Source organism: Marinobacterium alkalitolerans, assembly GCF_017776525.1.
Lineage (GTDB): Bacteria > Pseudomonadota > Gammaproteobacteria > Pseudomonadales > Balneatricaceae > Marinobacterium > Marinobacterium alkalitolerans.
Map to the genome: position 1 here is coordinate 171,446 of NZ_JACVEW010000002.1, position 47,930 is coordinate 219,375.

Annotated in this window: 35 protein-coding genes (1 of these 35 cut by a window edge); 31 read left to right on the plus strand and 4 right to left on the minus strand. The window is 57.9% G+C overall.

The features are described from left to right. The 3 genes from H9C73_RS02105 to H9C73_RS02115 all read left to right on the plus strand — a co-directional run. Positions 1 to 1,253, plus strand: the 3' portion of a protein-coding gene (locus tag H9C73_RS02105) for an electron transfer flavoprotein-ubiquinone oxidoreductase (protein ID WP_209286129.1). It extends 400 nt beyond the left edge of the window; only the last 1,253 of its 1,653 coding nucleotides appear in the window; its start codon lies beyond the left edge, outside the window; the stop codon is at positions 1,251 to 1,253. A gap of 223 nt (positions 1,254 to 1,476) precedes the next feature. Further along, positions 1,477 to 2,553 (plus strand): alkene reductase, encoded by a 1,077-nt coding sequence (locus H9C73_RS02110; protein WP_209286130.1) that lies wholly within the window; start codon positions 1,477 to 1,479, stop codon positions 2,551 to 2,553. A gap of 261 nt (positions 2,554 to 2,814) precedes the next feature. Then, entirely contained in the window at positions 2,815 to 3,507 is a 693-nt protein-coding gene (locus H9C73_RS02115; RefSeq protein ID WP_209286131.1) for a response regulator transcription factor, read from the plus strand. An 88-nt stretch (positions 3,508 to 3,595) separates the two neighbouring features. Here the strand turns inward: H9C73_RS02115 and H9C73_RS02120 are convergent, their stop codons facing one another. Continuing rightward, positions 3,596 to 5,173 (minus strand): methyl-accepting chemotaxis protein, encoded by a 1,578-nt coding sequence (locus H9C73_RS02120; protein ID WP_209286132.1) that lies wholly within the window; start codon positions 5,171 to 5,173, stop codon positions 3,596 to 3,598. 282 nt (positions 5,174 to 5,455) lie between these two features. Here H9C73_RS02120 and H9C73_RS02125 point away from each other — a divergent pair, with 282 nt between their 5' ends. The 22 genes from H9C73_RS02125 to H9C73_RS02230 all read left to right on the plus strand — a co-directional run bounded on the left by H9C73_RS02125 (position 5,456) and on the right by H9C73_RS02230 (position 37,204). Then, positions 5,456 to 7,627 carry a PAS domain S-box protein gene (locus H9C73_RS02125; RefSeq protein ID WP_209286133.1) on the plus strand — a complete coding sequence of 724 codons (2,172 nt, stop codon included), beginning with the start codon at positions 5,456 to 5,458 and terminating at the stop codon, positions 7,625 to 7,627. Positions 7,628 to 7,839: 212 nt separating this feature from the next. Then, positions 7,840 to 12,534, plus strand: coding sequence for a response regulator (locus H9C73_RS02130; RefSeq protein WP_209286134.1), 4,695 nt, complete (start codon positions 7,840 to 7,842; stop codon positions 12,532 to 12,534). A 169-nt stretch (positions 12,535 to 12,703) separates the two neighbouring features. After that, positions 12,704 to 13,756 carry a response regulator gene (locus H9C73_RS02135; RefSeq protein WP_209286135.1) on the plus strand — a complete coding sequence of 351 codons (1,053 nt, stop codon included), beginning with the start codon at positions 12,704 to 12,706 and terminating at the stop codon, positions 13,754 to 13,756. A gap of 433 nt (positions 13,757 to 14,189) precedes the next feature. Beyond that, complete coding sequence (mraZ, locus tag H9C73_RS02140) at positions 14,190 to 14,642, plus strand: division/cell wall cluster transcriptional repressor MraZ (RefSeq protein ID WP_209286136.1); 453 nt, start codon at positions 14,190 to 14,192, stop codon at positions 14,640 to 14,642. A gap of 19 nt (positions 14,643 to 14,661) precedes the next feature. Further along, positions 14,662 to 15,600 carry a 16S rRNA (cytosine(1402)-N(4))-methyltransferase RsmH gene (gene rsmH / locus H9C73_RS02145; RefSeq protein ID WP_209286137.1) on the plus strand — a complete coding sequence of 313 codons (939 nt, stop codon included), beginning with the start codon at positions 14,662 to 14,664 and terminating at the stop codon, positions 15,598 to 15,600. Continuing rightward, positions 15,597 to 16,022 (plus strand): cell division protein FtsL, encoded by a 426-nt coding sequence (ftsL, locus tag H9C73_RS02150; RefSeq protein ID WP_236014027.1) that lies wholly within the window; start codon positions 15,597 to 15,599, stop codon positions 16,020 to 16,022. The genes rsmH and ftsL overlap by 4 nt, the downstream gene beginning before the upstream one ends. After that, positions 16,009 to 17,727 carry a peptidoglycan D,D-transpeptidase FtsI family protein gene (locus H9C73_RS02155; RefSeq protein WP_209286138.1) on the plus strand — a complete coding sequence of 573 codons (1,719 nt, stop codon included), beginning with the start codon at positions 16,009 to 16,011 and terminating at the stop codon, positions 17,725 to 17,727. The genes ftsL and H9C73_RS02155 overlap by 14 nt, the downstream gene beginning before the upstream one ends. Further along, positions 17,724 to 19,235, plus strand: coding sequence for a UDP-N-acetylmuramoyl-L-alanyl-D-glutamate--2,6-diaminopimelate ligase (locus tag H9C73_RS02160; RefSeq protein WP_209286139.1), 1,512 nt, complete (start codon positions 17,724 to 17,726; stop codon positions 19,233 to 19,235). The genes H9C73_RS02155 and H9C73_RS02160 overlap by 4 nt, the downstream gene beginning before the upstream one ends. Next, positions 19,232 to 20,605 (plus strand): UDP-N-acetylmuramoyl-tripeptide--D-alanyl-D-alanine ligase, encoded by a 1,374-nt coding sequence (locus tag H9C73_RS02165; RefSeq protein ID WP_209286140.1) that lies wholly within the window; start codon positions 19,232 to 19,234, stop codon positions 20,603 to 20,605. The genes H9C73_RS02160 and H9C73_RS02165 overlap by 4 nt, the downstream gene beginning before the upstream one ends. 3 nt (positions 20,606 to 20,608) lie before the next feature. Next, positions 20,609 to 21,691, plus strand: coding sequence for a phospho-N-acetylmuramoyl-pentapeptide-transferase (gene mraY, locus H9C73_RS02170; RefSeq protein ID WP_209286141.1), 1,083 nt, complete (start codon positions 20,609 to 20,611; stop codon positions 21,689 to 21,691). Between the two features lie 10 nt (positions 21,692 to 21,701). Continuing rightward, positions 21,702 to 23,051 carry a UDP-N-acetylmuramoyl-L-alanine--D-glutamate ligase gene (murD, locus tag H9C73_RS02175; RefSeq protein ID WP_209286142.1) on the plus strand — a complete coding sequence of 450 codons (1,350 nt, stop codon included), beginning with the start codon at positions 21,702 to 21,704 and terminating at the stop codon, positions 23,049 to 23,051. Further along, a complete protein-coding gene (ftsW, locus tag H9C73_RS02180; RefSeq protein WP_209286143.1) occupies positions 23,048 to 24,280 on the plus strand; it encodes a putative lipid II flippase FtsW in 1,233 nt (410 codons plus the stop codon). The genes murD and ftsW overlap by 4 nt, the downstream gene beginning before the upstream one ends. After that, on the plus strand, positions 24,277 to 25,359 hold the full coding sequence (gene murG, locus H9C73_RS02185; protein ID WP_209286144.1) for an undecaprenyldiphospho-muramoylpentapeptide beta-N-acetylglucosaminyltransferase: 1,083 nt from the start codon (positions 24,277 to 24,279) through the stop codon (positions 25,357 to 25,359). Before ftsW ends, murG begins: the two co-directional genes overlap by 4 nt. 41 nt (positions 25,360 to 25,400) lie before the next feature. Continuing rightward, positions 25,401 to 26,813: a UDP-N-acetylmuramate--L-alanine ligase gene (gene murC / locus H9C73_RS02190; RefSeq protein ID WP_236014039.1), complete on the plus strand. Its 1,413-nt coding sequence runs from the start codon at positions 25,401 to 25,403 to the stop codon at positions 26,811 to 26,813. Next, positions 26,806 to 27,741, plus strand: coding sequence for a D-alanine--D-alanine ligase (locus tag H9C73_RS02195; RefSeq protein WP_236014028.1), 936 nt, complete (start codon positions 26,806 to 26,808; stop codon positions 27,739 to 27,741). The genes murC and H9C73_RS02195 overlap by 8 nt, the downstream gene beginning before the upstream one ends. 20 nt (positions 27,742 to 27,761) lie before the next feature. Beyond that, entirely contained in the window at positions 27,762 to 28,496 is a 735-nt protein-coding gene (locus tag H9C73_RS02200; protein ID WP_236014029.1) for a cell division protein FtsQ/DivIB, read from the plus strand. Then, positions 28,486 to 29,775 carry a cell division protein FtsA gene (gene ftsA / locus H9C73_RS02205; protein WP_209286147.1) on the plus strand — a complete coding sequence of 430 codons (1,290 nt, stop codon included), beginning with the start codon at positions 28,486 to 28,488 and terminating at the stop codon, positions 29,773 to 29,775. Before H9C73_RS02200 ends, ftsA begins: the two co-directional genes overlap by 11 nt. 69 nt (positions 29,776 to 29,844) lie before the next feature. Further along, entirely contained in the window at positions 29,845 to 31,032 is a 1,188-nt protein-coding gene (gene ftsZ / locus H9C73_RS02210; RefSeq protein ID WP_209286148.1) for a cell division protein FtsZ, read from the plus strand. Positions 31,033 to 31,126: 94 nt separating this feature from the next. After that, positions 31,127 to 32,041 (plus strand): UDP-3-O-acyl-N-acetylglucosamine deacetylase, encoded by a 915-nt coding sequence (lpxC, locus tag H9C73_RS02215; protein WP_209286149.1) that lies wholly within the window; start codon positions 31,127 to 31,129, stop codon positions 32,039 to 32,041. Positions 32,042 to 32,252: 211 nt separating this feature from the next. Next, a complete protein-coding gene (gene secA, locus H9C73_RS02220) occupies positions 32,253 to 35,003 on the plus strand; it encodes a preprotein translocase subunit SecA (RefSeq protein ID WP_209286150.1) in 2,751 nt (916 codons plus the stop codon). Between the two features lie 32 nt (positions 35,004 to 35,035). After that, positions 35,036 to 36,253 (plus strand): bifunctional glutamate N-acetyltransferase/amino-acid acetyltransferase ArgJ, encoded by a 1,218-nt coding sequence (argJ, locus tag H9C73_RS02225; protein WP_209286151.1) that lies wholly within the window; start codon positions 35,036 to 35,038, stop codon positions 36,251 to 36,253. A gap of 15 nt (positions 36,254 to 36,268) precedes the next feature. After that, entirely contained in the window at positions 36,269 to 37,204 is a 936-nt protein-coding gene (locus tag H9C73_RS02230) for a Nudix family hydrolase (RefSeq protein ID WP_209286152.1), read from the plus strand. A 62-nt stretch (positions 37,205 to 37,266) separates the two neighbouring features. Here the strand turns inward: H9C73_RS02230 and nadC are convergent, their stop codons facing one another. Then, complete coding sequence (gene nadC / locus H9C73_RS02235) at positions 37,267 to 38,112, minus strand: carboxylating nicotinate-nucleotide diphosphorylase (protein WP_209286153.1); 846 nt, start codon at positions 38,110 to 38,112, stop codon at positions 37,267 to 37,269. A gap of 67 nt (positions 38,113 to 38,179) precedes the next feature. Here nadC and ampD point away from each other — a divergent pair, with 67 nt between their 5' ends. From ampD to H9C73_RS02255, 4 genes are all read left to right on the plus strand, one after another. Further along, positions 38,180 to 38,737: a 1,6-anhydro-N-acetylmuramyl-L-alanine amidase AmpD gene (gene ampD / locus H9C73_RS02240; protein ID WP_209286154.1), complete on the plus strand. Its 558-nt coding sequence runs from the start codon at positions 38,180 to 38,182 to the stop codon at positions 38,735 to 38,737. A gap of 58 nt (positions 38,738 to 38,795) precedes the next feature. Then, positions 38,796 to 39,857, plus strand: coding sequence for an ABC transporter ATP-binding protein (locus H9C73_RS02245; RefSeq protein WP_209286155.1), 1,062 nt, complete (start codon positions 38,796 to 38,798; stop codon positions 39,855 to 39,857). Positions 39,858 to 40,010: 153 nt separating this feature from the next. Further along, positions 40,011 to 43,415 (plus strand): hybrid sensor histidine kinase/response regulator, encoded by a 3,405-nt coding sequence (locus H9C73_RS02250; RefSeq protein WP_209286156.1) that lies wholly within the window; start codon positions 40,011 to 40,013, stop codon positions 43,413 to 43,415. Then, positions 43,412 to 44,323 carry a response regulator gene (locus H9C73_RS02255; RefSeq protein WP_209286157.1) on the plus strand — a complete coding sequence of 304 codons (912 nt, stop codon included), beginning with the start codon at positions 43,412 to 43,414 and terminating at the stop codon, positions 44,321 to 44,323. Before H9C73_RS02250 ends, H9C73_RS02255 begins: the two co-directional genes overlap by 4 nt. A gap of 209 nt (positions 44,324 to 44,532) precedes the next feature. Here H9C73_RS02255 and ppiC read toward each other — a convergent pair whose 3' ends face one another. Then, complete coding sequence (gene ppiC / locus H9C73_RS02260; RefSeq protein ID WP_236014030.1) at positions 44,533 to 44,814, minus strand: peptidylprolyl isomerase PpiC; 282 nt, start codon at positions 44,812 to 44,814, stop codon at positions 44,533 to 44,535. A 50-nt stretch (positions 44,815 to 44,864) separates the two neighbouring features. After that, entirely contained in the window at positions 44,865 to 45,599 is a 735-nt protein-coding gene (locus H9C73_RS02265; protein WP_209286158.1) for a class I SAM-dependent methyltransferase, read from the minus strand. Between the two features lie 223 nt (positions 45,600 to 45,822). On the opposite strand from H9C73_RS02265, the gene H9C73_RS02270 reads away from it, so the two are divergent. Both H9C73_RS02270 and H9C73_RS02275 read left to right on the plus strand, forming a co-directional pair. Next, positions 45,823 to 46,599, plus strand: a complete 777-nt coding sequence (locus tag H9C73_RS02270; protein WP_209286159.1) for a phytanoyl-CoA dioxygenase family protein — start codon at positions 45,823 to 45,825, stop codon at positions 46,597 to 46,599. A gap of 560 nt (positions 46,600 to 47,159) precedes the next feature. After that, positions 47,160 to 47,837 carry a hypothetical protein gene (locus H9C73_RS02275; protein ID WP_209286160.1) on the plus strand — a complete coding sequence of 226 codons (678 nt, stop codon included), beginning with the start codon at positions 47,160 to 47,162 and terminating at the stop codon, positions 47,835 to 47,837. Positions 47,838 to 47,930 lie beyond the last annotated feature (93 nt).

Consider the following 47,930-nt stretch of genomic DNA (forward strand, 5'->3'; position numbering starts at 1 on the left):
AAGTGTTCCCCGGCTTTGCTGCGGCCGAGATCCTCTACAACGATGATGGCAGCGTAAAGGGCATTGCCACCGGCGATATGGGGGTGACCGCTGCGGGCGAGCAGGGCCCCAACTACATGCCGGGGATGGAGCTGCATGCCAAATACACATTATTTACCGAGGGCTGCCGGGGGCATTTGGGCAAGCAGCTGATCAACCGCTTCAAGCTGGATCAGGATGCGGACCCCCAGCACTATGGTATCGGCATCAAGGAGCTATGGGACATTGACCCGGCGAAGCATCAGCCCGGCCTGGTGGTGCACGGCTCCGGCTGGCCGCTGAGCGAATCCGGTGCCAGTGGCGGTTTTTTCCTTTACCACACCGATGACAACCAGGTAGTGGTCGGCCTGATCACCGACCTCAACTACGACAATCCCTGGCTGAGCCCCTTCGATGAATTCCAGCGCATGAAGCACCATCCCGAGATCGGCCAGGTGCTGGAGGGCGGCAAGCGCGTGTCTTATGGCGCCCGTGCCATCACCAAGGGCGGCTTCAATGCACTGCCGAAGATGACCATGCCCGGCGCGCTCCTGCTGGGGTGTGATGCCGGTACGCTGAACTTCAGCAAGATCAAGGGGACCCATACGGCGATGAAATCCGGCATGCTGGCGGCGGAAGCGGTGGCCGAAGCCCTGCTGGCCGGTGACGAGGGCGGGCGTGACCTGACCGCGTTCACCGATGCATTCAAGGCGTCCTGGCTGTATGACGAGCTTTATCGCTCGCGCAACTTTGGCCCTGCGATGCACAAACTGGGTACCTGGTTGGGCGGTGCCTTTAACTATGTGGATCAGAACTGGTTCGGCGGCAAGATCCCGGTCACCCTGCATGACACCGAACATGATCACGCCCAGCTGAAACCGGCGGATCAGTCCCCGAAAATCGACTATCCCAAGCCGGATGGTGTGTTGTCCTTCGACAAGCCCTCGTCCGTGTTCCTGTCCAACACCAACCACGAGGAAGACCAGCCCTGTCATCTGCAACTGAAGGATGCCGGCATTCCGATCAGCCAGAACCTGCCCAGGTTCGCCGAGCCGGCGCAGCGTTTCTGCCCGGCTGGGGTGTACGAAGTGGTGGAGGGCGGCAATGGGCCTCAGTTCCAGATCAACGGTCAGAATTGCGTCCACTGCAAGACCTGCGACATCAAGGATCCGGCCCAGAATATCACCTGGGTGGTGCCGGAAGGGGCCGGCGGGCCGAACTACCCGAATATGTAGCCTTGACGGGCAGTTGCTGTTGAATGTCGGTAACTGCTCAAAAATGATCGTCAAACGCCTCCTTTGTCTTTCGATCTACTTGTGAAACCTGTACGTAGTAACTCGCATTTGTGCTCTATAGTGCTGTGACAGCAGTTTCGTTGAGCGAGCGTAGTGGCCTGACTCGTTGCAGGTTGCGACGTACTGTTAGTTGTTCACCCGGAAACGCAAACGAGGAGAAAACATGACCGATCTATTTGCCTCTGGTCAGTTTGGCGCCGTTACACTCAAGAACCGAGTTCTCATGGCACCACTTACCCGTTGTCGTGCAGACGCTGATCATGTGCCAACGCCCATGATGGCAGAGCACTATGCGCAGCGGGCTTCCGCGGGGCTGATCATTGCCGAGGCGACCATGGCAATGGAAGGCTGTTCCGCCTTCTGGCGTGAGCCCGGCATCTATTCCGAGGCTCAAGTGGCTGGCTGGAAGAAGGTTACTGATGCCGTGCATGCCAGGGGGGGCAAGATTTTCCTGCAGATCTGGCATGGTGGTCGCGCCTGTCATCCACTGCTGAATGATGGCCGTGATCCGGTTGCGCCCAGTGCAATGGCCATCACAAACGATGAGGTGCACACACCGGAAGGCAAGAAGCCCTACACGGTTCCCCGTGCACTGAGGGACGATGAGATTCCCGCCATCATCGAGGGGTTCAGAGTAGCGGCCGAAAATGCGAAACGAGCCGGTTTTGATGGCGTCGAAGTGCATGGCGCCAACGGCTACCTGCTGGATCAGTTCTTGCGTGATGGTTCCAACCACCGTGAGGGGCCCTATGGTGGTTCTGTTGAAAACCGGGCTCGCCTGTTACTGGAAGTGCTGGATGCTGTTACCTCGGTCTGGGGCGGAGATCGCGTAGGGCTGCGCCTGTCGCCGCTGAACAGCTTTAACAGCATGAAAGACAGCGATCCGGTAGGGTTGGTCACCTGGTTGTCCAAACGACTGAATGAGTATGGTCTGGCGTACGTCCACTTAATGCGTGGCGACTTCTTTGGCGAGCAGCAAGCGGATGTGATCACGCCCGTGCGTGAGCATTTCAACGGAAACCTCATTCTGAATATGGGGTACAGCGGCGAAGAGGCCAATGCGGCCATTGAGGCAGGGCAGGCTGATGCCGTCGCGTTCGGGGTGCCTTTCCTGGCCAACCCGGACCTGCCGGAGCGTTTGAAACAGGGTGCGGAATTGAACAAGCCGGATCCCAAAACCTTTTATACCCAGACGGAAGAGGGCTACACGGATTATCCAACGTTGAATGCTGCCGGGTGATTGTAAGACCTTGGATTTCTGGCTGTTTTGGGGTTGCCGATATCAGGTTGGTGTCGATATCAATCGGCTTGTAACGTGTATCGGTCACCCCCGTGAAGACATGATCTGTGTTAATGCAACTGACACCAATGACGAGAGCTCATTGGCTCAGTCAAACTCCACCATTATTCTAGTGTTGGTTATGTGAGGGATTTCTGCCCACGGAGGGTTGTTTGGCATTTCATGCGCTGACGAGGCGACTGCTACTGTGGAGCTGAAGTATTGGACTCTAAACCGCACATCGTAATTGTCGAAGACGATATTAGTCAGGCCAAGATAACAGCAAGAATTCTCCAATCTGAGCAGTATGACGTCACCCTGCTTTATTCCGGAGAACAGCTCGAGGAGCTGCTACGCAAGCGAAATATCGACTTGATCCTGATGGACTGGGTTTTGCCTGGCAAAAATGGATTTGAAACCCTTGAACTCATGCGACGATCTAATGTGGCGGTTCCTGTCATTTTTCTCACTGGTAACAGTGACGAACATCAGATTGCCAAGGCGCTTGATGCAGGCGCAGAAGACTATGTAGTCAAGCCCGTCAGGATTGCTGAGCTACTGGCTCGAATCAGAAAGGTCATCGGGCGAGCGGGTATTGGAAACTCGCCCGCTCAGGCGGTGGAAGGTTTTTTACGAGTCGTTAATGGTGATCTTGTCTCCGGAAACAGTCGACAGCATTTGACTGAATCAGAACGAAAACTGATGTCCCTCTTTCTGAACAATCAAGATGTTCTTCTAAGCCGGAATGATATAGCGGTGAGCTTGTGGGGGACGGATACCAGCAGTGATTCAGGACGTGCCGTCGATGTGACTGTGAGTCGCCTGCGTAAAAAACTCAGCCAGGTTGGGGGGACCCATCTTAAAATTCGAAGCCGCTACGGCGTGGGATACGTGATGGAAAAGGCTACGACTTAAAAACGGCAGGCCGTGAGAGCGTCTGGTTCTGTTTCCTTCCTTCTTGGCTAATCAAAAGCCTGCGCCATCCCTGGCCCTCTTTATTGCGTCAGTTTTTTTGCTTTGACCAGAACTGTTGAGCCAATTCACTGAAGCTCGTGGCAACGCCCAGAACCTTGCTGCTTGTTAGCGCGCTGGTGTTAACGGTTTCAAGGTTTTGCTCAGACATGTCTCTGATCGAGACGACACTGCGGCTGATCTCATCAGCGACTGAGCTTTGCTGCTCTACCGCGGCCGCGATCTGAGTACTCATGTCATTGATACGCTCGATCGCCACCCAGATGGCTTCCAGTGATGAAGCAGCTTCACCGCCCTGGCCGACACAGCTCTGAGTTCTGGCTTCGCCTGCATGCATGGCTTCTACTGCCGAAGCTGAGCTGCGCTGGAGATGGCCGATCATGCTCCTGATCTCTTCCGTTGAGGTGGCAGTTCGGCTGGCAAGCGAGCGCACCTCGTCCGCGACCACTGAAAAGCCACGGCCGGCTTCGCCTGCTCGCGCAGCTTCAATAGCAGCGTTCAGTGCCAGCAGGTTAGTCTGTTCAGCAATCTCGTTGATCACATCCAGTACTCTGGATATGTCATTACTGCGGCTCTTCACATCGTCAATGACCCGTGCCGCTTCACTTATCTCATGTTGCAGCTCTCGAATAGAGGTCACCGTATCTTCAACAACACCCCGCCCGGTCCCTGCCTGGCGTCGACCTTCCTCAGCTGAGCTGGAGGTATGCTGGGCATTATCGGACACTTCCTGGATGCTGGCTGACATTTCATTGACGGCCGCGGCTACCTGGTCTGCTTCGGCAAACTGCTTTTCAACTCCCGCCTTGGAGCGCACGATGGCCTGATCCATCTGATGGGAGCTGTCCATCATCTGTTTGGAGGAGTCGGCAATGCGGCCAATCAAGCCAGCTGTTTCGGACTCCAGTGATTTAAAGGCCAACAGGATTTGCCCCCAGTCATCATTTCTGCCCGTGTAGACATAGCGGCCAACCGGATTGTTAATAACGTCCTGAGCCCTCTTTGTGACGGCTTTCAAGGGGCGCAAACTATAGTGTTGTCCGGCCAATGCGATCACAACGCCCACACCCGCAAGGAGCATTCGAAAGGCATCATCGATGGAAAGCGTAAAGGCCAGGCCAATCGTCATCAGCGGTACCAGCCACCAGAGAAGGATCTGAGTAGTGGCCGACATTTTTGACTTGAGCTGCCTGGGCTGTTTGCCCTCCAGTAGCTTGGGATAGATCTCTTCAGCCCGCTTGACGTATTCACGGCTTGGCTTGCGACGGACGGACTGATACTCGGCGACCGCTCCATTTTTTTCAATCGGCGTTACATAGGCATCCACCCAGTAATGGTTGCCATTTTTGCATCGGTTTTTCACCATACCCATCCAGGACTCGCCCTGACGGACCGATGACCACAAATGCCCGAAAGCGGCCGGGGGCATGTCCGGGTGGCGCACCATGTTATGGTTCTTGCCGATGAGCTCACTCTGTTCAAAACCGCTGACCTTGATGAAGTCATCATTGACGTAGGTAATGGCACCCTTCAGGTCTGTCGTTGAGAGAATGTTGGCGTTACTGGAGTAGTCTTCTTCCACCTGAGAGACGGGCAGGTTCTTTTTCATTGGCCTTTGGCTCCGTTGTTCGATAGGGCAACACGTTCTGCCCTTGTACGCCTGATACTAATGTTAAGGTCAGGGCCGACAATCAAAGTGTTTCCAAAGTGTTACGTTCCATAAGGGCTTATTGGTTCAGCCCTATATTAGAGGTCAATTAAAGCGACAGTCGTTGCTATCTCGTCACTCTGCCTGGCATACCCGGTTTGATGGTTTCCAACCGGTTCCATGGTTATATTGGGCGTTTGCAAGTTGGGTGTGTCTGCGAATCTGAGCAGGGGATTGTTACTTATGAGCCGGTTATGGGCGCTGCTGGTCTTTGGCATCTTGACCGGATGCATGCTGTTGTTAAGTACGCACTGGATGGTCAGCAGTGAGATTCGGCAAGAAATGTTGCTGCATGCTCAAAGGCAGCACGCGTTGGTGCAGGATACGATCCGGCGTTTCAAGTCTAGTCAGGAGAGCCTGATTGGGGCATTGACTCAACACTCTGCGGTAAAAAACTTCGCCAGCGCTGAAGATGATGCTAACGAGCTGCTGCTCCACACAACACATGCACATCAGTCGATAATGCAGTTGCGTGTTCTTGATACCGATGGTCATGAACGATACAGGGTTGATCGAAGTTTAACTGGAACAGTGAAGCTTGTTCCGCAAGAGGAACTTCAGAGCAAGAGCCATCGCTATTATACCCGCTCATTTATGACGCTTGAGAAAGGCGAGATTGGCTACTCGCAGTTTGACCTTAACATGGAGCATGGAAAGCTTGAGCAGCCGTTTAATCCGACCTTGCGAATAGGCACTCCAATCATCCGTGAGGACCGAGTCGTTGGCTATCTGGTTATCAACTATTACATGGAAGGTTGGGACGATTATTTCGGCAGCTTCGCCGACACTGATGTGTTTATCGTGGACCAGGATGATCATTTCCTGCATCACCCCGAAGGTGAATGGGCCTGGTCAGGGTATAGTGAACCTCCGCGTACGGCTGGTCAGTATTTCAAAGGGTTGAATGCAGGTGACGTGTTGCAGGGTCGAGATGCTGTCAGCTGGATTGACGATTCGACAATAGCGCTGCCTCTGGATCTCTTTGGCCAATCCGTATTGGCTCTCTACCGTCAGCGCACGCCTGTTGATTCACTGGTATTTGAAAAGCTTTATCAGTTTGGGGGCATTTCACTGGTCGCGCTACTGCTGGTGATGGTGCCTGCAGGCCGATTGATATATGTGGGGTTTCGGCAGGTTCAGGAAGAGCGAGATAAAGAGCAGGAGCAGGCTTACTTCATTCAGCAGGTGTTTGAAAATACGTTTGATGGTCTGGTGGTGCTCAGTCCTCAGGGGACGATAGTGCGCGCAAACAGAGCCGTATCGGAGGTGTTTGGTTACTCATGCGAAGAACTGTTGCGCCAGAATATCAATGAACTGGTGGCGCTGCCTCACCGGATGCAGCGCGATGCCGGGCTGAATGGGTTCTTAGCCCACTCAAGGTCCTTGGCCGGTGAGGACCGAGAAGTAGAGGGATTTCATGCTGATGGCTCTACCTTGCCGGTATCCATCGCCTTCACCCAGGTCAGCATTGGGCGGGCACCTCATTTTATTGGCACCATCCGCGACCTTTCATTGATCAGAAGCCTTGAGCAGGAAGCGCGCCAGAAAGAGAGCATGATGACTCATCAGGCCAAGCTTGCGGCCTTGGGTGAAATGCTGGTCGCCATTGCACATCAGTGGCGTCAGCCGTTACATGGAATTGGGCTGATTGTTCAGGATGTTGTTCTGGCTCATGAGAAGGACAGGTTGACGCCTGATTATCTTCACGAGGCCCAGGATGAGGTGATGGGGCAGCTTGAATACCTGTCCGATACGATCGATGAGTTCAGGCGCTTCTTCGGAGACGAGGGGCGCGTGCAGTCGTGCAATCTTGCTGGAGTCGTGGCTCAAATTCAGCGCTTATTCAGTCCCCAGCTAAAAGCACATAGCCTGGGCCTGGCGTATCGGCTTGCGTCCGATGCAGCGTGCAGCAAGGAGGTTGAGCTAACTGACCTGGTAAGGCTCGATGAACTCACCATTACCAACCGGCCGGCCGAAATCAAGCAGCTCTTGCTCAACCTGATTGCCAATGCACGAGAAGCAATAGAGCAGCTCGAACGTCCTGCCGCATCTCAGCAGGTCATCACCATTGAGTTTTCGGCATCGGGCAGTCACGTTTTCATTTCGGTGATGGACAGAGCGGGCGGAGTTGATACCGACCTGGCATCGCGAATGTTTGAGCCTTATGTCACGAGCAAGCGAAATGGCACCGGGCTTGGTCTGTTCATTGCCAGAGCGCTGGCAGAGCGGCGTTTGAATGGTGAGCTCAGCTATACACGCTTAAAAGCAGATGAAAGCCAGCCACACTCTGGAAGCTGTTTTACGCTCAGCTTGCCCAGGTTGCTGGAAACGCCTTTCGAAGGTGGAACCTCCTGATAATGCATCCGTTTCAGTCTCCCCAGACAGGGTGTTTTGCAAGCATGCGACAGAGCTTTTCTCAGAAGTAAGCCAAGGTTGTTGGTACGGATCGAAGCCGTTTACGAATGCGACCCAAATGATATTCAATCGCGGCATGTAACAGTATGGCTGCTATTGTAAAACGTATGAACACCTTCATACGCCTTTTGCTTCAGTAGCGAGTGACGATCATGAAATGGCCAGCGTGGGTAACTGTGTGGCTGGGCCTTTGCTTGCTGGCGGTACCTTTGACAAGCTGGTCGCTGGAGTCTGAGCCGCAAGCCTACAGGTATTTGACCGAAGATGAGCAGGCTTGGCTTGAACAGCATCCGGTCATACGAATAGGCGTGGACCCGGACTGGCGGCCATTTGAGTTCGTTGACCCGCGGGCCGGATACCAGGGCATTATCGCTGACTACGTAGGGCTGTTATCGGAGCGACTTGGGGTTCAGTTTGAACCTCAGCAGGCAGCAACCTGGAGCGAGGTGCTCGCTAAATACGACCGTGGCGAGATCGACTTGATTCCCGGGTTGTCTTCAACCTTCGAACGCCGTAAGCGTTTTCTGTTTACACAGCCGTACATGAATATACCCACGGTTGTGATTACACGCCGTGAAACGCAGGTTTTACCGAGTCTGCTGGCATTTCAAAGTCTCAAACTGGGCGCTGTTGAAGGTTATGCCGTAACGGACTGGTTGTCAGAAAACTACCCGGATGTCAGCCCGGTTCTGGTCCGGTCGATCAGCCAGGGGTTGCGGCAAGTTTCAGATGGCGAACTGGACGGTATGCTGGTCAACCGGTTTTCAGCGCTTGAGCGGGCCGATGCTCTGGGAATAACCAACCTCAAAATCAATTCGACAACCAGCTTTACCTATTCGTTATCGCTCGGGGTTCGTCAAGACTGGCCTGAGCTGGTGCGTATTCTCGATAAAGCACTTGCCAGTATCGAACCTTCCACAAAGGATGCCATTCGTAACGATTGGATCGGCGTCAGGCTGGATTTGACAGCAGGCCTGGGGCTTGAAGACAAGGAGTCGGTACCGCTTCTGCTGTTGGCCTCCATAACGCTAAGCATTTTGCTTGGCGTTGTTGTATTGAGCGGGTTTTTGGTCCGTCACAAGGCGGATGCGCTCGCATTATACCAGTCGGGCAAACTCCGCCTGTTCGGGGTGCTGGGTATCGGCTCCGTACTAATGCTGGTGCTTGCCCTGGCGTGGTATTCGCTTCAGCGTGAGGAGGCGATTGCACGCCAACGTGCTGCTGAAGGCATCAGCAGTGTGCTCCAGTCAACACATGATGCGCTCAGGTACTGGGTGGCAGGGCAGTTAAGGATGGTTGCACTGATCGCAAATGAAGTGGACGCGGGTGCTTTCCTCGTTTCTGAAACTGCAACGGCTTCTGTAGAAAGAAGGAGTGCGCCCGGCAGGTCTGAGCTCGGCATTCCCGAAAGTATTCCAAACGGCTGGGAACTGACGCTGGCTTTACGTGATGAGACCCTTGTACTGGATGGTGGTGCACCTGTTGGCCAGCTTATGAAACAGGGTCTGAAAACCGCTCTTGATGATGGAATTCCTGTTTTTATTCCGCCGCAAAGGGAACCTGGCACAGATAGGGTTCGCCTCTACTTTGCGGCCCCCGTCAAGGATGAGCAAGGGAGGGTGGTAGCAGCCGTTATTGCAAGTGTGCCCCCTCGGAGCGAGTTTGCGCGTATTCTGCTCAATGGTCAGATTGGCTCTAAAGGGGAGACCTATGCACTGAATGCCCAGGGTTACATGATCTCTGAAACACGTTTTGGCAAGGCGCTTGAGAGGGCGGGCCTGCTTGAAGATGGGCAATCCAGCATTTTGAATCTCAGGTTGGCTAATCCTGCGTTTTTGGTGGATGGAGAAAGTGGGTATTCAGGGAGGCAGGAGTCAGTAGTGCTGACCCGTGTTGGCCAGGCTCTGGCCACTGGCGGGACCGGCATGCTGCTTTCGGGAAGTGAGAGCTATCGCGGGGTGCCGGTGCTCAGTGCCTGGCGCTGGGATGCGGATCTGGGGCTGGGGTTGATTACGGAGATGGATGAGGCGGAAGCCCTGGCGGGCTATCGAGTGTCACGAAACACTCTCTACTCGGTTGTTGGCGTAACGCTTTTCCTGACGATCTGGCTGATGGCCTTCAGTGCGTGGATTGGGGACAGGGCAAACCGAGCTTTGGCTCGGTCCAGAGATGAGCTGGAAAGCAAGGTGGAGGCGCGCACTTGCGAGCTGAAAAAAAGCCGGGAGCAGTTTCATGCGCTAATGGAATCCGCTCCTGATGCGATGATTGTGACGAGCGAATCAGGAGAAATCCTGATGATTAATCGTGAGGCAGAGCGCCTGTTTGGTTATGAGCGCAACGAGATGATAGGCCAGCCTGTTGAGATGCTGTTGCCCAGTGAGGTGCGGTATAAGCACGTAATTCATCGTCACAAGTTTTCTGGTGAGTCCCGGGCAAGTCCATCGGGGCAGACGCCGGTGCTGAAGGCTGAAACAAAAAATGGCACGCTGGTGCCGGTTGAAATCAGTTTAAGTCCGATAGAAACCGATGATGGCCTGGTGGTGGACATCGCGTTAAGGGACGTAACGAAACGCCACAAGGCGGAGATGGAGCTGGCCAGGGCCAAGGAAGTGGCTGAAGAAGCTACCCGGGCGAAATCCCGTTTTCTGGCGAATATGTCACACGAAATTCGCACCCCGATGAATGCAATCATGGGGATGTCATACCTGGCACTTCAAACCAGCCTTGATCCTCAGCAGCGGAGCTATATTCAGAAAGTCCATCGTTCGGCCGAAGCGTTGCTGGGCATCCTGAATGACATTCTGGATTTTTCAAAAATCGAAGCCGGCAAGTTGCAACTTGAGCAGACCGGTTTTCGTCTTGAGGACGTTCTGGACAACCTTGCCAGCCTTATAGGCCTGAAGGCCGATGAAAAAGGCCTCGAGCTGGTGTTCGATTATCCTCCCGACTTACCCAGCGCGCTTGTGGGAGACCCGCTGAGGCTTGGACAGATCTTGATCAACCTGGGTAACAATGCCGTCAAGTTTACCGAAGCCGGTGAGATCGTGGTCAGAGCCCGGGTAGCCGAGGAGTTTGATGAGAGCCTGGTGCTGCAATTTGATGTGCAGGACACGGGTATTGGTATGACGGCTGAACAGCAGGCAAGACTATTCGCCTCTTTTTCACAAGCCGATTCATCCACGACGCGCAAGTATGGTGGCACAGGCCTGGGACTGGCAATCAGTAAAGGCCTCATTGAACGTATGGGGGGCAGGGTTTGGCTCGAGAGTGAGCTTGGGAAGGGCAGTTGCTTCCGTTTTACGGTACGACTTGGCAAACAGAAGCCTGCAGTCATCACCCGGCAATCAGAATGCTCAGCGCTGGGAGATATTCATGTGCTTCTAGTGGATGACAACGAGGCTTCCAGAGATGTTTTGACAGCGATGTTGACATCCTTTGGCATGCGCGTTGATCGGGCTGAGAATGGTGATGCGGCGCTTGACAAGCTTGAGGCTAACCTCGAGCACGACTCTTATCAATTGCTGCTGCTGGACTGGAAAATGCCCGGAATGAATGGCGTAGAGCTTGCAAAAACAATGCAGGAAAGGGCCTGCGCTGTCAGGGTGCCAGTCATCATTATGACTACCGCCTATGGGCGGGAAGAAGCGCGGCAAGCAGCAGCGGGAGTCGATATAAGCGGTTTTATCAGCAAACCGGTAACGCCCTCAAGTTTACTGGACGGGATCATGGTGAGCCTGGGGCACCAGGAGGCTGCCTCCAGTACCCGGTACACTCACCGTGATGATGTCAGCACCTTGAGCAAAGGCCTTCAGGGAGCCCATCTCCTTGTCGTTGAAGATAACGACTTGAATCAGGAGTTGGTACTTGAATTGCTCAATACACACGGAATTACTGCAGAGCTGGCAAAGAACGGGAAGGAAGCGCTGGACTGGTTGTCCAAAGAGGCCTTTGATGGCGTGCTAATGGACTGCCAAATGCCGGTTATGGATGGTTATGAGGCGACTCGGCAGATTCGCCAGAATCCTGCATGGGAGGCGTTGCCTGTACTGGCCATGACCGCGAACGCAATGGCCGGGGATCGTGAAAAGGTGCTGGCAGTGGGCATGAATGACCACATCAGCAAGCCAATCAATGTACGAAACATGTTTGAAACCCTGGCGAAGTGGGTACGCCCGCTTCACCCGGACGCACGACCCGTTCAGAGCAGGGGGGATGCTCGGTCTGAGAACCCCGGTGACAGTCTCCCTGATTTGCCAGGTATTGATCTGGCCGCGGGACTGGCAACCTGTGAGGGGAATAGGGCGCTTTATCGCAAGCTGCTGTTGAAGTTCAAAACCGGACAGAGCGCGTTTGCTGCCAATTTCAGAGATGCCTGGGGCTCTGGTGACACTGTGGAAGCTGAGCGTTTGGCCCACACTCTCAAAGCAGGTGCCGGAAGTGTGGGGGCGCTCCATGTGCACGCAGCAGCGGAGTCTCTTGAGAGGGCGTGCCAAGCAGATGCTCGACATGACAAGGTTGAAGGCCTCTTGTTGGCGCTGGAACCAGAGCTCAAAACTGTCTTGAATGGGTTGAGCGGGCTGAGTATTACCTCGCAGGGACAGGCAGTGGATCAGCAGGCGTTTGATCGCGGGCGGGTGCTCGAGCTGCTGGCTGAGATGACTTATTTCGCCGAGATGTCCGATACTCGAGCGAAGGATATGCTCAAGGCGCTGAAGGCACTTCGCGGTAGTCGAGCCTATGGCAAAGCACTTGATGAAATATCATCCAGGCTGGATGAATATCATTTCGACGATGTTGTTCAGTTGTCCAGAAAGCTCAAGCAAGGCCTGGAGAAAAGACGGGTTTGATTATGCAAAAGCTACGGGCTCGATCTTCGGCTATTATTCAAGCGTGATAAGGAAATTGAGAGGTGCTCTGACTTGCCACACTGCCAGAGGAAAGGTGCCTGGTATGGCATGCTGTCCATGTTTCAGCAGCACCTAAGGGCAGCCCGTGGTGTAGAAGAGGTGCCAGCTCATGGCCGAAGAAAATACTAGTGCGACGATTTTGATCGTTGATGATACACCGGAAAATATCGATATCCTCAACGACATTCTGAGGCCCTCCTATCGGGTAACAGTAGCTCTGAACGGCATGAAAGCCATTGCCATTGCAGCAAGCAGCCCTCCGCCCGACCTGATTTTGCTCGATATCATGATGCCCGAAATGGATGGCTATGAAGTGATTCGACGGCTGAAGAGCAACCCTGCCACTGCCCGGATCCCCGTGATTTTTGTCACAGCCAAGACAGACGTAAGCGATGAGGAAAAAGGCTTGCAGCTGGGAGCTGTTGACTACATCAGCAAGCCAATAAGTCCGCCAATCGTCAAAGCCCGCATAAAGACGCACCTTGCGTTGTATGACCAGAACCGTGCGCTTGAAAGCAAAGTCCGGGCTCGAACTGCAGCGCTGAGGGACTCCCGGCTCCAGATCATCAGGCGCCTTGGAAGGGCCGCAGAGTTCAAGGATAACGAGACCGGCCAGCATGTGATGAGAATGAGTCATTACGCACACATTCTCGCTGCTGCGAGGGGCATGGATGAGGCCTGGTGCAGTCTGATTCTGGAAGCGGCACCCATGCATGATATTGGCAAAATCGGTGTGCCAGACCAGATTCTGTTAAAGCCTGGCAAGCTGACTCAAGAGGAGTGGAGCATCATGAAGCGGCACCCGGAGTTCGGAGCCGAAATCCTGGGGCGCCATGACTCGGACCTGCTCCGGATGGCGCGCAGTATAGCCCAAAACCATCATGAGAAATGGGATGGCAGCGGTTACCCCGGAGGCCTGAAAGGGCAGGATATCCCGATTGAAGGGCGTATTGTAGCTGTGGCCGATGTGTTTGATGCGCTAACCACGGAGCGCCCTTACAAGCATGCCTGGCCGGTGGATGAGGCTCTTGATTACCTGCGGCAGGAGGCCGGACGCCATTTTGATCCGGACCTTATTCCTCTATTCATGGACTCTCTGCCATCCATCCTGGAAGTGAAGGCCCGTTATGCCGAGCACGTTCCTCTTGATGATGTGAATTGATCAGGCATTGGTGACATCTGCTTTTTGGCAACAGCTCGAAGCCCTGACAGTGGACTCGCCAGTTAATGCTTATCAGCATGCAGTTATTTCTCACTCTGCGGTACAGGGCTTTTGAGTCCGTTCAAGGGAATAACTAAACAGTTTTTCCAAGATTAGTATTTTGCATTTACCACGCGCACCAGTATCCCGCCGAACGCAATCTCACCAATAGAAATTCCAATGATTTTAAGGGCCTGCCCTGGTTGCCAAGTCTCGCTTCACGTTTCCCCTTTAGCGCTTTTCACGTTGAGCCTGCTCTGGCTCAAAACCACCCGCATACCACCGCCCCAAGTGCCCTTGAGCGCCTTGCATCCACTGGTCTTACTACCTATAGTGTCGCTTAGTGGGAAAAAGTGGATCAATGTGGGGAATTTTGGGTGCTGCGGTGGGAATAATGTTCCGCGGAGTGAATCCGATCAATCTGGACGCCAAGGGTCGTATGGCATTGCCGTCTCGCTATCGCGAGTCGGTGCGAAGCCATTGCGAGGGCCGCATGGTGGTGACGATTGATACCGAAGACCCTTGCCTGCTGCTGTATCCACAGCCTGAGTGGGATGAAATCCAGGCAAAAATCGACAGCCTGCCCAGTTTCAACAAGTCGGTTCGGCGCATTCAGCGTCTGCTGACCGGGCATGCGACGGATCTGGAGCTGGACGCCAACGGGCGAATGCTCCTGCCGGCGCCGCTGCGGGATTATGCCCAACTGGATAAAAAAATCATCCTGCTGGGGCAGGGCAACAAGTTTGAAATCTGGAGCGAAGCGCTCTGGAACAGCACTCGGGACGAGTATCTGCAGGCGGAAGACAGCGAAGACATTCCGGCTGAATTGCAGACTCTGTCGCTTTAACTGACGGACTGGAAATACGATGAGTCAGACATTCAGCCATATCACCGTGCTGTTGGACGAAGCTGTACGCGAGCTGGTGCATGATCCGGACGGGTTCTATATCGACGGAACCTTCGGCCGTGGTGGCCACAGCGCGAAGGTGCTTGAACAGCTGTCCGATCAGGGGCGGCTGATGGCGATTGACAAGGACCCCGAGGCAATCGCGCACGCCCATCAGCGTTTTGGGGATGATGCGCGTTTCAGTATCGAGCATGGTTCCTTTGCCGACCTGCAATCTTTTGTTGAGCAGCGGGGCTTGATGGGACAGGTCAGCGGTGTACTGCTTGATCTGGGCGTAAGCTCGCCGCAGCTTGATGACCCCGAGCGCGGGTTCAGTTTTCTGCACGATGGGCCGCTGGATATGCGGATGGACACCACCTCGGGGGAGAGTGCAGCGGACTGGATCAACCGCGCACCTGAAACCGAAATCGCCGATGTGTTGTTCCAATACGGTGAAGAGCGGTTCTCACGCCGGATGGCCCGTGCCATTGTCGAGCAGCGAGCTGAAGAGCCCATCACCACCACGGCGCGACTGGCCCGGATTATCTCCGAAGCAAATCCGCGCTGGGAAAAGGGCAAGCACCCGGCGACTCGTGCCTTTCAGGGTATCCGCATCCATATCAACCGTGAGTTGGCTGACGTCGAGGCCTGTCTGGACCAGGCGCTGGAGGTGCTGGCACCCGGCGGCAAGCTGGTCGTGATCAGCTTCCATTCACTGGAAGACCGTTTGGTGAAACGCTTTATCCGTCGTCATGTGAAGGGCGACGAGCACCTGCCGCCCGGCGTGCCGGTAACGGACGACATGCTCAAGCGCCGTCTGAAGTCAGCCGGCAAGGCAGTCCGTGCCGGCAAGGATGAACTCAATGTGAACCCGCGTGCACGCAGTGCCGTGATGCGAGCAGCTACCAAGTTGACATGAAGGTGTTGGCAAGGCTGAAACAGCGACTGAACCCTGCCCGTCTCTGGGCGCCTGTCGGTGAACGGCTGGGTCGGCTGAAGCGGGACAAGCCGCAACAGGCTGAGGAAAAGGGCGAAGAGCTGCCGATGTTGTCCGGTGGCGAGCTGCTGGCGCCGGTCTCACTGGTCGCAGGGCTGACGCTGCTGGTGATGATCAGTGCCATGATGGTGATTTTTTCAGCCTACGAGTATCGCCGCTTGTTCAACCAGCATCAGGTGTTGGTCAGTCAGTGGGACGAGCTGCAAGTGGAATGGGGGCAGTACCTGCTTGAGCAGAGTGTCTGGTCCTCGCACAACCGAATTGAAACCCTGGCGGCCGACCAGTTGAACATGGTCGTGCCGGACACAGAAACCATCGAGATCGTACGCCATGAGCAACGCTGAAGATCCGATCATGCAGACACACGCAGCACGCAGCTGGCGTATCTGGCTGGTCGTCTTCCTGCTGGTGCTGATTGTGGCGGGGATCACCTCCAAGCTGTTTTCGCTGTACGGTGACGATCAGGAATTCCTGCGCAGTCAGGGGGATGCCCGTACCCTGCGTACCATGCTCATCCCGGCCCACCGAGGCCTGATTACGGACCGCAATGGCGAGCCGCTGGCTGTCAGTGCGCCAGTTGCTACGGTGTGGGCGGATCCGCTGAGAACAGATCTGCAGAATGCGGGGCTGGAACGTCTGGCTCGGCTGCTCGATCTGCCGCCGCGAGCACTGATGCAGGATCTGAAAGCCAACCATGAACGCCGCTTCATGTACCTCAAGCGTCAGGTTACGCCGGAGCTGGCTGAAGCGGTTGAGGCGCTGGATATTGCCGGTATTCATGTGGATCGTGAGTACAAGCGTTATTACCCGGCAGGGGAAGTCACAACCCACCTGGTCGGCTTCACCAACGTTGATGGTGAGGGCCAGGAAGGGCTGGAACTCGCCTACAACCAGAGCCTGCGGGGGGAACCGGGACGCAAGCTGGTGCTCAAGGACCGGGTGGGGCGCACCATCAAGCACATCCGCTCCCTGGAAGCCGCCGACCCCGGTGAAGACCTGCAGTTGAGCATTGATCTGCGCGTACAATACATGGCCTACCGTGAACTGAAAGCGGCGGTCGAAGTCCATCAGGCCGACTCGGGCTCGGCCGTGGTACTGGATACACGTACCGGAGAGGTGCTGGCGCTGGTTAACCAGCCGTCCTACAACCCGAATGACCGTGCCAGTCTCGATACGTCTGCGCTGCGCAACCGGGCGCTCACCGACCTGTTTGAACCCGGCTCTACCATCAAGCCCTTTACCGTGGCAGCCGCCATGATGAGCGGTGATTACACCCGTGAATCCATTGTCGATACTTCACCGGGATACATCCGAGTCGCCGGGGCCAGTATCAAGGATCACCGCAATTACGGCGAGCTGGATCTGACCGGTATCATTACCAAGTCGAGCAACGTGGGTGTGACCAAACTGGCCCTGTCGATGGAGCCGGATGCCGTGCGCAACCTGTTGCAGAACGTAGGTCTGGGTCGGGATACCGGTACCGGCTTCCCGGGTGAGCGTACCGGTGTGCTGCCGTTCCTGCAGGAGCGTCAGCGCGTGGAACGGGCCACCATGTCTTACGGCTATGGTCTGTCGACCACGCTTTTGCAGCTGGCGCAGGCCTATGTGCCGCTGGCGGCTGACGGCATGATGCGCCCGGTCACCCTGCTTAAACAGGATCAGTCACCCGCGGGCAAACGTGTGATGCCGCCGGGTATCGGGCCTCAGGTATTGGAGATGATGGAAACCGTCATCGGTCCCCGGGGGACAGGGCGTCGTGCAGCCGTTGATGGCTACCGCGTGGGTGGCAAGACCGGTACCGTCCACAAGGCCAGTGCCGGCGGCTATGCAGAAGATAAATATGTAGCGGTGTTTTCCGGTGTGGCTCCGATCAGTAACCCGCGGCTGGTGATCGCGGTGATGGTGGATAACCCCAAGGGACAGGAATATTACGGTGGTCTGGTGGCGGCGCCAGTGTTTTCGCGCATCGCATCCGGAGCACTGCGGCTGTTGAACGTGGCGCCGGACAAGTGGCCTGAGCCGGCAGAAGACCAGGTGGCGATGCAATGAGCACAGAACCCAAGCGCTTGAACCAACTGTTGGCCGATATTGAGTGTCAGGAAGGTGGCCTCTACGCCGAGGCACCGCTGATCAGCAGTCTTGCGCTCGACAGTCGTCAGGTTGAGCCGGGGTGTCTGTTTTTCGCCCGTCAGGGCAGCCGGGTAAAAGGCTCGGACTTTATTCCGGACGCGCTTGAGCGCGGCGCTGCAGCGATCATGGTTGCAGCCGGTGAGCTTGATTCAGAGGCACGTCAGGCGATCAAGGTTCCCGTGCTTGAAGTGGAGGACCTGGATCGGTGTATCGGTCAGGTGGCAAGCCGCTTTTATGATTCGCCCAGTGACAGTCTCAAGGTCATTGGCGTAACCGGCACCAACGGCAAAACCTCCTGCGCCTGTTTTCTGGTGCAGGCGCTTGAGCAGTTGGGGCACCGTGCCGCTTTGATCGGCACCCTGGGTAACGGTTTCTGGGGCGAGCTGGATACGGCCACCCACACCACGCCTGACCCGATCAGTCTGCAGCGGCTCATGGCCCGGCTGAGAGATGGCGGTGCCGAGTACATTGTGATGGAAGTGTCCAGCCATGCGCTCGATCAACAGCGCGTCAGCGGCATCCAATTTGCGGCGGGTGCGTTCACCAACCTGACGCGGGATCACCTGGATTACCACGGCGATATGAACGCCTATGGTGATGCCAAGGCCCGACTGTTTACCGACTATCAGCCGCCGGTTCAGCTACTCAATCTGGATGATGTTTTTGGTCGCACGCTCTGGGAACGGCTGGAGCCGGCCCCCGGTCGTGTGCTCGGATTTGCACTCTCCGAGCCCGGCGCGGATCTGACACTTGAGGGGCTTGAGTTCAACCCCTCAGGCATCGCCTTTACCTACAAGGGCGTGACCGGTGAGGCACGCGTTCAGGCACCGGTCATGGGCAGCTTTAATGCCAGTAACCTGCTGCTGTGTGCTGGTTTGCTGGAAGCACTGGGCTTTGAGGTGGCGTCCATCGCGGCAGCCCTGTCAGGGATCGAGCCGGTGCCGGGGCGCATGCAGCCTCTGCCGAAAGTGGAGGGCAAACCGGCCGTTGTCGTGGATTTCGCCCACACGCCCGACGCCCTTGCGCAGGCACTGCAGGCGCTTCGTCTGCACAGTGGCCCCAAGGGGCATCTTGTGTGCGTATTTGGCTGCGGCGGCGATCGCGACACCGGCAAGCGCAGCGAAATGGGTGAGCTGGCGGCGAAGCTGGCCGACCGGGTGCTGGTAACCAGCGACAACCCGCGCTCGGAAGCACCGGAAGCGATCATCGCGGACATTCTGGCGGGCGTCCCCACGGGGGTGGATGTTGAAGTGGAAGTTGACCGCGCCGTTGCCATCCGTCGGGCCGTTGCGACCTCAGGCCCCGAGGATGTTGTTCTGCTGGCAGGGAAAGGACATGAGCCCTACCAGGAAATTCAGGGTGTGCGTCACCCGTTCAATGATTTCGACCACGCCTGGCATGTATTGAAAGAAGGAGCTGAGGTATGATGCGCGCCCTTGAGTTGAGTGAGCTGGAAGCGCCGTTACAGGCACAACGGCTGGGGGGCGACTGCCAGGTTGAGCGTGTGGTAACAGACAGCCGTCAGTTGGCGGCAGGTGATCTGTTTGTGGCGCTCAAGGGCCCGAACTTTGACGGGCACGATTTTGTCGGTGCTGCCGCAATGAAGGGGGCTGCTGCCGTGCTGGTTGACCATGCGGTCGAGACCAGTCTGCCGCAGTTGGTTGTCACCGACACCTTAAAAGCTCTGGGACAGCTGGGCGCTTACAATCGCTCACTGTTCCGGGGTGCCGTGTTTGCCGTTACCGGAAGCGGCGGCAAAACCACAGTGAAGGAGATGCTGGCCGGCCTGCTGTCTACGCGTGGAGACGTGCTGGCCACCCGAGGCAACCTCAACAATGAAATCGGGGCGCCGCTGACGCTGCTGGAACTGGCACCCGGGCACACGGCTGGCGTGATTGAGCTGGGCGCGAATGCTCAGGGCGAGATCGCACGCACGGTGTCTTATACGCAGCCGGATGTGGCCATTCTGAACAACGCCATGGGGGCTCACCTTGAGGGCTTTGGTGGCATTGAAGGCGTGGTGAAGGCCAAGGCCGAAATCTTTACCGGCCTGAAAGAAGGCGGCGTTGGTGTGGTCAATCTGGACTCGCCCTACGCAGCGGTCTGGATGGAAGGGCTGGCGCGACTGAAACGCCGTGTATTTACCTTCGGCGTGGAGAACGGGGCTGCTGATCTGAGTGCCAGCAAGCTCGAGATGAACGCTGATGGCAGCTGGCGTTTTGAACTGGATGACGGCACCGAGCGCCTGCCGGTCAGCCTTCAGGTGCTGGGCCGACATAACGTGGCCAATGCCACGGCGGCTGCTGCAGCCTGGGTTGCGGCGGGTCAGCCACTGTCCGCAATCAAGGGCGTGCTGGACCAATTCAAGCCGGTGTCGGGCCGGTTGAGTCCGCACCGACTGGCCGGTGGCGCGCTGGTGATTGATGACAGCTACAACGCCAACGCGGATGCGATCAAGGCAGCGACGGACCTGCTGGCACAACTGCCCGGTCAGCGCGTGCTGGTGCTGGGTGATATGGCCGAGCTGGGTCAGGAATCGGAGCGCCTGCATGCCGAAGTCGGCCGTTACGCCGCTGAGCGTGGCGTCGAACAGCTACTGGCGACCGGCCCGCAGATGGCAGGCGCCGTGGCGGCGTTCAACAATATAAAAACGGGGGCGCAGCATTTTGCTGCGCAAGAGACATTGATCGAGCGCTTGCGCACGCTGCTGACACCGGAGACCTGCGTTCTGGTGAAAGGGTCCAGAAGCGCAGCGATGGACAGGGTGGTAGACGCCCTGTTGAAAGGGGAAGACTGACACATGCTTTTGTTGCTGGCCGATTATCTGGCTCAATTCCACAGCGGATTCGGCGTATTTCGCTATATCACCCTGCGCGGGATCATGGGAATCCTGACCGCACTGGGGCTGTCCCTGTTTCTGGGGCCCTGGCTGATTACGCGTCTGAAGGAAAAGCAGATCGGTCAGGCCGTGCGTGATGACGGCCCCCAGTCACACCTGAGCAAGGCTGGCACTCCCACCATGGGGGGAGCACTGATTCTCCTGTCCATTGCGATCAGCACCCTGCTGTGGAGTGACCTGAGCAGTCACTACGTCTGGGTGACATTGATCGTGACACTGATTTTCGGTGCCGTTGGCTGGGTAGACGACTGGCGCAAGGTGGTGGAAAAGAACCCGCGAGGTCTGCCGGCGCGCTGGAAGTATTTCTGGCAGTCACTGGGCGGCATTGGTGCCGCCATTGTGCTGTACATGACCGCTGCAACCCCGATTGAAACGCAGCTGATCGTGCCCTTCTTCAAGGATGTGGCGATCGATCTGGGGCTGTTCTTTATCGTGTTCACCTATTTCGTCATCGTCGGCAGCTCCAATGCGGTCAACCTGACAGACGGGCTGGATGGCCTGGCGATCATGCCGACCGTTATGGTGTCTGCCGCACTGGCGGTGTTTGCCTACCTGAGTGGCCACGTTCAGTTCGCCAACTACTTGAATATTCCATACGTTGCCGGCTCCGGCGAGTTGATCATTTTCTGCGGGGCCATCGTGGGTGCGGGGCTTGGCTTCCTCTGGTTCAACACCTACCCGGCACAGGTGTTCATGGGCGATGTGGGCGCACTTTCACTGGGGGCAGCGCTGGGCGTGATCGCCGTCATTGTGCGTCAGGAACTGGTGCTGGTGATCATGGGCGGTGTGTTCGTGATGGAAACCATCTCGGTGATTCTGCAGGTCGCTTCGTTCAAGCTGACCGGCCGCCGTATTTTCCGCATGGCGCCGATTCACCACCATTTTGAACTCAAGGGCTGGCCGGAACCGCGCGTGATCGTGCGCTTCTGGATCATTACCGTGGTACTGGTGCTGATTGGCCTGGCATCGTTGAAGATTCGATAGGAGAGAGCACGTGAGCCTGATTGCGACTGACAAACGGCGCATCATTATCGGTCTGGGACAGACCGGGCTCTCCTGTGCCCGCTATTTTCAGCGTCACGGGCAACCCTTTGCGGTGTGCGATACCCGTGAAGCACCGGCCGGCGTGGATGATTTCCGTGCGGCCTTTCCCGGTGTGGAGCTGCGCCTCGGCAAACTGGACACTGACTGGCTGCTGAGTGCCGACGAGCTGGTGATCAGCCCGGGCGTTGATAAACGCCAGCCGGAGATTCAGCAGGCTGTCGCGGCGGGCGTGCCCCTGATCGGGGATATTGACCTGTTCTGCCGTGAAGCAACCGCTCCCATCGTGGCCATCACCGGCTCCAACGCCAAGAGCACTGTGACGACACTGGTGGGTGAAATGGCGCAGGCCGCCGGGATTAACGTTGGCGTGGGCGGCAATATCGGCCTCCCGGCGCTGGACCTGCTGGAGCAGCCGGCCGACCTGTACGTACTGGAACTCTCCAGCTTCCAGCTGGAAACCGCTCATGGCCTCAAGGCGGCCGCCGCCACGGTACTCAATATCAGCCCGGACCATCTGGATCGCTACGACAGCATGCAGGATTACGTGCTGACGAAGCAGCGCATCTATCGCGGGGCGGCCAAGGTGATTGCCAACCGTGACGACCCGTTGACCCAGCCGTTGATGGCGCAGGGGGTCGAGCTGCGCCGCTTTGGTCTGGGTGAGCCGGACCTGAAAGATTACGGCCTGCGTGAGCACGAAGGTGAAACCTGGCTTTGTCAGGGGCTGACCCCACTGCTGCCGGTGACGGCGCTGAAACTGCGTGGCAGTCATAATCATGCCAACGCACTGGCCGCGCTGGCGCTGGCCGAAGCGGTGAACATTCCCCGTGAAGCGGCGTTGCAGGCGCTGCAGGCCTTTGCCGGGCTGGAGCACCGCTGCCAGTGGGTCGCGGATATTGAGGGGGTCGGCTACTACAACGACTCCAAGGGAACCAATGTGGGCGCCACTCTGGCGGCACTGGAAGGGCTGGGCACCTCTCTTGCTCCGGGAGCAGGGCTGATTCTGCTGGCTGGCGGTGTCGGCAAGGATCAGGCGTTTGGCGAACTCTCAGCACCCCTGCAGCGCTACGGCAAGGCACTGGTCCTGTTTGGCCGTGATGCCCGGCAGATAGCCTCTGAAGTTAAGGGTGTGGAGACTAGCTTTGCTGATTCGCTGGAAGTGGCCGTGCAGCAGGCTGCACAGCTTGCTGTACCCGGCGATCTGGTACTGCTGTCACCGGCCTGTGCCAGCTTTGACATGTTCTCGGGCTATCCGGCGCGGGGCGAGGCGTTTGTGAACGCCGTGGAGGCGCTGCGATGAAGATGGCGCTGCGACTTCCCATGCCCTCGATGCCCGAAGTGATTCGCCCGCCCAGAGGTGTCGCGCCGGTTGATCCGCTGCTGCTGGTCAGTGCTCTCGCATTGATGCTGACTGGGCTGGTGATGATCACCTCGGCCTCCATGGATGTGGCGGCACGCGATTTTGGTTCACCGCTTCACTTTATTGTGCGCCATGGCAGTTTCTTCGTACTGGCGCTGATCGCCAGCACGCTGGCCATCATGATCCCGATTCGCGCCTGGGAGCGCTTCAGTGTGCCGCTGTTGATTTTCGGGGCCGTCTTGCTGGCGCTGGTGCTGCTGCCGGGGATCGGGCGTGAGGTCAATGGTTCTCGGCGCTGGATCGGACTGGGCCCTGTCAACCTGCAAGCATCCGAAATTGCCAAGGCCTGCATGGTGATCTTTATCAGCGGCTATCTGGTGCGCCGGCTGGCCGAAGTACGCAGCAGCTGGTGGGGGGTAGTCAAACCGGCTCTCCCGATGGGTATTTACGGTGTCCTCCTGCTGGCAGAGCCTGACTACGGGGCGCTGGTGGTGATGGTCGGCACCGTTGCCGGCATGGTGTTCCTTGGCGGTATGCGTTTCGCGCAGCTGGTGGTTGTGGTGCTCGGTGGCGGTGGCCTGATTGGCCTGTTGGCGTTTGCGCAGCCCTACCGCATGGAACGATTGAAAAGCTTTACCGATCCCTGGGCAGATCCCTTCGGGGCCGGCTACCAGCTCTCTCAGGCGCAGATTGCGTTTGGTCGAGGCGACTGGTTTGGGACCGGGCTGGGCAATAGCGTGCAGAAACTGTTTTACCTGCCCGAAGCCCACACGGACTTCGTGTATTCGGTGCTGGCAGAAGAGCTGGGCCTGATTGGTGCCCTGCTGGTGGTGGCCCTCTATGTCCTGCTGGTGGCGCGCATTTTCATTATCGGGCGCAAGGCCGAGCAGGCGCAGCAGTTTTACATGGCCTACCTGACGTACGGGTTTGGCTTCATCATTGCCGGACAGGCGCTGATCAACATCGGGGTGAACGTAGGGGCCTTGCCGACCAAGGGGCTGACCTTGCCTCTGCTGAGTTACGGCGGCTCCAGTCTGCTGGTGTGTGCAGCCATGATCGCGATCGTGTTGCGTGTGGATTACGAACTGAAGTGCCATCGGCTCAAGCAGTCACCGCGAGAGCTGCCCTGGCTCAGTCGATTGTTAAGGTTGGAGGATAAATCGGCATGACCCAGGCGAAACGAAAAGTGCTGATTATGGCCGGTGGTACGGGAGGACACGTGTTCCCGGCACTGGCGACGGCTGAAAAACTCCAGCAACAGGGCGTTGAGGTCGAATGGCTGGGCAGCATGAAGGGCATCGAAAACGAACTGGTGCCGAAAGCGGGTATCCCGTTGTACCGAATTTCGATTACCGGGCTGCGTGGAAAGGGGCGGTTAAGCCTGCTGCTGGCACCCTTCCGCCTCGCGCGCGCTTTGGGGCAGGCGTTAGGTGTGTTGCATCGCGCGAAGCCGGATGCCGTGCTGGGCATGGGCGGTTTCGCCTCAGGCCCCGGCGGTCTTGCCGCCTGGCTGTGTCGCGTACCGGTTGTGGTACACGAACAGAACGCAATTCCGGGCATGACCAATAGAACCCTGGCCAGGCTGGCCCGTCGTGTGCTGCAGGCATTCCCGCAAGCGTTTGAAGGGCGCACCGGGGTTGAAACTACCGGCAACCCGGTACGTGGTCCGATTTTGAATCTGGCCCCGCCGGCGGAGCGTTATGCCGGTCGTGAAGGGCCGATTCGTCTGCTGGTGGTGGGTGGCAGTCTCGGTGCGCTGGCGATCAATCGTATTCTGCCGCAGGCACTGGCCCGCATCCCGGAGGAAGTTCGTCCTCAGGTGTGGCACCAAACCGGCAGGCAGCATCTCGAGGCCACGCAATCGGCCTATGCCGAAGCCGGGATTGAGGCCAGTGTTGTGCCTTTTATCGATCGCATGGATCGGGCCTATGAGTGGGCCGATCTGGTGTTGTGCCGCGCAGGTGCGCTGACGGTCAGTGAAATTGAAATAGCGGGGCTGCCGGCCGTGTTTGTGCCGTTTCCGCATGCCGTTGACGATCACCAGACGGCGAATGCCCGGCATATGGAGCAACAGGGCGCCGCGCGCCTGATACAGCAGTCCGAACTGGATGCCGAGCGACTGGCAACCGTTCTGACTGAACTGAACAACCGAAACGAATTATTGATGATGGCAGAGCGTGCGCGTGAACAGGCGCGCCCTGACGCCGGTGACAGAGTGGCACAGGTCTGCCTGGAGGTTATGAAGTGAAAGCGGAAAACCGCAGTGTAACAGTCTACGAAGTGCCGGAGATGCGCCGTATTCGCCGTATCCATTTCGTCGGAATCGGCGGCGTTGGCATGTGTGGCATCGCCGAAGTGCTGCTGAACCAGGGGTATGACATCTCCGGCTCCGACATCCGCCCCTCGGCGACGACGGATCGTCTTGAGTCGCTGGGTGCCGAGATCTTTATCGGCCATGCCGAAGCCAACGTTGCACGTGCGGATGTGGTGGTGACTTCAACTGCGGTCAAGCAGGACAACCCTGAAGTGGCAGCGGCACGGGAAAACCGTACCCCGGTGGTACGCCGCGCCGAGATGCTGGCAGAGCTGATGCGCTACCGTCACGGCATCGCGGTTGCCGGCACTCATGGCAAAACAACGACGACCAGCCTGATGGCCTCCATCATGGCTGAAGCGGATCTGGACCCCACCTTCGTGATCGGTGGCCGCCTGAACAGCGCCGGTACCAACGCGCAGCTCGGTGGCAGCCGCTACCTGGTGGCAGAGGCTGACGAGAGCGATGCTTCCTTCCTGCATCTGCAGCCGATGGTCGCAATCGTGACCAATATCGATGCCGACCACATGGATACCTACGGTGGCGATTTCGGCAAGTTGAAGCAGACCTTCGTCAACTTCCTGCACAACCTGCCGTTTTACGGTCTGGCCGTGCTCTGTACTGATGATCCGGTGGTTCGCGAGATCCTGCCGGAGGTCAGCCGACCGGTAGTGACCTACGGCTTCCATGAAGGTGCTGATTACCGCGCGGTCGACGTTGAACAGAACGGCATGAAAACCTGCTTCAAGGTGGAGCGTCCCGGGCAGCAGAGCACTTTGAGTGTCTGCCTCAACATGCCGGGCCGTCACAACGTGCTCAATGCGCTGGCCTGTATCGCCGTGGCATCGGATGAAGGGATTGATGATCGCGCCATTGAGCGCGCACTGGAAAAATTCGAGGGCGTAGGCCGTCGCTTCCAGGTGCTGGGTGAGCTGCCGGTAGACGGTGGCAGCGTGACGCTGGTGGATGACTACGGTCACCACCCGACCGAAGTGCAGGCCGTAATCAAGGCGGTGCGTGAAGGCTGGCCGGAGCGGCGTCTGGTCATGATTCATCAGCCGCACCGCTACACCCGCACGCGTGATCTGTATGAAGACTTCGTGCAGGTGCTGTCGGAGGTCGATCTGCTGCTGTTGATGGAGGTCTATCCGGCCGGTGAAGAGCCGATCCCGGGGGCTGATGCACGCAGCATGTGTCGCAGCATTCGTCAGCGCGGAGTGGAGCCGGTCTTTGTCGAGGGGCCCGAGCAGGTGGCAGATATTCTGCGCAACGTGCTGCAGCCCGGCGACCTTCTGCTGACGCAGGGTGCCGGCAATATCACCACGCTGGCGCACACACTGAAAAATACGTCGTTGCTGCGTGCTGCAGAGGAGGCGGGCGATGAGTAACTCAATGCAACCGACCGCTTTTGGCCGCGTGGCCGTCATCATGGGCGGTACCTCCGCCGAGCGCGAAATCTCGCTGCGCAGCGGTGCACAGGTGTTGAAGGGCCTGCTCAGTGCCGGCGTGGATGCTTTTGCGATTGATCTGGGGGCAGACGGCAAGGAGCCGATTGCACAGCTTCTGGAAGCGCAGTTTGACCGGGCTTTCCTGATCCTTCACGGCCGTGGCGGTGAAGACGGCACCATTCAGGGCGTGCTGGAAATGATGGGCAAGCCCTACACCGGCAGCGGTGTGGCTGCCTCAGCGCTGGGCATGGACAAGCTGCGCTGCAAGCAGCTCTGGCAGGGGGCCGGTTTGCCGACACCCGCCTTTGCGGTCCTGGATGACACTGTGGACCTGAAAGGTGTCGAGCAGCGACTGGGCTACCCGATGATGGTGAAGCCGGCGCATGAAGGTTCCAGCATCGGCATGAGCAAGGTACGCAACCTGGAAGAGCTGGAGTCGGCCTATCGTGCGGCACGCGAGTATGACAGTTCGGTACTGGCAGAGCAGTGGGTTAACGGCCCCGAGTTCACCATTTCCTTGCTGGATGATCGGGCGTTGCCGGTAATTCGACTGGAGACACCGCATGATTTTTATGACTTCGACGCCAAGTATCAGGCCGGTGATACGCACTATCACTTTGATACCGGCCTGACGGAGCGTCAGACCGAAACCCTGCAGGGCTTGGCTCTGCAGGCGTTTCAGGTGGCGGGCTGCCGTGGCTGGGGTCGGGTTGACGCCATGATGGATGCCAATGGTCAGTTCCAGTTGCTGGAAGTGAATACGGCACCGGGCATGACGGACCACAGTCTGGTCCCAATGGCGGCACGTGAATCAGGGCTTTCGTTTGAAGACCTGGTGCTGCGCATTCTGGCGACGGTTGAGGGCTGAACATGAACATGAGCAGCGACATGAATCCGCAAGGATTGGACCGCTACTGGAACACCGTAGTGGTACTGACGCTGCTCGTCGTATTTCTGGGCATTGGCAGCTCCATGGCGATGGAGTTTTGGCGCTGGCTTAACCGTCCGGTGGCGGAAGTTCGGGTAGCCGGTGCCACGCGTCATCTGGACAAGGTGGCGGTGGCCGAACGGGTAGCGGCAGGGCTGAACCGGCCTCTGCTTGAACTGGATCTGGCCGGTTTGCAGCGTGAACTGGTGGAAGATCCCTGGATTCACAGTGCCCGGCTGCGCCGTGAATGGCCGCCGGCGCTGGAAGTCGAGCTGGAGGAGGAAGTGCCGGTGGCCCGCTGGGGTGACAAGGGCCTTCTGAATCATCAGGGCGATATTTTCTGGCCAAGGCTGAAGCCCGAGTATGCCAGCCTGCCGCGGCTGAGCGGGCCGGCACATGAAACCGTTCGCATCATGCAGCAGTTTCATGACCTGAACCGGATGTTTTCGGCTGCAGGCTTGCGCCTGACCGGTTTGATGCTGGAAACGCGCGGGGCCTGGACACTGGAGCTGGATAACGGCATTCGTGTCGTCGCGGGCCGGGAGCAGCTGGTGCCGCGCCTGAAACGCTTTTTGCAGATTTATCGCACGCGTCTGGCGGCGGATGCCGCACGCATAGAGCAGGTCGATATTCGTTATACCAATGGCGTTGCCGTTAGCTGGCGCGCAGAGACAGGACAAGAGCATGCAGGTTAATGACGATATGGCAGGCAACATGATCGTTGCACTCGATATCGGTACCTCAAAGGTGGTGTGCCTGGTCGGGGAACTGACGCCGCAGGGCACCATCGAGATTGTGGGGGTCGGGTCACACCCGTCCCGTGGGCTGAAGCGTGGTGTGGTGGTCAACATCGAATCCACGGTCAGCTCCATCCAGCGCGCGGTGGAAGAAGCCGAGCTCATGGCAGGCTGCAAGGTGCACGGCGTTACCGTGGGTATCGCGGGCAGCCACATCAATAGCCTGAACTCACACGGCATCGTGGCCGTGCGTGACCGTGAAGTCTCGGAGTATGACCTGGAGCGGGTGATCGACGCTGCGCGCGCTGTGGCGATCCCGGCCGACCAGAAAATCCTGCACATTTTGCCGCAGGAGTATCTGATCGATAACCAGGAAGGCATCAAGGAGCCGCTGGGCATGTCCGGTGTGCGACTGGAAGCCAAGGTGCACCTGGTGACAGGTGCTACCAATGCGATCCAGAACATCGAAAAGTGCATCCGCCGCTGTGGTCTGGAAGTGGATGCCGTGGTGCTGGAACAGCTGGCGTCCAGCTTCTCGGTGCTGACCGATGACGAGAAGGACCTGGGTGTCTGCATCGTCGATATCGGCGGTGGCACCACGGATATCGCTGTCTTTACCGGTGGCTCCATCCGACATACGGCGGTGATACCCATCGCGGGCGATCAGGTCACCAACGATATCGCCATGGCGCTGCGGACGCCGAGCCAGCATGCGGAACAGATCAAGATCAAATACGCCTGTGCGCTGGCCCAGCTGGCGCGAGCAGACGAGATGATCAAGGTACCCAGCGTGGGTGACCGCCCGGCCCGAGACCTGTCGCGACAGGCGCTGGCTGAGGTGGTTGAACCGCGTTACGATGAGCTGTTCACGCTGGTTCAGGCCGAACTGCGTCGCAGCGGGTTTGAGGACCTGGTTGCTGCGGGCATCGTGTTGACCGGTGGCACCGCCAAGATGGAAGGCGCTGTTGAGCTGGCTGAGGAGATTTTCCACATGCCGGTTCGGCTGGCCAAGCCGCAGGGTATTCGCGGAATGGAAGCGCAGTTGAGCAACCCCATCTATGCCACCAGCATCGGGTTGCTGCACTACGCACGTCAGGACCATGAGGTGCCGATGGCACCGATTGCAGCTGAAGCTTCATCAAAAGAGCTGGTTGCACTGGAAGAACCCCGTCGGGAGCGTATTAAACCGGCGGAATATTTAAAACGATTCAAGGAGTGGTTGCAGGGCAACTTCTGACAAACTCAACTGATAGTTAGTCGCCGGTACGCCGGAAGGTAGTGGCAGGCGTCCGGAGAGGAGGAAAATATGTTTGAACTGGTCGAGAGTGTAACTCAGAGCGCCCTGATCAAGGTGATTGGCGTGGGCGGAGGCGGCGGCAACGCCGTGCAATACATGGTGGACCGCGAGGTCGAAGGCGTGGAATTCATCTGTGCCAACACCGATGCTCAGGCGTTGAGCCGTAATGCGGCCCGTACCGCTCTGCACATCGGGGGGGACCTGACCAAGGGACTGGGGGCGGGCGCCAACCCGACCATCGGTCGCCAGGCCGCGATTGAGGATCGTGAGCGTATTGCGGAAAGCCTGTCCGGCGCGGACATGGTGTTCATCACCGCCGGCATGGGCGGGGGTACCGGTACCGGTGCTGCCCCGATCGTGGCCGAGGTGGCGCGTGAAATGGGCATTCTGACCGTAGCGGTCGTCACCCGCCCGTTCCCGTTCGAGGGGCGCAAGCGCATGAAAATTGCCGAAGAGGGCATTTCCGAGCTGCGCGAGGCGGTTGATTCCCTGATCATCATCCCGAATGAAAAGCTGATGCAGGTACTGGGCAAGAACTGCAGCCTGGTCAATGCCTTCAGTGCGGCCAACGACGTGCTCAAGGGCGCCGTGCAGGGGATCGCAGATCTGATTACCCGTCCGGGCATGATCAACGTGGACTTTGCCGACGTGCGCACCGTGATGTCCGAAATGGGCATGGCGATGATGGGCAGTGCCGTTGCCAAGGGTGACAACCGTGCCGAGGAAGCGGCTGAAGCGGCCATCAAGAGCCCGCTGCTGGAGGACATCGACCTGCGCGGTGCCAGCGGTATTCTGGTGAACATCGCGGCCGGTGAAGACCTGAGCCTGGGTGAGTTCTCCGAAGTGGGTAACATTGTTGAGCAGTATGCGGACGAAGACGCCACCATCGTCGTGGGCACCGTGATCGACCCGACACTGGGCGAAGAGATCAAGGTGACCGTGGTTGCAACCGGTCTGGACCGTGCGCGCAGCCAGGGCATGTCCGTGGTTGAGGGGCGTGCTCAGGAAAAATCTGAGCCGCAGAAAGACAGCGCCATGAACCTGGACGATATCGAACTGCCGACCATTCTGCGCCGCCAGCGTGAAGAAGCACTGGTCGACAAGCCGCGCCAGGACAAGTCGTCTGAGCAGACAGGTCGTGATGACGATTATGGCAGTCTGGATATTCCGACCTTCCTGCGCCGTCAGGCTGACTGACGGCACCGGCAGGGTGGATAGCGGATTGAAGCAGGTGTCAAATACTTGTTACAATGCCATGATATTTTTTGCACGTTTCAGGTTGGCATAGCGGATGATCAAACAGCGCACTCTTAAGAACAGCATCAAGGCAACAGGTATCGGGCTTCACACCGGTCAGAAGGTGTACCTGACCCTCAAGCCGGCGCCGATCAATACCGGCATTGTTTTCCGACGTGTAGATCTGGACCCGGTGTTCGAGATTGAGGCACGTGCGGACTATGTGTCCGATACAACACTGTCGACCAACCTGACCCTGGACGGCGTTCGCGTCGCGACGGTTGAGCATCTGCTGTCCGCGCTGGCGGGCCTTGGCATCGACAATGCGTACATCGAATTGAGTGCTGAAGAAGTGCCGATCATGGACGGCAGTGCCGCGCCGTTCGTTTTCCTGGTGCAGTCAGCCGGCATTGCGGAACAGGAAGCGCCCAAGCAGTTCATCCGCATCAAGCGTGAAGTCTCTGTCAGCCACGAAGGCAAAACCGCCACCTTCAAGCCGTTCAACGGTTTCAAGGTCGGTTTCTGCATCGAGTTTGATCATCCGGCGTTTGAAGGCCGCAACATGGAAGCGGTTCTGGACTTCTCCAGCACCTCTTTCGTGAAGGAAGTGAGCCGTGCGCGTACCTTCGGTTTCATGCGCGATATCGAGTACCTGCGTTCTCAGAACCTGGCGCTGGGTGGCAGCTTTGAGAATGCCATCGTCGTGGATGACTACAAGATCCTGAACGACGACGGCCTGCGCTACGAAGACGAATTCGTGAAGCACAAGATTCTGGATGCCGTGGGTGACTTGTACCTGCTGGGCAAGAGCCTGATCGGCGAGTTCTACGGCTACAAGTCGGGCCATTACCTGAACAACACGCTGTTGCGCAAATTGCTGGCCGAGGAAGATGCCTGGGAAGTGGTGACCTTTGACGAGCAGTCAGAGGAAGTGCCGATTTCCTACCACCGTCCGGTCGCGGCCGTTTGATCCGATCTGCGTTGAAAGCCAGCTGAAAAGCTGGCTTTTTTCGTTATATGGGTCCGATATGCCCCAGCCCCGCCTCAGGTCAAATTTCTGCCTCATTGACATTCAATTATTCGCCCCAATACAGGTAGAATGTTGTATTCATTTTTCTGGCAAGGGATTCCCGCCACCTGAGGCGACCATCCTTTGCATTCAACCGGTTAAAAGTCGAATTATGCTGACCTCACTGTTCAAGAAGATTCTGGGAAGTAAAAACGATCGTGAGCTGAAACGACTGGGTAAGGTCGTCAAGCAGATCAACGAAATGGAAAGTGCCTTTGAGGCCCTGTCGGATGACGAGCTGAAGGGGAAAACTGCCGAGTTCCGTGAACGGCTTGAACAGGGGGAATCACTCGACAAACTGCTGCCCGAAGCCTTTGCTGCCGTTCGTGAAGCGTCCAAGCGCGTGATGGGCATGCGTCACTTCGATGTCCAGTTGATCGGTGGCATGGTGCTGCATGACGGCAAGGTCGCCGAGATGAAGACCGGTGAAGGTAAGACACTGGTGGCGACACTGGCGGTTTACCTCAATGCGCTGCCGGCCAAGGGTGTGCACGTGGTAACCGTGAACGACTATCTGGCCCAGCGTGACGCCGACTGGATGCGTCCCCTGTATGAATCACTGGGGCTGAGCGTGGGCGTGGTGTTCTCCGGTCAGGATCCCGAGTCCAAGCGCGCGGCCTATGCCTCGGACATCACCTACGGCACCAACAACGAGTTCGGGTTTGATTACCTGCGCGACAACATGGCGTTCAGCATCAACGACAAGGTGCAGCGCGATTTCCACTTTGCCGTGGTGGATGAGGTCGACTCCATCCTGATCGACGAAGCACGTACTCCGTTGATCATCTCCGGTCCGGCTGAAGACAGCTCCGCCACCTACCACAAGATCAACCAGCTGATCCCGAGCCTGCAGCAGTTCCATGGCGAGATCGATCCGAAGGATCCCGAGCAGGTGATCGATGAGCACTTTGTGGTCGACGAGAAAAACCGCACGGTTGAGCTGACCGAAGCTGGTCACCAGCTGGTGGAAGACCTGCTGATCGAACACGGCATGCTGGAAGAAGGCGAGAGCCTCTATGCGCCGCAGAACCTGAACCTGCTGCACCATGTGCTGGCCGGTTTGCGCGCCCATTACCTGTTCCAGCGTGACAAGGACTACATCATTCAGAACGGTCAGATCGTGATCGTTGATGAACACACCGGCCGTATCATGCCGGGTCGTCGCTGGTCCGAAGGTCTGCATCAGGCGGTGGAAGCGAAGGAAGGCGTTCAGATCCAGATGGAAAGCCAGACTCTGGCATCCACCACCTTCCAGAACTATTTCCGCCTGTACGAAAAGCTGTCCGGCATGACCGGTACCGCTGATACCGAAGCGTTCGAGCTGCGCCAGATCTACGGCCTCGACGTGGTGGTGATTCCGACCAACCGCCCGATTCAGCGTAAGGACTACAACGACATCATCTTCCTCACTATGGAGGAGAAGTATCAGGCGATCGTCAAGGAGATCCGTTACTGCCGTGAGCACAACCGTCCGGTTCTGGTGGGTACCGCCTCCGTGGAGTCTTCCGAGCTGCTGGCAGCGCTGCTGAACAAGGAAAAAATTCCGCATAACGTACTGAACGCCAAGAATCACGGCCGCGAAGCGGAAATCATCGCTGAAGCGGGTCGCCCCGGTGCGATCACCATCGCCACCAACATGGCGGGCCGTGGTACCGACATCAAGCTGGGCGGCAAGCTGGAAGCCGAGCTGGAAGCCATGTCTGCCGACAGCAGTCAGGCGGAAGTGGACGAAGCAGTGCGTGAATGGCGCGAGCGTCACGACAAGGTGATCGAGGCCGGTGGTCTGCACATCATCGGTACCGAGCGTCACGAATCCCGCCGTATCGATAACCAGCTGCGTGGCCGTGCCGGTCGTCAGGGTGACCCGGGTTCTTCACGCTTCTTCCTGTCACTGGAAGATGACCTGATGCGTATCTTCGCTTCCGAGCGCGTGCGTCAGTTCATGCAGGCTCTGGGCATGGAGAAGGGCGAAGCCATCGAGCACAAGATGGTGACCAACGCGATCGAAAAGGCGCAGCGCAAGGTAGAAGGCCGTAACTTCGATATTCGTAAGACATTGCTCGAGTATGACGATGTCGCCAACGATCAGCGTAGCGTGATTTACGATCAGCGTAACGAAGTGATGGCAGCGGATGATATCTCCGAGACCATTGCCTCCGTGCGTGACGAAGTGATCGAGAGCACCATCAGCGAGCATATTCCGCCGCAGAGCCTGGAAGAGATGTGGGATGTGCCGGCACTGGAGAAGGCGCTGGAAAGCGAGTTCGCCTTGAAGCTGCCGGTTCAGCAGTGGCTGGATGAAGACGACAGCCTGCACGAAGAAACGCTGCGCGAGAAGATCCGTGGCGAGATTCTGGCGGCCTACCAGGCCAAGGAAGACGCGGCCGGTGCTGAAACCCTGCGTACCTTTGAGAAGCAGGTGATGCTGCAGGTACTGGATACCCTCTGGAAAGAGCATCTGCAGACCATGGATCTGCTGCGTCAGGGGATCCACCTGCGCGGTTATGCGCAGAAGAACCCCAAGCAGGAATACAAGCGCGAAGCGTTCAGCCTGTTTCAGGACCTGCTGGAAAACATCAAGCGCGATGTTGTGCGTATCCTGAGCCACGTGCAGGTCCGTCAGCCTGAAGAAGTGGAACGCATGGAAGAAGAGCGCCGCGCGCAGGCAGAACGCCAGAAAATGAACTTCGAGCATGCCCAGACCAGTGGCATGGGCGAAGAAGGCACTGCCGAGGCCGAGCAGGGTGAGCAGGCGGAGAATGCCGAGCCGTTCAAGCGTCAGACCCCGAAGGTCGGTCGCAACGATCCTTGCCCCTGTGGCTCGGGCAAGAAATACAAGCATTGCCACGGCAAAATCAGTTAAACCTTACATTTGAACGAAAGGAAAACAGCATCATGGCAGTAGGTCCGGGTACTTTGCCCCCATTACATCCGGTTTCAGGTTTTCGGCTGGGGATCGCGTCGGCGGGGATCAAAAAGCCGGGCCGACGTGATGTGGTTCTGATGGAACTGGCCGAAGGCAGCGCCGTTGCCGGTGTGTTCACGCTGAACGCCTTCTGTGCCGCGCCGGTACGCATCTGCAAGCAGAATCTGGCCACCTCGCCTGCACGCTACCTGCTGACTAACACCGGTAATGCCAACGCAGGCACCGGTGAGCAGGGCATGAAAGATGCCATGGCCTGCTGTGAAGCCGTAGCCGAGCGTTGCCGTGTGCCGGTTGAAGCGGTACTGCCGTTTTCCACCGGTGTGATCGGCGAGCCGCTGCCGGTCGAAAAGATCGTCAACGCGCTGGATGCCGCCAAGGCTGACCTGTCCGAGGACAACTGGGACCAGGCCGCCTGGGGCATCATGACAACTGACACTCGTCCCAAGGCCGCCAGTGAGAAGATCGAATACCAGGGCAAGACCATCACCCTGACCGGTATCTCCAAAGGCTCCGGCATGATCATGCCCAACATGGCGACCATGCTGGGTTACGTGGCGACCGATGCTGAGATTCCACAGGAACTGCTGCAGCAGTGGCTGAGCAAGGTGGCGGACAAGTCCTTCAATCGCATCACCGTGGATGGCGATACCTCCACCAACGATTCCTGCATGCTGGTGGCCACCGGTGCCAGCGGCGTGCGTATCGACGGCTCCGACTACGAGTTGGCAGCGCTCTTCACCGAAGCACTCGAGCGCGTCATGCTCGATTTGGCTCAGGCAATCGTGCGAGACGGTGAGGGTGCGACCAAGTTTGTCGAAGTCCGCGTCGAATCAGCCGGCACCAGTCCGGAAGCACTGGATGTGGCCTACACCATCGCCCATTCGCCGCTGGTGAAAACCGCACTCTTTGCCTGTGACCCGAACTGGGGCCGTATCCTGGCCTGTGTTGGCCGTGCCGGCATCGACAACCTGGATCTGGATGCACTGCAGATCTACCTGAACGATATCTGCATCGTCGAGAACGGTGGTCGAGCTGCCAGCTATACCGAAGAAGCCGGGCAGGCGGTCATGGATGGCGAAGAGATCCTGATCCGTGTGGTGCTCAACCGCGGTCAGGTCACCGAGCGTGTCTGGACCACCGACCTGTCACACGATTACGTCAGCATCAACGCGGACTACCGCAGCTGATCTGTTCACACTGATATGTCCAAATTGATCCATGTTGCCGCGGCCGTCATTCGTGACCGCCGCGGTCGTATTTTGATTGCCCGCCGCCCTGACGATAAGCACCAGGGCGGCCTCTGGGAGTTTCCGGGTGGCAAGGTCGAGCCGGGTGAACCGGTGGCCGACGCGCTGGCCCGTGAACTGCAGGAGGAGCTGGGCATCCAAGTCACCTCGTCCCGCCCGTTGATCCTGATTCCTCACCACTATCCCGATAAATCCGTGTTGCTGGATGTATGGGAAGTGGATGGCTTTGAGGGTGAGGCGCATGGGGCCGAAGGCCAACCGGTGCGCTGGGTCGCGCCGGAAGCCCTCGACGATTATGCTTTCCCGGCGGCCAATGCGCCGATCGTGGCGGCGGCACAGCTGCCGGAACGGCTGCTGATCACCGGAGAGGCAGCTGACCCCACGGACTATGAGGTGCGTGTGCGCTCGGCGCTGGAGGGCGGTATTCGTCACCTGATGTTGAGGGCCAAGACGCTCAAGGACGCCGACTTTGCCACGCTCTACCGGCAGTTGCTGCCTCTGTGTCAGCAGCAGGGGGCCTGTCTGGGGGTGAATACCTCAGTGGAGCAGGCCAATGCGCTGGGGGCGGAGCACCTGCACCTGACATCTGAGCGCCTTGAAGCCCTGACTGAACGCAGCGCCTTCAATGGCCGCTGGCTCAGTGCATCCTGCCACAGCCCGGAGCAGATCCGAATGGCACAAGAGAAGGGTGTCGACTTCATTACGCTATCACCCGTGCAGGCCACGGCCTCGCACCCGGGAGCACCGGTACTGGGTTGGAAGCAATTTGCGGAGTGGGTGTCGGAAGCCACCCTGCCGGTCTACGCTCTGGGCGGGCTGGGCGAAGAGGATCTTGCTTCAGCGCGTGCGCACGGGGCGCAGGGTGTTGCGGCCATTTCGGCGTGGTGGTGATTAGTTAGATCGGCCAGTCCAGTGGACTGGCCTCCCACGCTAATCCGTTCCACCAGCAAACTTCAGTCTTCAATAATCCGCATGGACAGATCCACCGCGCGGCAGTGCTTGGTCAGTGCGCCGATGGAGATGTAATCGACGCCGGTGTTGGCGTAGTCCATCAGGGTTTCGTCGGTGATGTTGCCGGAGGCTTCCAGTTTGGCGCGGCCGGCGGTCTGCTTCACGGCAGCGACCATGCGTTCCGGGCTGAAGTTGTCCAGCATCACGATATCGGCACCGGCGACCAGTGCACGCTCAAGCTGTTCCTCGGTTTCGACCTCGATCTCCACCGGCTTGCCCGGATGATTCTTGCGCGCCGTTGCAATGGCCTGCTCAATGCCGCCACAGGCCATGATGTGGTTTTCCTTGATCAGGAAGGCGTCATACAGGCCGATACGGTGGTTGGAGCAGCCACCGCAGCTGACGGCGTACTTCTGGGCCATGCGCAGGCCCGGGATGGTCTTGCGTGTATCGAGCAGCGTGACGGGGGTATCGGCAACGCGCTGGGCGTACTCATGGCTCAGGGTGGCGGTACCGGACAGGGTCTGCAGTAAGTTCAACGCCGCACGCTCACCGGTCAGCAGGGAACGGGCCGAACCTTCCAGACGGAACAGCACCTGATCGCGCTCAACCAGATCGCCATCCTTCACCAGCCACTGGACCTTCACACTGGGGTCGACCTGGCGGAATACCTCGTCTACCCAGGCCTGTCCGCAGACAACAGCCGTCTGGCGTGAAATCACGCGGGCACGCTTGTGGTCGCTGGCCGGAATCAGCTCGGCGGTGATATCGCCGTTGCCCACATCCTCGTCCAGTGCGGTGCGCACGTTTTCTTCCACGATCGGTTTGAGTTCGGTCAGCGTCAGCATGATGGCGGGCCTGTCCCTTTGATGTACTATGGAGCGCGCATTTTAACGGAAATCGACCCACGATAGTATGCCGCAGCACCTCAGCATTCAGATTGAACAGCACCGCATTCGCGAAGCCGAATACGTGCCATCTCCCAACTGCAACGAGCGGCCCGAAGGTGAAGTCTCGCTGCTGGTGATTCACAACATCAGCCTGCCACCGGGGCAGTTTGGCGGAGGCCATGTGGCCGAGCTGTTTACCAACCGGCTTGATCCCGAGGCGCACCCCTTCTTTCGTGAAATCGAGGGCATGGAGGTATCGGCACACCTGCTGATCGAACGGGACGGACGAATGATTCAGTTCGTGCCCTTTGATCGCCGCGCCTGGCATGCCGGGCAGTCCTGCTTTGACGGGCGTGAAGCCTGTAACGACTTTGCCATCGGCATCGAACTGGAAGGCACGGATGACACCCCCTATACCGATGCGCAGTACCAGGTGCTGTCAGCGGTGACCCGTGCGCTGCTGGCGTATTACCCCGGTCTGACGCCGGAGCGGATTACCGGCCATGAGCATATTGCACCGGGACGCAAGACCGACCCCGGCCCCGCGTTTGATTGGCACCGTTTTCGGGCATCTCTTGGATGATCTGAGAATCGTTTTCAATTATCATAGTCGCCCGCAATTCTTTCGTCCCGAGGACAGCATGGCAGCTTTGCTCAGTATTGAAGGTCTCAAATGTGCGTATCAATCCCAGACAGTGCTGGCAGGGGTCAACCTCGCCATCGCCGAAGGGGAGATCGCCTGTTTGTTGGGCCCCAGTGGCTGCGGCAAGACCACCGTACTGCGCGCCATCGCCGGTTTCATCACGCCTCAGGACGGCACCATCATGTTGGGCGAGCAGACCATCAGTGACGCCAGTCACGTAGTCCCGCCGGAAAAGCGCGGCATGGGCATGGTGTTTCAGGACTATGCGCTCTTTCCGCACCTGAGCATCGCCGACAACATCGCCTTTGGCCTGAATGGCCTGAGCCGTCAGGAAAAACGCCAGCGGGTCAGCGAAGTGCTTGAGCTTGTAGAACTGCCGGATCTGAGCGAACGCTACCCGCACGAACTGTCCGGCGGCCAGCAGCAGCGTGTGGCCCTGGCTCGCGCACTGGCACCCAATCCGCGCCTGCTGCTGATGGACGAGCCTTTCTCCAATCTGGATACGGACCTGCGTCGCCAGCTCTCGCAGGAAGTGCGCGACATCCTCAAGCGCCGTGGCATCGCCGCCATCATGGTGACCCATGACCAGCAGGAAGCGTTCACCATCAGTGACAGCATCGGCATTCTGTCTGCCGGTCGCGTACAGCAGTGGGGCACCCCGGAAGACCTGTATTACCAGCCCGTCAGCCCCGAGGTCGCCGCCTTTGTGGGCAAGGGCGAGCTGTTCAACGGCCGAGTAAATGAAGGTCTTGCCGTCGAGACAGAGCTGGGTGCACTGGAATTTGCCGAGCCGCTGGGCGTCGACGCCGGCTGCGATGTTCAGCTTTTCCTGCGTCCGGGCGATCTCTACCTGAGCCGTGAAGGCGGAGTGCCGGGGGAAATCCTCAGCTCCGAATTTCAGGGCAACCTTACCGCCTACCGCGTGCGGCTGGAGAACGGCCGCGAAGTGGAAGTGATGGAGCAGGGACTGAAACGCTATCCCAACGGCGAACGTCTGGGTGTACGCGTGGCGGCCCATCGCCCCGTGGTTTTCTCGAGCTGCCCGATTCACTACCGCTGATCTGCCGTACTGGCACATATACTGCTAATGACTCTCTGCCACGGCCTTGTCAGGCCGCTTTATCAGACGGGAGTGCCCGATTGTGGTGCGTCTTTCCCGGGAGCAGGTGTGCGTGCTCTATTAGGGTGCGTTTTGTGAGGCAGAGCAGTCAATATGGGTGCATCCCAACGGATCTATAAGGTTCGCCGGCGCTACAACAAGTGGGTGGCGGACCAGACACTGGAAGATTACGCCCTGCGCTTTACCGCCCGTCAGGGGCGCAAGATGAGCATCGAGCGGGTGGCCATGACCGCTCTGGGTGCCACCGCGTTTCTGGCGCTGGAAAGCATTGCGGCGGCCGTCACCCTGACCTATGGCTTTACCAACACCCTGATCGCCATGCTGGTGGTCTGCACCCTGTTCTTTGTGACCGGGTTGCCCATTGTCTACCATGCTGCCCGCAACGGGCTGGATATCGATCTACTCACACGCGGCGCGGGCTTTGGTTATCTGGGCTCGACCATCACCTCGCTGATCTATGCCAGTTTCACCTTTATCTTCTTCGCCATCGAGGCGGCGATTCTGGCCGCGGCCCTGAGGGCCTTGTTCGGCATTCCACTGGCGCTGGGTTATCTGCTCAGCGCACTGGCGGTAATTCCCATCGTAACCCACGGCATCACGGCGATCAGCCGCTTCCAGCTCGGCACCCAGCCGCTCTGGCTGATTCTGCAGGTGAGCGCACTGGGGGTGGTCATCGTGCATGAATCGGCGGCCTACACCGGCTGGACCGGTTTTACTCCGGCCGGCGTTGAGGCGGGTGACTCGTTCAACCTGGTGGTGTTCGGTGCGGCGGCGTCCGTGTTTTTTGCCATGGTGGCGCAGATCGGCGAGCAGGTGGACTATCTTCGCTTCATGCCCGAGAAGACAGCGGCGAATCGCAAACGCTGGTGGTTCTGGCTGGTGCTGGCGGGCCCCGGCTGGGTGTTGATCGGCATGATCAAAATGCTGCTGGGCTCCTTTCTGGCCTACATCGCCATGACCGAAGGCGCGGCATTCGCGGTGGCGACCGACCCGACCCTGATGTATCAGCGGGTATTTGGCTACCTGACCCACTCGGACGGGCTGGCGCTGCTGCTGGCGGGCGTGATGGTGATCATCTCCCAGATGAAGATCAACGTGACCAACGCCTATGCCGGCTCCATCGCCTGGTCCAACTTCTTTTCCCGCCTGACCCACAGCCACCCCGGTCGCGTGGTCTGGCTGGTGTTCAATGTGGTGATCGCGCTGATTCTGATGGAGCTTGGCATCTACGAAGCGCTGGAAGCGATTCTGGGTGTCTTTGCCATCGTGGCCGTGAGCTGGCTGGGGTCGGTATCGGCCGAACTGATGATCAACAAGCCACTGGGGCTGAGCCCGCCGGGCGTGGAGTTCAAGCGCGCGCGGCTGTATGACGTCAACCCGGTCGGGGTCGGCTCCATGGCCACGGCCGTTCTGACTGGTCTGCTGGCGTATCTGGGCGTGATGGGGGAGGAAGCACGCACCCTCAGCCATTTCATCAGTCTGGGCAGCTGTTTCGTGATGATGCCGCTGCTGGCCGTGCTGACCCGCGGGCGCTTCTACCGCGCCCGCAGTGATACCGAGCTGGAGCGGATCACCACCAACCCGGCCGAGCAGCGCCAGTGCGGTGTGTGCGAAAACCTGTTCGAGGTCGAAGACCTGAGTTTTTGTCCCGCCTATGATCTGGCCATCTGTTCCCTGTGCTGCTCGCTGGACGCGCGCTGTCTTGATAGCTGTAAGCCGCATGCCCGCTTTTCACGTCAGATGGTGGACTTTCTGCACCTGTTCTTCCCGCGGCGGCTGGCACAGAAGATCAACTCACGGCTGGGGCGTTTTCTCGGCATTCTGCTGAGCATCAACCTGCTGCTGGCCGGCCTGCTGGCGGTGGTATATCGCCAGATGGACCCGGGTACGCCCGAAGGGGCTGCGCTGCTGGGGCAGGCGCTCTGGGCGCTGTTCTTCATTCTGTTGATCGTATCGGGTGTGGTGGCCTGGCTGTTCCTGCTGGCACACGAGAGCCGTGTGGTGGCGCAGCAGGAGTCCAACCGCCAGACCCGTAAACTGCTGCAGGAGATCGAGGCGCACGAGGAAACCGACCGCGAACTGCAGGCGGCCAAGGAGCTGGCCGAACGGGCCAGTGAGGCGAAAAGCCGCTACATGACCGGCATCAGCCACGAACTGAGGACGCCGCTGCAGTCTATTATCGGCTACGCCCAGCTCATGCAGGGGCGCGACAACCTGGCGCGCAGCGATCAGGAAGGGCTGAAGATCATCCATCGCAGCGGCCAATATCTGGCGGACCTGATCGAGGGTCTGCTGGATATCTCCCGCATCGAAGCCGGGCGGCTGGAGCTGAACCGGGGCGCCGTGGCTCTGCCGGAGTTGATCACCCAGCTGGAGCAGATGTTCAGCTTTCAGGCCGCTCAGAAACGGGTGCGCTTTATCAGCGAGTTGCCCGACCGGCTGCCCGCCGTGGTGATGACGGACGAAAAACGGCTGCGCCAGATCCTGATCAATCTGCTCTCCAACGCGGTCAAATACACCCCGTCAGGGGAGGTGCATTTCCGCATCCGCTACCGCAACCAGGTGGCAGAGTTCTGTATCGAAGATACGGGCATCGGGATTGAGGCCGCGCATCTGGAACGGATCTTCGACCCCTTCGAGCGGGTACGCACCGCCGACACACCCAACCTGCCGGGCACCGGGCTTGGGCTGACTATCGTCAAGCTTCTCACCGATATCATGGGCGGAGACCTGCAGGTGGAAAGCACACCGGGCAAGGGAAGCTGTTTCCGTGTCTCCCTGATGCTGCCCTGGGTGGATGGAGAGCAGGCGCGCATAGAGCCACAGAAACCGATTCGGGGCTACCGCGGGCGGCAACAGCAGATCTGTATCGTCGATGACGACCCCATACTGCGCGGGCTGCTGTCTGATCTGTTGATGCCGCTGGGCTTCCGCATTCTGGAAGCACATGACGCCGAAGCCTGCCTGAAGCTGGTGGAGGGTGCGCAGCCGGACCTGTTCCTGCTGGATATCTCCATGCCGGGCATGGACGGTCTGACACTGGCCTCGGAGCTGCGCAGCCGCGGGCATCAGGTGCCGATTTTAATGCTGTCTGCCGATGTGCAGGAGCAGCGGCGACAGCCAGCGGCCGAGGCCGTCTACGACGACTACCTGGTCAAACCGATCAGCAACCATCTCTTGCTTGAGCGGGTCGGCCACTACCTGAAGCTGGACTGGCAGCGGGAGGCTGGGTTGCCCGCAGTTCAGCCCGCCGCTGCAGCCCCTGCGGCTGAAGTGACTGCCACTCAGGCCGAGCCTGACAACCCACTGCCGGATCATCCGTTGCTGCGCGAGCTGAAAGGCTGCGCCGAAATCGGCTACCGGCGCGGTGTGCGTGAAGCGATGCAGCAACTGGAACAGGCCGGCCCCCTGGATGACGCCGTCATGCGCTACATGCAGCAACTGGCCGAACGCATGCAGTTCGGCCAACTGGCCAAGTATCTGGAGCGAATGGAATGACCGAAGACGCCATAAAACGCGATTTGGTGCTGGTGGTGGACGACTCACCCGATGCCCTCAGCCTGATCAACGATGCGCTGGAAGAGGCGGGGATGGATGTGCTGGTGGCGCTGGAAGGGCGGCAGGCACTCAGCATCGCCGCTCGCATGCAGCCGGATATCATTCTGCTGGATGCCGTCATGCCGCACATGGATGGCTTTGCCACCTGTGAAGCGCTCAAGCAGGATCCGGCCCTCTGCGCCATCCCGGTGATCTTCATGACCGGCCTGACCGAAACCGAGAACGTGGTGCGCGGGCTGGATGTGGGCGGCGTGGACTACCTCACCAAGCCGATCAATCCCAGCGAACTGCTGGCACGGATGAGGGTACACCTGAACAACGCGCGTCTGACCCAGAGTGCGCACTCGGCGCTGGATACCACCGGGCAGCACCTGCTGACGGTGGCGCCGGATGGCCTGCTGCAATGGGCCACGCCGCAAACCCATGCGCTGCTCTCGCGCGCCAACGCCAACGAGCTGTGGATCGAGACATCATTAAGGCCGCAACTGGCCGACTGGCTGCGCCGCGCGCCCGCCGTGAACGACCAGCTGGCATTGAAAGGACTGGATTATGCCCTGTCGGTGCGCCTGCTCAGCCATCAAAGCAACGGTGATTACCTGTTCAAGCTGGTGGACGAGCAGCGGGGCACGGGCCCGGTGCTGCTTCAGCATCAGCTGGATCTGACCGCACGCGCCGCCGAAGTGCTCTACTGGATTGCCAACGGCAAGACCAACAAGGAGATCGGCGAGATTCTGGGCATGAGCCCGCGCACGGTGAACAAGCACCTGGAACAGGTCTACCCCGCACTGGGCGTCGAGAACCGCACCGCCGCAGCAGGCGTGGCGCTGCGGATTCTGGTGCGGGAGTAGGATGCTGCCAGCGTGCAGCGCTGACCCCTAAACACTATCAGCGCATCCTGAGGATCACACAGGCGATACGGATTCTGCGGGAAGATAAACATGCCAGCCTGGCAGACGTTGCCCATATCTGCGGCTTCAGCGGTCAGGTCCATATAACCTGAGAGTTCATTACCCCGCGGCAGGTGTGACTTGCACAGGCAGAGCGAGCAGGAGTGCTATCAGGGGTTTCGATACAGCGTTTTGATCAGGTGATAGCCAAAGCGGGTTTTGATCGGCCCATGCACCTTGTACAGGGGGCGCTTGAACACCACGTCATCAAAGGCTTTCACCATATCGCCGCGGCGAAACTCGCCCAGATCGCCGCCACGCTTGCCGGAGGGGCAGATGGAATGGCGCTTTGCCAGCGCATCGAACTTCTTGCCGCGCTTAAGCTGGTCCAGAATATCCAGCGCCTCTTTTTCGGTTTTTACCAGTATGTGCACGGCGGATGCGGTGGCCATGATCTCTCTCGCTGATCTTGATGAATAGAGCCGCTATTGTATCAAAAGCATTACAGCTGCAGGATAAACATCTCGTAACCAAACTCCCCCAGGTGCTGCTCATAGAGCGCAATCTCCCGCTCACAATCTGCCAGTGCCTGAGAGCCCGCCATTTGCGGTTTTAACGCATTCACGCGCGCCTTCAGGGGCTCGTAATAATTCACCCATGCCTGCTGGCTAAGAGGGAAGTGATCAATCACCTGATATCCTGTCTGCTGCATTTGTCGTTTCCGTGCCGCAACCGTCTGCATATCGGGGTATTCCTGCTGCCAGAAGTCAACCGCTGCCGGGCTGGGGCTATCGGTCAGCCACACCAGGTCACTGATCACCATACAGCCCTGTGGCTGCAGCAGTGTTTTCCAGCTTGTCAGCGCCTTCTCGACACCCATGATGTAGGCTGATGCTTCTGCCCATATCAGGTCAAAATGGCCGGGCGGGAAGGGCAGCTCCGTCATGCTCGCACATGTGGTCCTGACGCGATCCTCAAGCCCGAGAGCGTTCAGGCGCTGATTCAACTGATCCAGTGCCCCCGTTTCATTATCGACCGCCATAATCTGCGCCCGGGTATGCTCGGCCAGCAGCGTGGTGGCGAATCCCTTGCCACAGCCGATATCCGCTACCTGAGTCGGGGTTACGGGCACCTGTTCCAATGCTCTGAGCGAATCCTCATCAGACCCCGGCCCCCAGCGTTCAAGCGATTGAAAGATGGCCATAAAGTCGGCCATGTACTGATCGTGTTGATTCATCTCTTTTGATAACCATTTCAAATGCAGGGCGTCGCGTTCAGCGAACCCCTGCTGTTGTGTTCAGTATGGCAGCAGAGTGGCTGGTCTGATTTGCAGGAACAACCGCCAACACGCAAAGTCAAAGTGAAAACGGGGCAGCTGAAGCACCGCATGAGGTTCCTATCGTGCTTGGCGTGGTTTCGGCTGTCAGCTTTACGTTCACCGCCTACACACGGGAGGTCACATGCCGGCGCGACCTGATTTCTTGAAGAATATTTCGCCGCACCATGGTGAGATAATACGCGGCCTTCTCAGTGAAGAAACACGCCAGAAGCTGGTGGCCAAACTGGACGCCATGCCAAATGGCGAGACCTGGTATGCCGACATCTATAACAAGGCCATTTATGGCCCGATGGTGTTCCGTGATGAGGAACTCAATATCGTTGAGACCATCGAGGAACTGTTACCCGATTACCGCATTCTGGCCGACCTCTACCTGGAGAAAACACCAAGCGATCAAGGCTTCCCGTTCCACACCGACTTTGACTCCATCGGTTTTATGGAGCACCCGGAAGACATGCTCACGGTCTGGATTCCACTGACACCTGTCCAGGAGGAAGGCTCCGGGCAGCTATCCATCGTGATGGAGGAGGGGGCGGTTCGGTTATCGCTGATCCGCGAAGCGAACCAGCTGCACTCTCTGGTACGGATCGTTGACCCGTCGGTGCCGGAACACGTCCCGTTTCAAATCACGCCGCAGGAGTACGACTACCTGGAGCGGATAAAAGTAACCCCTTCACTCGATGCCGGTGATGCGCTGCTTTTCTGCAATGCCTTCTTTCACAAGTCCGAGAATGTGCACCAGGGTAAACGCACGGCCTATATTCTGCGCCTCGTACCCAAGGACGCGAAGTTCAGCCGTACACGCCTGCTGGGGCTGAAAATGCTCGGCCAAAACCTGGCGGTTGTGAACGAGCTGCTTGAGCAACACTATCCGGATGCGTTGGAAACCGTGGAGTAAACGGGCTTCCGGTGTAAGCGATGTCAGGTGGTCGTCCATGGTGGGGGGGCTCGTAGCGCTGACCCGCTGGCGGTCCACTTGAGTGTCAGACGCATCTCCTGAATCAGCTCAACCCACTGTTTCGGTACCTGCCTCTTGATAGCGAGCAACCTTCTTAGCACCCACAGGTAGTCAGCTCGGATTCCGCCGGCTATAGTGTTGTGAATGGATGACAGGGAGTACCGTGCCGGTTCGTTGAAAGCACGGATGCAGTCAGCACGAAATGAAGGAGTATCAGGGATGGTTTCAACCCGCCTATGCTTTTATCTCATGCCTTCATGGCTGCCTTTACGAGCAGTACCCGCAGAGCGCCTCTCTGTTGAGAAAAAATACCTTTTTATCCGTTTTCTGAGAATTAAGCTTTATTTATCAATCGCTTATGAATTTATTTGAGAATTAAAAGGTATACCCGATAATAATTATTATAAGGTCGGAGACCTCATTAACAGACTGTTAGCGAAGGCGACAATACTCTTCTGCGGGAGCATTGAAGTTTACAAAGTCGGAAAGGCGAAATTCAGATGAAAGATTATGCTTACACAAAATCTGTATCAGATGAATTTATTGGCATTCTACATGACATTTATGGCTTCTTTATAGATACAACGCAAGGTTATTCTATTTATTTGAAACAATTGCAATCGCAACAAGAACTGGCCGCAAAAAAGTATAACACAACAGTTGCAAAATTAGACGTTGCGACTATGACCTATGCAAACGGAGCTCCAACTGATCCAGAGGCAATAATTCTTCATGAATGTACTCAAAAAGAAATAAAAGAACGAAATATTAAAAACGGTCGAAATACAAATTACGTATCTAAATTCAGCACTGCTATGATCTACGAATACTGGGAAAATCAGTATAGAGGACTGTTTGCAGATGCTGTTGGGATTAAAAAATCAGATCTGAAATCTGATATTTTTGGCGACATACGGTTGATTAGGAATGACATTCTTCACTGTAGAGGGAAAGCTTCAGATAAAAATTGTGGTAAGGCAAAGATTTTAAAATGGTTTAAAGAAGGTGATACGGTATATATAACAGAACGCATGTTTGAGGAGATTATCGTAGAGATTTTCAAGTACATTAACACGTTGTTTAGTTCTTACTACCAGAAAGATGCATACCCTGATCACAGCCTTTCTTTGAAAGGTAGAGAACGCCATAGAAATACAAAACATACTATTAAACGTTGAAAACGAACCGAATGGCATAACAAGTGACTGTGGTGTCCAGCATAAATAATCAGGCTGTTTTATGACGCCAAAGCTCTTCGTTTTTGAGCATGG

Bases quoted from the DNA above. Each gene is read 5' to 3' on its own strand.
- H9C73_RS02200 (WP_236014029.1), top strand. From the start codon at position 27,762: ATGAATCCGCAAGGATTGGACCGCTACTGGAACACCGTAGTGGTACTG.
- H9C73_RS02125 (WP_209286133.1), top strand. From the start codon at position 5,456: ATGAGCCGGTTATGGGCGCTGCTGGTCTTTGGCATCTTGACCGGATGC.
- ftsL (WP_236014027.1), top strand. From the start codon at position 15,597: ATGAAGGTGTTGGCAAGGCTGAAACAGCGACTGAACCCTGCCCGTCTC.
- H9C73_RS02165 (WP_209286140.1), top strand. From the start codon at position 19,232: ATGATGCGCGCCCTTGAGTTGAGTGAGCTGGAAGCGCCGTTACAGGCA.
- H9C73_RS02245 (WP_209286155.1), top strand. From the start codon at position 38,796: ATGGCAGCTTTGCTCAGTATTGAAGGTCTCAAATGTGCGTATCAATCC.
- H9C73_RS02120 (WP_209286132.1), bottom strand. From the start codon at position 5,173: ATGAAAAAGAACCTGCCCGTCTCTCAGGTGGAAGAAGACTACTCCAGT.
- H9C73_RS02130 (WP_209286134.1), top strand. From the start codon at position 7,840: ATGAAATGGCCAGCGTGGGTAACTGTGTGGCTGGGCCTTTGCTTGCTG.
- H9C73_RS02250 (WP_209286156.1), top strand. From the start codon at position 40,011: ATGGGTGCATCCCAACGGATCTATAAGGTTCGCCGGCGCTACAACAAG.
- nadC (WP_209286153.1), bottom strand. From the start codon at position 38,112: ATGCTGACGCTGACCGAACTCAAACCGATCGTGGAAGAAAACGTGCGC.
- H9C73_RS02275 (WP_209286160.1), top strand. From the start codon at position 47,160: ATGAAAGATTATGCTTACACAAAATCTGTATCAGATGAATTTATTGGC.
- H9C73_RS02110 (WP_209286130.1), top strand. From the start codon at position 1,477: ATGACCGATCTATTTGCCTCTGGTCAGTTTGGCGCCGTTACACTCAAG.
- ppiC (WP_236014030.1), bottom strand. From the start codon at position 44,814: ATGGCCACCGCATCCGCCGTGCACATACTGGTAAAAACCGAAAAAGAG.
- murC (WP_236014039.1), top strand. From the start codon at position 25,401: ATGCGCCGTATTCGCCGTATCCATTTCGTCGGAATCGGCGGCGTTGGC.
- H9C73_RS02230 (WP_209286152.1), top strand. From the start codon at position 36,269: ATGTCCAAATTGATCCATGTTGCCGCGGCCGTCATTCGTGACCGCCGC.
- H9C73_RS02135 (WP_209286135.1), top strand. From the start codon at position 12,704: ATGGCCGAAGAAAATACTAGTGCGACGATTTTGATCGTTGATGATACA.
- murG (WP_209286144.1), top strand. From the start codon at position 24,277: ATGACCCAGGCGAAACGAAAAGTGCTGATTATGGCCGGTGGTACGGGA.
- rsmH (WP_209286137.1), top strand. From the start codon at position 14,662: ATGAGTCAGACATTCAGCCATATCACCGTGCTGTTGGACGAAGCTGTA.
- ftsW (WP_209286143.1), top strand. From the start codon at position 23,048: ATGAAGATGGCGCTGCGACTTCCCATGCCCTCGATGCCCGAAGTGATT.
- argJ (WP_209286151.1), top strand. From the start codon at position 35,036: ATGGCAGTAGGTCCGGGTACTTTGCCCCCATTACATCCGGTTTCAGGT.
- H9C73_RS02195 (WP_236014028.1), top strand. From the start codon at position 26,806: ATGAGTAACTCAATGCAACCGACCGCTTTTGGCCGCGTGGCCGTCATC.
- mraZ (WP_209286136.1), top strand. From the start codon at position 14,190: ATGTTCCGCGGAGTGAATCCGATCAATCTGGACGCCAAGGGTCGTATG.
- ftsA (WP_209286147.1), top strand. From the start codon at position 28,486: ATGCAGGTTAATGACGATATGGCAGGCAACATGATCGTTGCACTCGAT.
- ftsZ (WP_209286148.1), top strand. From the start codon at position 29,845: ATGTTTGAACTGGTCGAGAGTGTAACTCAGAGCGCCCTGATCAAGGTG.
- H9C73_RS02155 (WP_209286138.1), top strand. From the start codon at position 16,009: ATGAGCAACGCTGAAGATCCGATCATGCAGACACACGCAGCACGCAGC.
- H9C73_RS02255 (WP_209286157.1), top strand. From the start codon at position 43,412: ATGACCGAAGACGCCATAAAACGCGATTTGGTGCTGGTGGTGGACGAC.
- ampD (WP_209286154.1), top strand. From the start codon at position 38,180: ATGCCGCAGCACCTCAGCATTCAGATTGAACAGCACCGCATTCGCGAA.
- H9C73_RS02270 (WP_209286159.1), top strand. From the start codon at position 45,823: ATGCCGGCGCGACCTGATTTCTTGAAGAATATTTCGCCGCACCATGGT.
- mraY (WP_209286141.1), top strand. From the start codon at position 20,609: ATGCTTTTGTTGCTGGCCGATTATCTGGCTCAATTCCACAGCGGATTC.
- lpxC (WP_209286149.1), top strand. From the start codon at position 31,127: ATGATCAAACAGCGCACTCTTAAGAACAGCATCAAGGCAACAGGTATC.
- H9C73_RS02160 (WP_209286139.1), top strand. From the start codon at position 17,724: ATGAGCACAGAACCCAAGCGCTTGAACCAACTGTTGGCCGATATTGAG.
- H9C73_RS02265 (WP_209286158.1), bottom strand. From the start codon at position 45,599: ATGAATCAACACGATCAGTACATGGCCGACTTTATGGCCATCTTTCAA.
- secA (WP_209286150.1), top strand. From the start codon at position 32,253: ATGCTGACCTCACTGTTCAAGAAGATTCTGGGAAGTAAAAACGATCGT.